The sequence below is a fragment of the Streptomyces tremellae genome (genome assembly GCF_039540215.1).
Taxonomy (GTDB): Bacteria; Actinomycetota; Actinomycetes; order Streptomycetales; family Streptomycetaceae; genus Streptomyces; species Streptomyces tremellae.
This window is the reverse complement of the sequence record NZ_BAABEP010000007.1, coordinates 19,397-77,067: the sequence shown is the minus strand read 5'-3', so window position 1 is coordinate 77,067 and position 57,671 is coordinate 19,397. Positions and strand designations below refer to the sequence as shown.

The following is a 57,671-nucleotide window of genomic DNA, read 5'->3' as shown; positions in this document are numbered from 1 at the left end:
CAGCGCCAGCAGTTGGACATCGGCCCCGAGCAGCCCGCACGCACACCGGAGCCGGACGAACCGTCCTACCGGTGCCTGATCGGCCCGAACGAGTGGCCCGAGGCGATGCCCGAACTGCGCCCCGCCATCGAGTCGTGGATCACCCGGCTGACCGGACTGTCGCACACACTGCTCCGGCTGATGCTGGAGTCGCTCGACGCACCCGCCGGGTTCCTCGACGACGTGGTCGCCCCGGACCCGCAGATCCACCTCAAGCTCCTGCACTACCCCGGCCCCACGCAGGCGGGCGAGGACACGGAGCCCGGCCAGGGGACCGGGATCCACAACGACCTCGGGCTCCTCACCCTGCTCGTCCAGGACGACAACGGCGGCCTCCAGGTGGCAGTCGAGGAGAACCGGTTCATCGACGTCCCGGTGATCCCCGGGGCGTTCGTGGTCAACCTGGGCGAGCTGCTCGAGGTGGCGACGAGGGGCTATGTGCGCGCCACCCTCCACCGGGTGGTCAGGCCTGCCCCGGGCGTCAACCGCTACTCCATCCCCTTCTTCTTCAACCCGCGGCTCGACGCGACCATGCAGCCCCTGCCGAGCCCCTACGTCGAGGGCGCCGACGGCGTCATCGACGTCGCGGACAACCCGCTGTTCGCCCTCTACGGCGACAACGTCATGAAGGGGCTGATCCGCTCCTTCCCCGACATCGTGGCCCGCCACCACCCCGCCCTGGCCGCGGCAGCCGGGACGAGGAGCTCCTGACACCGGGCGGTCGAGCCCGTCTGCACCACCCGGCCTGCGCCGGGCCGCGCGGTGGCGCCGCCGACCGGCCCGGCGCGGGATCGAACGAACATGAAGCAGGGCGAATCTCATGAGGATCAACCTTCTCGGGCCGCTCCAGGCATACGGGGACGATGACCGGGTCGACATGGCGCCGGCCGCCCAGAAAGTACGTCAGACACTGGCGGTGCTCGTGCTGAACGCGGGCCGGGTGGTGCCTTTCGGGCAACTCATGGACGAGCTGTGGGAAGGCGACCCGCCCGCCAGCGCGCACACCGCGCTCCACACGTACGTGTACCAGCTCAGGAAGCGGTTCTCCCTCGGCAACCCGAGGCGCGGCGGCGCCGCGCGGGCGGCGGGGCCGCTGCTCGGCACGGTCGACGGCGGCTACCAGCTGTCGCTGCCCGCCGACCACGTGGACGTCTTCCGGTGCGAGCCGCTGCTCGCCCGTGCCCGTGCCGAGTTCGGCGACGAGGACTTCGCACGGGCCCGCGACACGGCGGCCACCGCGCTGCGGATGTGGCGCGACGACGCCCTGGTGGACGTGCGCAAGGGGCCGACACTGCTGGCCGAGGCGGTCCGTCTGAAGGAACTGCGCACCAGCGCCCATCACTTGCGGATCGAAGCCGACCTGCACCTCGGCAGGCACCACGAGGTGCTCGGCGAACTCGCGGCGATGGCAGGGCGGGAGCCGACCGACGAGCGGGCCCAGGGCAATCTGATGACGGCCCTCTACCGCATGGACCGGCGGGTCGAGGCGCTCCAGGTCTACCGGCGGGCGCGCGAGCGGATCGCCGCAGAGCTGGGCCTCGACCCCTCGCCCCAGCTCAAGGCCCTGCACACGGCCATGCTCACATCGGACGAGGCGCTGCTGCGCCCCGCGGGCCGGCTCACGGCCGTGACCGCGGCCACCCGCGCGCCCCGCCACCTTCCCGCCCCGCGCGAACGCCTGACAGGACGCGCCGACGAACTGGCGCGCGCCACCGCTGCGCTGGCAGGACAGGGAAGGGAGGACAGGCCGCTGGTGATCGTGGGCGGCGCCCCCGGCACCGGGAAGAGCGAGCTGTGCCTGCACGTCGCGCACAAGGCGAGCGGCCACTACCCGGACGGGCGGCTCTACGCGCGCCTCCGCGACGGCGCGGGCCGCCGCGTGCGGCCCGCCGAGATCCTCCGCTCGTTCCTGCTCGGACTCGGCGCGACGGAGGAGCAGTTGCGGCTCGGCACGACCGACCTGAGCCTGCTGTTCCGCACCTGGACCGCCGACCTGCGCGTCCTGGTGGTGCTCGATGACGTGAGCGACGTACGGGACCTGGCACAGCTGCTGCCGTCGGGAGCGGGCTGCGGCGTCCTGATCGGCAGCAGACAGCGGCTGTTCGTGTCCTCGTCGGCCGTCCACGTCGAACTGACCGGGCTCTCCTTCGACGACTCGCTGCACCTGCTGGAGTCCTCGGTGCCGAGGCACCGGATCACCATGGACCCGGAGGGGCTGCGGGGGCTGGCCCGGTTGTGCCGCGGCATGCCGGGCGCCCTCTTCGCGCTCGCCGCGCAGCTGCGCCGCCGCCCGCACTGGACGGCCCGCCAGGCCACGGCCTGGGCCCTCGGGTCGGGGGAGACCGAAGGCGATCCGCTGGGCGTGCGGGCCGGCTTCGACCGGACGCTCGCGACACTGCCCGCGGGCCAGCGTCCCCTGGCGTACGCGCTGCTGTCCCCGGGCGTTCCCGACCGCCTCACGCCGGCGCTCGGCGCCGCGGTCCTCGGGATCAGCGACCAGCAGGCCGAGGACCTGCTGGAGGAACTGGCGGAGAGGTACCTGCTGCGCGCGCAGCACCCCTGTGCGGACGGCCGGTTCTCCTACGAATGGGAGCCCGGGGTACGCCAGTCGGCGGCGCGACTGAGCGGCACGCCGGCCATGTGCTCCGCCTGAGGCACACACCGCCCCGCCCCGGCCCCGTCCCACGCAACCGAGAACCTTGGAGAACCGTTCATGTCCCAGCGCCCGAAACTCGTCCTCGCCGGTCAGCTGTCCACGTACCCCTGGGTGTTCGAGGCAGCCGAACGGGCCGGGATCGACCTGGTCATCATCCCGCGGGGGGACGACACCGAGGAGTCCGCGGGGCGACCCGGCGCGGTCGTCGACGTGCTGCCGCTCGACCTCGACGACCACCCGGACGACGCGCTGGCCGAGCTCGTCGAGCGCCACCGCCGTGAGCCCTTCGACGGCATCATGGCGGGCAACGAGAGGGTGGTGCCGTTCGTGGCGCGCGCCGCTCGGGAACTGGGCCTCACCGGCCTGACCGAGGAGGCCGCGGCCGTGGTGCGCGACAAGCGCAGAATGCGGCAACTCCTGCTGGAGTCCGGTCTGAACGTGCCCGGCTTCGTGGTCATCAAGGAGCCGGGAGGCTGGACCGAGGCGCTCGCCCTGCGATTCCCCCTCGTGGTGAAGCCCTCGAACGGCCACTCCAGCCTCGCCGTGATCCGGGTGGACGACGAGGCCGGGCTCCGGCAGGCCGTGGCCCGTACCTGGCAGCTCATCGAAAGCCACCACCTGGGAGCGACCGACGGCTCGGACCCCGAGACCGGCGTGCTGGTCGAGGAGTACCTGGACGGCCCCGAGCTGTCCGCCGAATCGCTCGTGCACCACGGGCAGGTGAAGGTCGTGGCGATCAGCTGGAAGGGCGAGCTCGCGGGGCCCTACTTCGAGGAGACCACGCTGCGCGCCCCCGCACAGCTGCCGGCCGAGATACTTGCCGCGATCGAGGCCGAGGTGATCGGCGCCCACCATGCCTTCGGCGTCACGGAAGGCACCATGCACACCGAACTGCGCCTGGTCGGCGGGGTGCGGCCGGTGCTCCTCGAAATGGCCGCGCGCCTCGGCGGCGGAGGCAACATGCACCACCTCGCCCACGTCAGCAGCGGGATCGACCTGGCCGCCGAGGCGCTGCGCGTCCATCTCGGCAGGGAACCGCTCTGCTGGACGAAGGAGCCGGTGCCGGCCGGCCACGCCGCCGCGTACCTGGTGCCGATCGGCGCAGGCGGACGGGTCAAGCGGATCCGCGGCCTCGACGAGACGCGCGCTCACCCGCAGGTGGACTACGTGGTGCAGACCGCGGGCCCCGGCGCGGAGCTGCTTCCCTACCCGGACTGGTCGGGGAACCCGGCGGTCGTGCTCTCGCACCACGCTTCGGACGCCGAGGCGCACGCCTTCCTCGAACACCTCGCCCGCACGTTGCAGGTCGAGTACGAGGAGCGGGACTGAGTACGCGCCACGACACACGGCTCCCGGAACCGGGCCCGCGAAGCGGACCGTGCCGGGACGCCGCCTCCGGCAGGGACCGCCGGAGACGGCAGTTCCGCGACCGCCGTCAACGGGCGTGATCGCACCATGGGCCGCACCCGCCATCAACCGCCTCCGGCCGGCCGGAAACGCCGGCACGCCGGTACACCCGCGCAGAGGAGAAACACCATGACCGACACCACCACCACGCCGACCGCAGGACAGCAGGTCCGTGACGGCGTGCCCGCCTTCCTCGACCAGGTCCGCAGCGTCGGCTTCGTCGTCATGCGCAAGCAGGAACTCTCCGGTCTCGTCGGCGACGCCGACCTCGCGGAACTCCGCGCCGCCTTCGAAGACCTGCCGGTCGACACCCAGGTCGACGGCGTCGACGTCTACCGCGAGCGCCGCTACGGCCGCCTGCGCGTCGACGTAGAAGGCGACACCGTCTCCCAGGAGGTCCTGCCCAACGCCGTCTTTCGCCAGGACTCCATCCCGCTCTGGAGGGGCAAGAACCGGATCTTCGAGCCCGTCTCCGAGGAGGTCCTGCTCAGCCCCGCCATCCGCGCCCTGGTCGGGTTCGACGCCCGGATGGCGACCGCGGCCGACGGCAACACCTCGTGGCGGGTCGGGATCCACCTGGTCCGCGTCGTCGCCCGCGTCGGCGCCGACGGCCTGCCCACCCCCGAGGGCCGCCACCGCGACGGCCACTCCTTCGTCGGCCTGCACCTGATGCGCCGCGACGGCGTCACCGGAGGGGTGTCCACCATCCACCCCAACGACGGCAGCGACATGGTGCAGACCACCCTGCGCCAGCCGCTCGACTCCGTCTTCTTCAACGACAACATGATCACCCACGAGGTCTCGCCCGTCGCCCCCGAAGGCGCCTCCGGCGTGCGGGACATGCTCCAGATCGACTTCAACCCGATGGACTGAGCCCTGGTCCGGGACAGTCAGCAGTACGGCTCCCAGAGCTCGTACTCCAGAGCGCCGGAAACGGCGGGGGAGGACTCGCGCAGGCGGGTCAGCAGGGCGCGGTTGTGCTCGCGGATCTCCTCGTCGTACCCGGCCAGCGGGCTGTCCTCGGTCAGGTCGAGCAGCCACAGGGGTCGCAGCGTCGCGCCGCGCAGCGCCTTTCCCTCCGCGGTCTCGGTGCCCGCGTGGAGCCGGCGCACACCCGGGAGCCGCGCCGCCATGTAGTAGGTGAGATTGAAGTACTCGGCGGCCGAGACGAGCCGGTCGTGGTCGAGGCCGAGCGCCCGCAGGTACACGGTGTCGCCGCAGCGGTAGTACATGCAGAAGCCGACGGGCGCTTCGCCGGCACGCGAGCACAGCACCACCTTGGCGCGTTCACCGGCCAGTTCGCCCTGCTGTCTGAAGGACTCGGCCAAGGGGGCCACGTCGACGGTCCTGCCGTAGCGCAGGAACGAACGGGCGAGCAACCTCGCCACGTCCTGCCAGGACTCGGTGAGGGTCCGGTGCTCCAACGCGTATCCGGCCCTCTCGAACTTCCGTATCTCGCTGCGGATGCGGCGGGCCCGGTGCGCGGAGAGCGAATCGAGCCAGGCGGGGAAGCCGCCGGGCGGGATCTCGATCCAGGCGTCCGTCTTCAGCGCGACCGGCGCGGTCCGCACCCCGGCCGCGCGCAGGGTCGTCACGTCCTCCGTGGTCAGATACATCGCGACCCGGGCGATCTTCGCGTCCTGGTGCACGGGGGAGCGCAGGGCGCGGACCGCGTCGAGCACCCGGGCGGCCGCCTCGGTGCGGTCCGTTCCCTCGCCGGTCAGCAGGTGGGCCAGGTAGCCGCGGCGCTGGCCGACGAGCAGGCCGCCCGGCTCGGGCGCCGGCAGGCCGCGCGCGGTGAGCACGTCGTGCCACCGCAGGTCGGGAGTGGACTCGTCGGTCACGGCCGCCACGGGGACCGCGGCACGGCCGCCGGACGCCGTCTCCACGTGCAGCCCGCCGGAGACCGCCCCCGGATCGAGGGCGCAGATCCGCAGCCACAGCGCCGACGAGTAGAACCTGCCGTCGGCCAGCCGGTCCCACTCGGCGTCGCCGAGGCCGCCGATGGCGTCGGTGAAAGTGTCCGTCACGGCGGTCATGGCGCCTCCTTGTGATTTCCGTCCGGTGGGGCGCTCTCCGGCCACGTCAGGGGTTGCCGCGCGCCACGGCCCAGGAGCAATTTCCTGCAGAGCCTCGAAGTTTTCGGATCCTAACGCAGATGCCGCGCACACGCAGGGGGTGCCTGCCGGGAATTGAGTCGCAATTGAGTCGCGCAGGCGACCGAAGTGGAAGAGTGGCCGTGCGGGCCTGAAAGCCCGGTCGCGGTCGATGCAGGAGTGGAGAGTTCATGTCGGCGGAGCGGGTAACGGCCCTGTACAACGAAGAGTTCCGCGCGCCGGGGAGCGGCCTGCCCAAGGTCGCCCAGTACGTCAAGGAATTCCCGACCCTCGCACCCTGGCACGGCGAATATCTGGCCAGGCCGCTGTTTGTCGCCGAGCGCGAACTCCGCGCATTCGCCGATGACCTACAGCAGCTCGTCGACATGATTTTCTCGTTGCCCGACCGGATGTTCGGCGGCGATCTCGACGCATTCCGTTCCGTGCTCGGCATCGACAATGGCCGCTGGGAGGCGATACGGCGTTTCGGTGATCCGCTGCCGCCCTACTACGGGCGTGCCGACATGTATCACGACGGCACATCCTTCAAACTCCTCGAAACCAATCTGGGGAGCGAGTCGGGTGGTTGGGCGCTCGCGAGTGAGATGTCGAAGGCCGCGATGGAAGTCGACGCCTTCGCCGAATTCGCGCGCGCCAACCGGCTCGCCTATGTGCATCCCATTCACGCCGTGGTGGAGTCCCTGCGCCGCTTCGGTGCCCGGGTCGCACCCGACCGGGAGCCCGTGGTGGCCGTGCTGGAATGGCGAGACGGCCTGAAGGACTACGGCGAGCTCTGGCTCAACTTCCAGTCCGCACTGCGCTCTGCGGGCCTCGACATCCTGCTGGCCGAGGTTCCCGACGTGCACGAACGCGGCGGGGCACTCTATCTCGGGGACACGCAGATCGACGTGGTCTACCGCGCCTTCGTGCCGGACCAGATCGCCGAGGAGCCCGACGGGTGGGAGCTGGCCGCCCCGCTGCTGCGCGCGCACCAGTCGGGCAGGACCCTGACCTGGACCCCTCTCTCCAGCAACGTCTTCGCCAACAAGGCGTGCATGGCGCTGCTCTCCGACCCGAGGCGGCGGCGCGCATTCAGCGGGGACGAGTGCCGGCTCATCGACCGGGTGCTGCCCTGGACCCGCCTGCTCGACGCCGAGGTGCTGAAGACGGACACCGGCCTCGTCGACACGTGCATCGAGCGGCGCGAGCAGTTGATCCTCAAGGTCAACGGGAAGGGCGGCGGCGTCGGCGTCGTGGTGGGCTGGGAGACGGACGACGCCGCGTGGCGGCGCGCCATCCGGGAACTCGCCGCCGAAGGGTGCGTCGTACAGCAGAGGGTCGTCCCGCGGACCGAGATCGTGGTGGATCCGGTGACCGGGGAGACCGGCGCGTGGCAGGCGGCCTACGGCATGTTCTACACCCCGCAGGGGTGCGCGGGCGCCTACGCCAAGGTGGTGCCTGCCGGTTCCGGCGGGATCATCTCCGTCGCGGCGCACGCGGAGGCGCGCAGCGCGGCCGTCTTCCACCAGAGTGAGCTGCCCGCCTGGGGCGAAGTGCCCGCGGTGGGCGAGCCGTCCACCGCCACGGCGAAGTAGGGAGAGCGGACGGCATGCCGCACCATTCCCCCGCGCCGTCGGCGTGGCGGCGGATCCAGACGGCCTGGGGTCTGCCGGACCTGACGGGGAAGGGCCGCTTCGTCACGGCCAATCTGATCGACAGCCTCGGCAACGGGCTCGTGGGGGCGTTCACCCTCGTCTTCTTCGTGAAGACGACGTCGCTTTCCCTGGTCGCCATCGGCGCCGCGCTGACCGCGGGGCAACTGCTCGTGCTGCCCGTTCCGCTCTTCCTCGGGCGGCTGCTCGACAGCTACGGCCCGCGCACCGTGGTCGCCGTCGGCAACTGGATCTCGGTGGCCGGGTTCATCGGTTTCCTGTTCTCGCACGCCGCCTGGCAGATCGTGCTGTGGCAGGTCATGGTGCAACTGGGGTCCACCGCCTTCTGGATGGGCAGCAGCCCGCTCACCGTGACGGTCGCCCGCGGCGTCGAGCGCGCCCGCTGGTTCGGGTTCGTCCGTGCCCTGCGCAATATCGGCGTCGGCTTCGGCGGCGCCGTGTCCGCGGTGGTCCTGAGCATCGGGACCACCACCGGGCTGCGGGCGATCATGGTGGTCAACGTGGTCACCTTCGCCGTCGCGGGCTGGCTCGTGCTCACCCTGCCGCGTACGGAGGAGGAGGCGGCGAGGAGCGGGCCCGCCGGGGCCGCGGAGCGGCGCACGGCCCAGTCCGAGCCCGCGGGCAAGCCACCGGGCGGCTACCGCACCGTGCTGAAGGACATCCGCTACCTGCGGCTGGTCGCCACGAACATCTCCTTCGTCTTCTCCTCCACGGTGATCGCGGTGCTCCTCGCGGTCTACGTGGCGGAGAACCTCCACGTCGGCTCGTGGGTCGTCGGCGTGCTCGTCGTGCTGAACACGGCCCTGGTCGCGCTGCTCCAGACGCTCGCAAGCCGGTGGACCGAGGCCCGCAGGCCGGTGACGGTGCTCGTGTGGGCCCTGCTGCTGAACGCGGCGGCGTTCACCGCCTTCGGCTCCCTGCTCGTGCTGCCCGGCTGGGCGGTGATCGCCGGGCTGCTGATCGCGATGGTGCTCTACACCGCGGGCGAGATCCTCAGCTCGCCGCCGACCAGCGAACTGAGCGTGGTGATGGCGCCCGACCACCTGCGGGGCCGCTACCTGGGCGTGTACCAGATGTCCTGGTCCATCGGCAGCGCGCTCGCCCCGGCGCTGCTCACCGCCCTGCTGGAGGGCGGCGCGGCGCTGCCCTGGGTGTTCCTCGCCGCGATCAGCGTGCTGGCCGTGCCGGTCGTGCTCGGGCTCGACCGGCGGCCTGCGTCCGCGGACGTGGCCGCGCCGGCCAGGGACGCCGCCCCCGCGGAGCAGCTCGACGGCGACCCCGCGGGCTGAGCGGCGGCCCCACCGGCTGAGCGGCGGGCGTCGACCTCGTGGTCGGCGCCCGCCGCTGCTCTCTGCCGCCGGTCAGCGCTGCGTGCCCTCCCGCAGGGCCCGCGCGAGACCCGCGAGCGTCGGGTTCCTGAAGACCAGGACCGGTGAGACCCGGTGCCCGAGACGTTCGCCGAGCCGGCCCGCGACCGTGGCGAGCGTCAACGAGGTGCCGCCGACGTCGAAGAAGTCGTCCTGCGGCCCGAAGTCGTCCTCGACGGCCAGGCACTCCCGCCACACTTCGGCCACGACACGCTGCTCCTCGGTGAGCTCCCGGCGGGTGGCGGGGGCCGGGGCGGCCGCGGGACCCGGGTCGGGCAGCGCGGCCCTGTCGACCTTGCCGTTCGGGGTCAGGGGGATCCCGTCGACCACCGTGTAGCTCTGCGGCAGCATGTACGGCGGCAGTCGTTTTGCCAGGTGGGCCCGGAGCTCCGCCGGGCCGGGGACGGGCCCCGCGTGCTGCTCGGGGACGAGGTAGGCCGCCAGCTGGTCCCCGCGGGCCGCGGTACGGCGCACGGCCACCACGCACTCCGCCACGGCGGGGTGGCCCTGGAGCGCGGACTCGATCTCACCGAGCTCGATGCGGAAGCCGCGCACCTTGACCTGGTGGTCGTTGCGGCCGAGGAAGACCAGATTCCCGTCGGGCAGCAGCCGCACGACGTCACCCGTGGCGTACATGCGGGCACCGGGCTCCGCGGCGTACGGGTCGGGCAGGTACGCGGCGGCGGTGCGGGCCGGCCTGCCGAGATAGCCGCGGCCGACGGCGCTGCCGCCGACGTACAGCTCGCCGCGGCAGCCGGGCGCGACCGGGCGCAGCCGCGGGTCGAGGACGTACAGGTACGCGTTGTCGGTCGCCCGGCCGAACGGGACGCTCGGGAGATGGCTGTGCCGGGCGAGCAGCTCCTCCGTGATGGGGCAGAACGCCGAGGTGACGGTCGCCTCGGTCGGCCCGTACTCGTTGAACACCCGGCAGCCGGGCGCCGTGGCGGACAGGATGCGGCGGGCCACGTCGTGAGGCACGGCCTCCGCCCCGGTGAACACCAGGCGCACGGAGGCGAGTCGCGCGGCGGCGTCCGTACCGGAGTCCAGCAGGATGCGCATCTGCGACGGTGTCGCGTTGAGCGTGGTGACACGGCGCTCGGCCACCTCCCGCAGGAACTCCTCGGGGTCGTAGGCTGCGGTGGGGCTCGCCAGGTGCAGTTCTGCGCCGGAGACCAGGCACTGGAAGATCTCCCAGACCGAGTTGTCGAACGCCACCGAGTGGTTCAGCAGGGCCCGGTCCCGCCCGTCGAGTCCGCACAGCCGCTGGTTCCACGCCAGGAACCCGGTGATGTTGGCGTGCGTGATCGCGACGCCCTTGGGGTTGCCGGTCGAGCCGGACGTGTAGATGACGTAGGCGAGGTGGTGCGGTTGTGCCTCCTCGGCCGACGCCCGGCCCGCGCCCGGCTCCTGGTCCACCGCCACGAGCCGCACACCGCCGCGGAACAGGGCGGAGGCCGGGTGCCCGGGGTCTGCGACAACCAGGCGCACGCCCGAGTCGGCCAGCAGGTAACGCAGGCGGTCCTGCGGGTAGTTCGGGTCGAGCGGTACGTAGGCGCCGCCCGCCTTGAGCACCCCGAGCAGCGCGACCACCAGGGAGACGGAGCGCTCAAGGCAGACGCCGACCAGGGTCTCGGGGCGCACGCCCCTGGCGCGCAGCTCCCCGGCCAGGGCCGAGGCCCGCGCGTCGGTCTCGGCGAAGGTCAGCGACCTGTCGTCGCCCACGACGCACACGGCGTCCGGGGTCGCACGCACCTGGCGGTCCCACAGGCGGACCAGGGTGGTCGGCTCGGGCAGCGGCCCCGCCCCTTCGCCGGAGGAGAGGGCGCGCAACTCGTCGGCCGACACGATCTCCAGCTCGGAGAGCCGGCTCGTCGCGCCGTACACCATCTGCTCGATCGCCCGCAGGTAGTGCCGGCCGAATCCCCGGACGAAGTCCGCGTCGAACAGGTCGGTGGCGTACTCGACGGAGATGCTGAGGTCACCCGCGCCGGCGGTGTGGTCCGTCACGTCGAGGGCGAGGTCGAAGCGTGCCGTGCCGAGCCGCCCCTCCAGCTCCTTGCGGTCGTACAACTCGGTGAGCGGGGCGGCCGGCTGCTCCTCGTGCAGGGCGAACAGCACCTGGAAGAGCGGATTGCGGCTGAGGTCGCGCTCCGGGCTCAGCTCCGCCACCAGCTTCTCGAAGGGGAGGTCCTGGTGGGCGTACGCCTGCCGCGCGACCTCGCGGACCCGGCCCAGCAGTTCGCGCCAGGTCGGGTCCCCCGACAGATCGGTGCGCAGGACGACGGTGTTCACGAAGTAGCCCACCACGCCGTCGAGTTCGGGGCGCGGCCGGCCGCCGGTCAGGGTGCCGACGGCGACGTCGCTCTCTTCGGCGTACCGGCCGAGCAGTACCTGGAGCGGGGCCAGCAGGCCCATGAACAGGGTGACGCCCTCGGCCCTGCACAGCGTGCGCAGCCGGTCCGCGAGACCGGCATCGACGCGCAGCATCTCACGGCGGCCGCGGTGGCCTGCGACGGCCGGCCGGGGGCGGCTCGTCGGCAGTTCGAGGGCGGGCACGCCGGACAGCCGGGTACGCCAGTGGTCGAGCAGCCGCTCCAGCTCGGCGTCCGTGAGCCGCTCTCGCTGCCAGGCCGCGTAGTCGGCGTACGTCACGGGCAGCGGTGCGAGGGCGGGGCCGCGGCCGGCGGCGAGTGCCGTGTAGAGCTCGCCGAGTTCGCGCACGACGAGGTCGACCGACGCGCCGTCGCAGGCGATGTGGTGGAGCGTCAGCAGGGTGACGTCGCGGGCCGGGGTGCTCAGCACGTCCGCGCGCAGCAGCGGCGGGCGGTTGAGGGCGAAGGGGGCGCGCATCCGCTCGGCCAGCACCGCGTCCAGGTCCTCCTCGGCGACCTCGGTGCGGACCAGGGGCACGGGGCCCGGCTCGCGCAGCTCCGGGCGGGCGAGGCCCGCGGTGGTGACGACCGCCGTGCGGAGCGCCGGGTGCCGGCGCACCAGCGCGGACAGGCACTCCCGCAGCAGCGGCAGGTCCACGCGACCGCCCGGCAGGCCGAGTGCGACGGGCAGGTGGTAGGCGGGCACCGCCTCGTTCAGCTGCTCGAAGAACCAGATGCGCTCCTGGCCGAAGGAGAGCTCGGCCCTCGTGGCCGGGGGGATCGGCTCGTCGTCCGAGGGCGCCACGCCGTCCAAAGCCGCGGCCAGCGCTCGCGGCGTCGGGTGTGCGAAGACCGACTGGGCGTCGACCGGCAGGCCGAGTTCGGTCCGCAGCCTGGCCACGGCCCGTACCGCGGTGAGCGACTGGCCGCCGAGGCCGAAGAAGTCGTCGTACGGGGAGACGTCGTCGACACCGAGCACCTCGGCCCAGACGCGGCGCACCGCCTCGGTGAGCGGGGGCAGCGTGGAGCCCTCCGCCGCCGGCACGCTCGCCCGGACAGGTCCGTACGGGATCCGCTGCACGGCGGCGCGGTCGGCCTTGCCCGCGGGGGTGCGGGGCAGCGCGTCGAGCACCGCGTAGCCGTGCGCCACCATGCCGGCGGGCAGCCGCAGCGCGAGGTGGTCGCGGACCTGGCGGGGCAGGTCCGCGGTCTCGCTCCGCGCCTCGGACGTGGGCACGAGGTACGCCACGAGCCGGTCCCCGCCCGCCGCCTCGCGGTCGACGACCACCACCGCGTCAGCGACGAGGGGGTGGCTGCGCGCGCACGCCTCGATTTCGCCGAGTTCGATGCGCACACCACGCACCTTGACCTGGTGGTCGGTGCGTCCCAGCACCTCAAGCGTGCCGTCGGCCGACCACCGGGCGAGGTCGCCGGTGCGGTACAGGCGCCCGGGCGCGTCCCCGAACGGGTCGGGCACGAACCGGTCCGCGGTCAGCGCGGGCCTGCCGAGGTAGCCGCGGGCCACGCCGGCGCCGCCGATCCACAGCTCGCCGACGGTCCCAGGGCCCGCCTCGCGCCCGCTCGCGTCGACGACGTACAGCCGGGTGTTGGACAGGGCCGTGCCGACGGTGACCCGGTCGGTCACGGAGTCGATGCGCGCGGCGGCGGCCCACACCGTCGCCTCGGTCGGCCCGTACAGGTTCCACAGAGTGCCGCCGGTGGCGAGCAGGTCGCCGGCCAGCTGCGGGTCGAGCGGCTCGCCGCCGGAAAGCAGCACACGGCCGTGTCCGTCCTTCCAGCCGGAAGCCAGCAGGAGCCGCCAGGTGGTGGGAGTCGCCTGGACGACGTTCACCTCCGCCTCGGTGAGGGTCGCGGCGAGCAGCTCGGGATCGGTGTTGGCGGCGGGCGGTGCCATCACCACCGAGGCCCCCAGGGTCAGCGGCAGGAACAGTTCGAGGACCGAGATGTCGAACGAGAGGGGAGTCAGCGCGAGAACCCGGTCGTCCGCCGCGAGACCGGGGCGCTCGGCCGCGGCCCGCAGGAACGAGGCGAGCGCCGCGTGGTCGACGGCGACGCCCTTGGGCAGGCCGGTCGAACCGGAGGTGTAGATGACGTACGCGAGATGGTGCGGGTGCACCGTGGACACCACCGGTGCGGACGGCGCCGCGGGCACGTCCTCGACCAGCAGGACGTGGGATGCGCCGGAGGCCAGGGCCTGCGCGCGGCGCGGCGCGTCGCAGACCCAGAGGTCCGCCCCCGAGTCGGTGGCCATGTGGCGCAGCCGCTCGGCCGGGTAGCCCGGGTCGAGGGGCAGGTACGCGGCGCCCGACTTCAGGATGCCGAGCAGCGCCACCGCCATCTCGACCGACCTGCTGAGACAGACGCCGACCAGGCTCCCGGGCCCCGTCCCGCGTGTCTGCAGCTCGGCGGCGAGCGCCGAAGCGCGGCGGTCCACCTCGGCGTAGGTCGCGCGGTGGGCTCCCGCGACGACGGCGATCGCGTCGGGTGTCGCGGCGGCCTGCCGCTCCCACTGTGCGACCAGGGTGCTCGGCGCCATGAACGATCCTCTCTCAGTCCCGCGCGGGGAAGGCGCGCGCGATGATCTCCGCCAGCCGCGGTTCGGCTCCGCGCACGTACAGGTGCGGGGCGCCGGGAAACAGGTGCAGGTCGAAGCCCGCGGAGGTGTGCTCGCGCCAGCCGGCCAGTTCCGCCTCGGTGACGCTCTCGTCGTCCGCGCCGGCCAGGACCGTCAGCGGACAGGGCAGGGGGGCCTCCGCGCGGTACGCGTAGGTCTCGCACAGCGTCAGGTCGGCGCGCAGGACCGGAAGCAGCAGCTCCTGCATCTCCGCGTCGAGACCGGCGAACTCCGCCGTGGCGAGCAGCTCGTCGTCCGGCAGCTCGTGCCGCGGGTCGCGGTCGGGCAGGCCGGGGGCCCGCATGCCGGAGAGGAACAGGCGGCCGGGCAGGCGCCCGCCGAGGGCCCGCAGCCGCCTGGCCGTCTCGAAGGCGATCAGGGACCCCATGCTGTGCCCGAAGAAGGCGTACGGCAGGTCCGCGTGGTAGGCGACGAGCGGTGCGAGCGAGGCCACGGCGTCGTCGAGCGATGTCAGCGCCGGTTCGGCGAAGCGGCTCTCCCGGCCGGGCAGTTGGAGCGTGCAGACCTCGATGCTCTCCGGCAGGTGCGCCGCCAGCCGGTAGGCGGAGGCGCCCGCGCCGGCGTGCGGGAAGACGAAAAGGCGCCGCCGCGCGGTGTCCTGCCGGCTGCCGAGCCCGCGCAGCCAGGCCGTGGCGGGGGCGGGGGCCGTCACCGCGGCGCCCGCGCGGAACGCGGAGTCAGGTCGGTCCACACCTGCTCGATGTGGTCGAGGCACTCCTGCCGGGTGCCCTGCGCGCCGGTGGCGCGCCAGCCTGCGGGCAGGGTCCGGTCGGCGAACCAGACGGAGTACTGCTCCTCGTCGTTCACCACGACGGTGTACCGGTCCTCCGCGGCGTGCGGGGCGGGTTCGCTGCTCACGCCTCAGACCTCCACCCCGGCGAAGAAGCCGTCCTCGCGGCGGCCCCCGCCCGCGGCGACGACCCGGTCGTGCACCCACTTGCCGACGGCGAGGTCGAGCACGCCGAGTCCGAAGGGCGAGAAGACCGCCGGACGTCCGTGGTCCCGGTGCAGCCGTCCGCGCAGCAGGCCGGCGAGGGTCCCGTCGATGAAGCCGCGGTCGCCGGTGCGCTCTTCCGTCAGGTGCAGCGAGGTGCGCTCGCGCACGGCGTGGTCGATGTCGTCGGTGAAGTTCTGGGCGGCGAGGATCATCTCGGGGGAGAGGTCGCGCAGCGACAGGTGCAGGACCGCCGGATTGTGGGCCAGCAGGCGGGGGTCGTGCAGGTGCGGCTCGCCGGCCACGGTGGTCAGCACCACCAGGTCGCAGTCCGCGAACGCCTCCTCGACGGCGCCCGCGACCACGATCTCGGCCTGCGTGTCCTTGGCCATGGCGGCGCCCAGGCGGCCGGCCGCCGCCGGGTCGAGGTCGAAGAGCCGGAAGGCGCCGATCTCCCAGTCGAGGTCGCGCAGGAAGCGCCATACGTGGTGGGCGATGAGTCCCGTGCCCACGATGCCGACCCGGCGGGCGCGGCGCGCGCCGAGCAGCGTCTGCGCGCCGAGCACGGCGGAGGCCGCGGTCCGTGTGGCGGAGACGATCGAGGACTCCATGCAGGCGAACGGGTAGCCGGTGGCGCAGTCGTTGAGGATCAGCGTGGCCGAGGCGCGGGGGATGCCGTGCTGCGTGTTGTCCGGGAAGCTGGCGATCCACTTGTTGCCCGCGACCTCGAACTCGCCGCCCAGGTAGGCAGGAAGGGAGATGATGCGGGACCGGTCCTGATGCGGGAAGCGCAGGAACGAGCTGTGCGGGTTCGCGCTCTGGCCTGCGTCGTGCGTGAGGTAGGCGGCGCGGACGACCTCGACGAGCTCCGGACGGTGGCGGTCCGTCTCGGCGGCGATGTCGCTCGCACCGATCACGGTCATGGGCGGCGGAGCCAGGGTGGACACGGGGGTGCTCCTTCAGTTGACGGCCAGGGGCTCGATGTCGGAGGGCTGTACCGCTTCCGCGCGCAACTGCTGCTGCCACACGGGGTTGTAGACGGTCTGGGCGTAGGCATGGCCGCGGTCGGCGGCGATGAAGGCGACCCGGGGCCGGCGCGCGGCGGGACGGCGGCGGGCGAAGTAGTCCTGGATGGCGGCGTAGGTGCTGCCGGTCGAGCCACCCGCGTACAGCCCGTAGGCGGCGGCCAGATCGCCGCACGCCTCGACGGCGCGCGACTCGGCGACGATCTCGACCTCGTCGATCAGCGCCTCCCCGCACAGCGGCGGCACGATGCTGGAGCCGATACCGGGGATGCGCCGCTTCTTCGGCGGACCGCCGAAGATCACCGAGCCCTCGGCGTCGACCGCGACGACCACGCACTCGGGAGAGGCTTCCTTGATCCGGTGCGAGAGCCCGGCGATCGTGCCGCCGGTGCCCACGCCGACGAAGAGGTAGTCAAGCGGCCCGGCCTGCGCGATCAATTCGCCGCCGGTGAAACGGTAATGCGCGTCGCGGGCATCCGGATTGGCGTACTGGTTCGGCCAATAGGCCGAGTCGTGTTCCACCAGGAGTTCCTGCACCCGGGAAAGCCGGCTCCGCAGATAGCCGCCCGCCGCGTCGCGCTGGGTGACTTTCTCCACGTGCTCGCACAGCAGACGGAGTTGGGCCTCGGTGGCCTCGTTGCAGTTCGGGTCGATGACCGGGATGAACGAGATGCCGAGCATACGGCAGTAGAAGGCGAGGGCGAGCGCGAAATTGCCGGACGACGACTCGACCACCGTGGTGTCGCGTGCTATCTCTCCGCGACCGATCGCCTGTTCCAGGATCCACAGCGCCGAACGGTCCTTGCTGCTGCCCGTGGGATTGCAGAATTCCAGCTTGGCGACGATGTCGCACTGCTCGTCAGGCAGCGGAATCAGCGGGGTCCCCATGAGGCCCTTGCGAATGCGCCTGGTTTGTTCGATCAGGGATTGATCAGCACGCCTGTGGAGCATGGGCCGAGTGTGGCACGGGGGTGGTTGAGGCGGCTCAACCGCGACTCAAGCGCCCGGTGCAGGGGCCGGGCAAGGCTGGAAAAGGGATACGCGACGACCCGGGACACGGGCACGTGCGGCCCTTCCCGAAGGGCCGCACGACCTCGGCGCGCGGCCTCAGCACTCGATGATGTTCACCGCGAGCCCGCCCCGCGCCGTCTCCTTGTACTTCACGGACATGTCCCTGCCGGTGTCCCGCATCGTCTTGATGACCTTGTCGAGGGAGACCATGTGGCTGCCGTCGCCGCGCAGGGCCATCTTCGCGGCCGTGACCGCCTTGACCGCGGCCATGCCGTTGCGCTCGATGCACGGAATCTGGACGAGGCCGCCGACCGGGTCGCAGGTCAGTCCGAGGTTGTGCTCCATGCCGATCTCGGCGGCGTTCTCCACCTGCTCGGCGCTGCCGCCCAGCACCTCGGCGAGTGCGCCCGCCGCCATGGAGCAGGCGGAGCCCACCTCGCCCTGGCAGCCGACCTCGGCGCCGGAGATGGAGGCGTTCTCCTTGAACAGCATGCCGATGGCGCCCGCGGCCAGCAGGAAGCGGACCACGTCGTCGTCGCGCTCCCGGGCGGTGGCGTCGTGGGCACAGAAGTTCATGTAGTAGTGCAGGACCGCGGGGATGATGCCCGCGGCGCCGTTGGTCGGCGCGGTGACGACCCGGCCGCCCGCCGCGTTCTCCTCGTTGACGGCCATGGCGTAAAGGGTGATCCACTCCATGGCGTGGGCGTGCGGGGCGCCCTCGGCCCGCAGCTGCCTCGCGAGGTTCGCGGCCCGCCGCCGCACCTTCAGGCCGCCCGGCAGATTGCCCTCGCGGGACATGCCGCGGCTGACGCACGCCTGCATGACCTGCCAGATCTCCAGCAGCCCGGCCCGCACCTCGTCCTCGGTCCGCCAGGCACGCTCGTTCTCCAGCATCAGCGCGGAGATCGAAAGGCCGGTCTCGCGGGAGCGCCGCAGCAGCTCGTCACCGGTGCGGAAGGGGTGCTTGAGCACCGTGTCGTCCAGCTTGATGCGGTCCTCGCCCACGGCCTCCTCGTCCACCACGAAGCCGCCGCCCACCGAGTAGTAGGTCTTCTCCAGCAGCACCTCGCCCGCCGCGCCGTACGCGGTGACCTTCATGCCGTTGGCGTGGTAGGGCAGCCGCTTGCGCCGGTGCAGGACCAGGTCCTTCGACGGGTCGAAGGCGATCTCGTGGGCGCCGAGCAGGCGGAGCGTGCCGGAGGTGGAGATACGTTCCGCCTCCTCGTCGGCGCGCTCCACGTCGACCGTGCGGGGCGCGTTGCCCTCAAGGCCGAGCAGGACCGCCTTCGGCGTGCCGTGGCCGTGGCCCGTCGCGCCGAGCGACCCGTACAGCTCCGCGTGGACCGAGGCGGTGTGCACCAGCAGGCCCTCGTTCTTCAGCCGGCCCGCGAACATGCGGGCGGCCCGCATCGGGCCCACCGTGTGCGAGCTGGAAGGGCCGATGCCGATCGAGAACAGGTCGAAGACCGAGATGGCCACGGAAGGACTCCTTGCTGGTCGGCGGAGGCCGCCTGCCACCGGTAGAGGGCCGGCGCCGCCGCGGGGGATGCCGGCGGCCGGAAGACGGGACAGTGGCGCACGGCGGGGCACCGCGCACCACACTCCAGTGTGACGCGGCGCCCCGCGAGTGTCCTGACACGGTGTGTACGGGTGACTACAGCGTCGGGTACAGCGGGTGCTTCGCGGCGAGCGCCGCCACTCGTACGCCCAGCTCCTCGCGGTCGAAGGCCGGCTTCAGCGCCTGCGCGATGACATCCGCCACTTCGGCGAAGTCCTCCGCGGTGAAGCCGCGGGTGGCGAGCGCGGGGGTGCCGATCCGCAGACCCGAGGTGACCATCGGGGGCCGCGGGTCGTTCGGCACCGCGTTGCGGTTCACCGTGATGCCGACCTCGTGCAGCCGGTCCTCCGCCTGCTGCCCGTCGAGCTCGGAGTGGCGCAGGTCCACGAGGACCAGGTGGACGTCCGTACCGCCGGAGAGCACGGAGACGCCGGCCTGGGCCACGTCGTCGCGGCCGAGGCGCTCCGCGAGGATGCGCGCGCCCTCCAGGGTGCGCCGCTGGCGCTCCTTGAAGTCGTCGGACGCGGCCACCTTGAACGCGACCGCCTTGCCCGCGATGACGTGCTCAAGGGGGCCGCCCTGCTGGCCGGGGAAGACCGCCGAGTTGATCTTCTTGGCCAGCTCGGCCGTCGAGAGGATCACACCGCCGCGCGGGCCGCCGAGCGTCTTGTGCGTGGTCGTCGTCACCACATGGGCGTGCGGCACCGGGTTCGGGTGCAGCCCGGCGGCGACCAGGCCCGCGAAGTGCGCCATGTCGACCATCAGGTACGCGCCGACCTCGTCGGCGATCCGCCGGAACGCGGCGAAGTCCAGCTGCCGCGGGTACGCCGACCAGCCCGCCACGATCAGCTGCGGCCTGGTCTCCTTGGCGAGGCGCTCCACCTCGGCCATGTCGACCTGGCCGCTCTCGCCGTCGACGTGGTACGGGACCACGTTGTACAGCTTGCCGGAGAAGTTGATCTTCATGCCGTGGGTGAGGTGCCCGCCGTGCGCGAGGTTCAGCCCCATGATCGTGTCACCGGGCTTGAGCAGCGCGAACATCGCCGCCGCGTTGGCCTGCGCCCCCGAGTGCGGCTGCACGTTCGCGTGCTCGGCGCCGAACAGCGCCTTCACCCGGTCGATGGCGATCTGCTCGACCACGTCGACGTGCTCGCAGCCGCCGTAGTAGCGGCGGCCCGGGTAGCCCTCGGCGTACTTGTTGGTGAGGACCGAGCCCTGCGCCTCCATCACGGCGACCGGGGCAAAGTTCTCCGAGGCGATCATCTCCAGCGTCGACTGCTGGCGGTGCAGCTCGGCGTCGACCGCGGCGGCCACGTCGGGATCGAGCTCGTGCAGCGGGGTGTTCAGGAGCGAAGACAAAGCGGATCAGTCCCTGGTGTCGATTGCCGTCAGTGGCGTCAGTTGCCGGCGAACTCGGTGTACTCGTCCGCCGAGAGCAGGTCGCCCGGCTCGTCGGAGACCCGGACCTTGAACAGCCAGCCGCCCTCGAAGGGCGCCGTGTTGACCAGCGACGGGTCGTCCGCCACGTCCTGGTTGACCGCGGTGACCTCGCCGGAGACCGGCGCGTACAGGTCGCTGACCGACTTGGTGGACTCCAGCTCGCCGCAGGTCTCGCCCGCGGTCACCGTGTCCCCCACCTCCGGGAGCTGCACGTACACGACGTCGCCCAGGGCGTTCGCCGCGAACTCGGTGATGCCGACCGTCGACACGCCGTCCTCGGCGGCCGTCAGCCACTCGTGCTCCTTGCTGTAGCGCAGCTGCTGCGGGTTGCTCATGACCTGGATTCTCCTGTACGCGGGTGGGCGGCCGGAAACGGCCGGGTCGGACGGGGTGGGGCGGCCGCCGCGCGGGGCGACCACCGCCGTGGAAACCGTAAGGGCCGTAGGGGCCGCGGAAGCCGTAAAGGCCGTGAAAGCCGTCGAAGCCGTCGAAGACGACCTGTCACTTCTGGCGCTTGTAGAACGGCAGGGCCACGACCTCGAACGGTTCGTGGTTGCCGCGGATGTCGACGCCGACCCCCTCGGCGCCGGGCTCGGCGTGCGCGGTGTCGACGTACGCCATCGCGATCGGCCGGCCCAGGGTGGGGGAGGGGGCGCCCGAGGTGACCTGCCCGACGACGGCGTCCCCCACGACCACGTGGTAGCCGGCCCGCGGCACCCTGCGGCCCTCCGCGACCAGGCCGACCAGCTTGCGCGGCGCCTTCACCGCGGCCAGCTCGGACGCCGTCGCCAGCGCCGTGCGGCCCACGAAGTCGCCCTCCTTCTCGAACTTCACGACCCGGCCGAGCCCCGCGTCGTACGGGGTCAGCGCCGTCGACAGCTCGTTCCCGTACAGCGGCATGCCGGCTTCGAGGCGCAGGGTGTCGCGGCAGGACAGGCCGCACGGCACCAGGCCGGCGCCGGCGCCCGCGTCGGTCAGCGCCTGCCACAGCCGCTCCGCGTCCGAGGGCGCCACGAACAGTTCGAAACCGTCCTCGCCGGTGTACCCGGTGCGCGCGATCAGCGCCTCGACCCCGGCGACCGTGCCGGGCAGGCCCGCGTAGTACTTGAGGCCGTCGAGGTCCGCGCCGGTGAGCGACGCCACGATGCCGGGCGAGGCCGGGCCCTGCACGGCGAGCAGCGCGTACGCCTCGCGGTCGTCGCGCACCTCGGTGTCGAAGCCGGCGGCGCGCGCCGTCAGCTCGTCCAGCACGACCTGCGCGTTGGAGGCGTTGGCGACGACCATGAAGTGCTCGTCGCCGAGGCGGTAGACGATCAGGTCGTCGAGGATGCCGCCGTCCTCCTGGCAGATCATCGTGTAGCGGGCGCGGCCCACGGCGAGGGCGCCGAGGTTGCCGACGAGCGCGTAGTCGAGCGCGGCGGCGGCGCCGGGGCCCGTCAGGGTGATCTCGCCCATGTGGGAGAGGTCGAAGAGGCCCGCGGTGGTGCGGACGGCGTGGTGCTCCTCGCGTTCGCTGCCGTACCGCAGCGGCATGTCCCAGCCCGCGAAGTCGGTCATGGTGGCGCCCAGCGCGCGGTGCACGGCGTCGAGCGCGGTGCGGCGGGGTGACGGGCTCATCGGTGGCTCCCAGGGATGAAGGGCGAGGACGGTCCTCCCCATCTGTCATCGGAACCTGAGAGGTTCGCCATGACCGCCCGGTCAGGGTCATGGCTTGCACCTTGGGTGGGGCACGCTCGGCGGCCCGCTTTTCAGATCTGCCTCGCCCGCGCGGTAACGGTGCCTGAGAGATTCAAGGGAGGAACTTGCTCCTTCGGCGCCCGCCACCGAGGTGGCCGGGACTCTCCCGCGCGGATTCAAACGGCCGGTATGCAGTTGGCGCCGCCATCATCGCACGCGCGCCCTGCCGCGGAAACCTCGGTCGCCATTACCATCTCTTTACCCGGGGTGGCCGGGGCGCGGCGGGGCGCCCCCGTGCCCGGGAGGCGGCGGACGACCGCGACAGGGGGCGGCCATGGCGGTGCGCGGCACACGGAACATTCCCACCCGAGCCCGTACGGGCTCGGGTGGGGGCGGCACGCGGGTGCGTGACTTACGGGGCGGGGCCTGCGCCCCGCCGGGCGGCCTGGTCTTCGCCGAGGGCGACCTCGTCGTCGTGTCGGGCCTGCCGGGCAGCGGCAAGTCCACCCTCATCCGCAGGGCGGCCGAGGGCGGCGTCGACTCGCAGGACGCGCGGGAGCGCTGGGCCGGGCGGCTGCCACGGCTGCCCTATGCCCTGTACCGGCCCGCCGTGCGCCTCGCCCACTACGCCGGCCTGTGGCGGCTGCTGCGCACCGGGCGCAGCGCCGTCGTCCACGACTGCGGCACCCAGCGCTGGGTGCGCCGCTGGCTCGCCCGCGAGGCGCGCGGCCGGGGCCGAGCCCTGCACCTCGTCGTCCTCGACGTCTCGCCCGAGGTGGCGCGCGCCGGGCAGCGGGCGCGGGGCCGCGCCGTCTCCCGCTACGCGTTCGCCCGGCACCGCAGGGCGGTGCGCGCCCTGCTCGCCGCCGTCGAGTCGGCGCGCCTGCCGGCCGGCTGCCACTCGGCCGTCCTGCTCGACGGGGACGCGGCGCGCTCGCTCGGCGCGATCGCTTTCACCGTCCGCTCCACCGGGGCCGACCCGGACCATTAAGGTGCCTTTGCGGAACCGTTGGGCAGGGCGGAGGACGAGGCACAGTGGACACGGCATGGCCGGGCAACGAACTCGAAGAGGTGCTCGCCGCCTCGCTCGGCAGTGAGTCGGCGGGCGCGTGGCTCGTCGAGGTGCTGGGGCGCAGCGACATCTGGGTCCCGCTGCCCGAGGGCGGAGGCCCTCAGAGCACCGGCCTCGACGTGCCCACCGTGGAGATAGCGGGCGGGGCGTACGTCCCGGTCTACAGCTCCCAGGAGCAGTTCCTGCGGTGCGTCGGCACCCACATGTCCTTCACCGTCGCACCCGCCCGCGACTTCGCGCGCGGCCTGCCGCCGCAGCTCGGCATCGCCGTGAACCCGGGCGGCGTGGTGGGCGTGCCGCTGCCGCCGCCCGCGGTCGCCGAGCTCTGCCGCAGTGGCCGCACCGCGCTCGACGGTCCTGAGAGCGGCGGCCGGGTCCGGCTGTTCGAGCCCGACTGGCAGGACGAGCCGGTGGACTTCCTGCGGGCCGCGTCCGAGGAGTTCGAGGGCTCAGGTGTGGTCGCCGACGCGCGCCGCGCGCTCGCCTCCGTCGAGGGCGGTCCGCACCAGTTGTTCGTCGGTGTGCGACTCGTGCCGTGGGGACCCGCGGACGGCCACGCCGCCCTCGACGCACTGGGCCGCGCGCTCGGCCGCGTGCACGTGCCGTGGCAGGTGAACCTGCTGCTGCTCGACATGGCCCAGGAGGACCTGGTCGCCGAGTGGATGCTCGACCGGGTCCGCCCCTTCTACCAGCGCGAGCAGGCCTGATGGCGCGTCGCCGCGCCACGCCCCGGCGTCACGCCTGTGTCAGTACCGCCGCCTAAGCTGGTTTGATGTCGGGGGCGCCGGGACCGCGTGCCCGGGGGGACGGGCCCGAGGGCAGGGGGTCCGACGGCGAGGACAGAGGGGCGGGAAGCGGAGTGAGCGCGCCAGGCACCGCGGAGGCCGGGCACATCGAGCAGATGCTGCGCCAGGTGGCACCGGGGCGTTACGACGCCTACGAGGCGCTGCTGCGCGCGCTCGCCGACGACACCGCGGGCCGGGTCTGGATGCTGCTGTGGCAGGGCACCCCGGGATTGCCCACCGCGCAGTACGGCAACATGCAGGTCGAGGGGTACGGCTACGCCCCGTGCGTCACCTCGGCCCAGGAGCTCGCCGCCAGCGGCTGGACCCGGGCCCACGAGGTCGTCGCCGGCCGCGACATCGCCCGCACCCTCTACCCCGAGGGCTGGGGGATCTGGCTCAATCCGCACGCCCCCGGCGGCGGCCTCGGCATCCCGTGGCCCGATCTGCGCCGCATCGCCACCGGTCTCGACCGGATGCCGGCAGGACCGCTGCGGATCTCCGAACCCGCCGTGCAGATCCCGCAGTTCTACGCCCTGCTCACGCAGAACGCACACCGCACGCCCGCCGTCAGGTCGCTGTGCCGCGCCTGGGTGCAGCCCGCGCTCGGCACCCCGTACCTCGCCGTCGGGCTCGACCTGTACGAGACCGGCGCCGCAGCGGTCGAGTCGGTGCGGGAGATGATGCGCCAGTCGGTGACCGCGGTCCCCGAGGGGCTCCCCGTGTCGACGGTCGCGATGGCGGACGACCGCGACCCGGTCGCGATGTGGCTGCGCGCCAACACGCGTCCGTTCTACGACCGCGACGCACACCGCGCCGCCGCGCCCGCCGGCGGCTACGGGTATCCGCCGCCCGCACACCGCCTCTGACGCGTCTCCCGCGCGGCCCGCGCGGGGGCTCCCACCGCACCGCGCGCTGCTCGGACCGCGGTCCCGGACACACCGGCTGACCTGGGCGGGGATGTCCGGAAAGGTCCGCTGAGCAGTACCCAGCGTCCGTATACCGGGACCCTGAGCGATGCATCACGGTTGGGCAACCATTCCCCGTGGGGTCTGGTGCGTGATCGAGCACTCGCAGAAGACTCCCACCAGCACACGGTCCAGGGCCGAGGTCGCCTTCGTACCGAGGGGAAGCGGCCCGCGCACCGCACGGACCGGTCCCCGCGCCGGAACCGGGACGGGCAGCGTGCATCATGTTGATCAGAAGCTGATCAGTGAATCGGCCGCCACAGCGGCGTAGTTCCGCCATGGCGGCGGTCATGGGCCGGTCACCATCGGCCGAGAAGAGGGGTCTCCAGCGCAATGACGGCACCAATAGAGACCACCAAGTCTGCTGCGAGCGTGCAGCCGGAGGCGGTCCTCGCGGGCGCCGGGAGCAAGCAGATCGAGGGCCGTTCGCTCGGCAAGATCGCCTGGACCCGCCTCAAGCGGGACAAGGTCGCGATGACCGGCGGCGTCGTCGTGGTGCTCCTGATCCTTGTCGCGATCCTGTCGAAGCCCATCCAGGCGGTGTTCGGGCTGGACCCGGACGCCTTCCACCAGAGCCTCGTCGACCCGGTGCTGCTCGCCCCCAAGGGTGGTTTCGGCGGCATCAGCTGGCACCATCCGCTCGGTGTCGAACCGCAGACGGGGCGTGACATCCTCGCCCGCGTCCTGGACGGTTCCTGGGTCTCGCTGCTCGTCGCGGGCGGTGCGACGCTCCTCTCCGTGGTGATCGGCGTCATCATGGGCGTCGTCGCGGGCTTCTACGGCGGCTGGGTGGACAGCACCATCAGCCGCGTGATGGACACCTTCCTCGCCTTCCCGCTGCTGCTGTTCGCGATCTCCATCTCCGCGACGCTCCAGGGCAAGGCGTTCGGGCTCAGCGGCCTCACCCTCCGCATCGCCGTGCTGATCTTCGTGATCGGCTTCTTCAACTGGCCCTACATGGGACGCATCGTCCGCGCGCAGACCCTGTCGCTGCGCGAGCGCGAGTTCGTCGAGGCGTCCAGGTCCCTGGGCGCGAGGGGCGCGTTCATCCTCTTCAGGGAACTGCTGCCCAACCTGGTCGCGCCGATCCTCGTGTACGCGACGCTGCTCATCCCGACCAACATCCTGTTCGAGGCGTCCCTCAGCTACCTGGGCGTCGGCATCGAACCGCCGCAGTCCTCCTGGGGCGGCATGCTCAACCAGGCCACCGACCTCTACCAGGTCGACCCGATGTTCATGGTCATCCCCGGTGTAGCGATCTTCGTCACCGTTCTGGCCTTCAATCTGCTGGGGGACGGGCTGCGCGACGCACTCGACCCCCGTGGCAAGTAACAGCGGCCGTGCCGCACCGGACTACCGAGGGGGACATCCTCACGATGAAGAACAGAAGGACGGCCGCGGCGATCTCCGCGCTGCTGGCGCTGGGGCTCGGCGCCTCGGCCTGCGGGGGCGGCGGCTCGAACGACAGCAGCGGTGGCTCCGCGAAGGCGAACACCGCGGTCGACGGCATCGCCAACAAGACCACCAAGAAGGGCGGGACGGTCACCGCGGAGATCTCCAGCGGCGCCGACTCGCTCGACCCGGGCAACACGTACTACGGCTGGGTGCAGAACTTCTCCCGGCTCTACGCGCGTACCCTCATGACGTTCAAGCCCGCGCCGGGCAAGGAGAACCTCAAGGTCGTGCCCGACCTCGCGACGGGCCCCGGCACCGGCAGCGCCGACGCCAAGACCTGGACGTACCACATCCGCAAGGGCGTGAAGTTCCAGGACGGCAGCGAGATCACGTCGAAGGACGTCAAGTACGCGATCGAGCGCAGCAACTTCGCGCCCGAGGCCCTCTCCAACGGCCCCACGTACTTCAAGACGTACCTCGCGGACGACTCCGGCTACAAGGGTCCCTACAAGGACAAGTCGGCCGACGGGCTCAAGTCGATCGAGACGCCCGACCCTTACACGATCGTCTTCCACCTGAGCAAGCCGTTCGCCGACATGAACTACCTGGCGACGTTCACGCAGACCTCCCCGGTGCAGCAGAAGCTGGACAAGGGCGCCTCGTACCAGCAGAACATGCAGTCCACGGGCCCGTACAAGTTCGCGTCGTTCAACGAGAGCACCGGCGCGACGCTCGTACGCAACCCGCAGTGGGACCCCAAGACGGACCCGATCCGCAAGGCGCTCCCCGACCGGATCGTCCTGAAGTACAACGTCAACCAGACGACGATCGACGAGCACCTGATCAACGACACCTCCACCGTGGACATCCAGGGCACCGGCGTCGCCTCCAAGACCCAGCCGAAGCTCCTGGTCAACCCCAAGGAGAAGGCGCAGACGGACAACCCGTACGCCGGCGTCACGCAGTACCTCGCGCTGGACAACAAGGTGAAGCCGTTCGACAACGCCGACTGCCGCACCGCCGTGCAGTACGCGGTCGACAAGGCCGGCATGGTCGACGCGGTCGGCGGCTCCGTGAAGGGCACGCCCGCGTCCACGGTCATCCCGCCCACGGTCGCCGGCTACAAGAAGTTCGACACGTACGCGACGTCGGGCAACAAGGGCGACCTCGCCAAGGCCAAGCAGTACCTGGCCAAGTGCGGGAAGCCCAACGGCTTCTCCACCACGCTGACCGCCCGCTCCGACCGTCCTGACGAGGTCCTCGCGGCGACCCAGCTCCAGGAGACGCTGAAGAAGATCGGCGTCAACGCCAGCATCAAGACCTTCCCCGGCAGCAAGTACTTCACCGACTTCGCCGGTGTCCCGGACTGGGTCCACAAGAACAACGCCGGCATGATGATGATGGCGTGGGGCGCCGACTGGCCGACCGGCTACGGCTACCTCGACCAGATCGCGGACGGCCGTGCCATCAAGCCCTCCGGCGGCACGAACCTCTCCGAGCTGAACGACAAGGCGATCAACGACGAGTTCGACAAGGCCATCGCCACCGTCGACAACACCCAGCGCAACGCCGAGTGGGGCAAGATCGACCAGATGATCATGAAGCAGGGTTCGATCGTCCCGCTCTTCTACAAGAAGAACCTCCTCTACCGTCCGGCGTCCGCCGCGAACGTGGAGGTCACTGCCGCCTACCTCGGCATGTACGACTACACGACCCTGACCTCGACCAAGTAGGAGCCCCTCCGGGGAGCCCCGCGCTCCCCGGAGCACTCCGAAAGCATTCCCCCCTGAAAGGCAGGTGAAGGCGTCGGGCCCGCCGGGTCCCACCCGGTTCGGCCGGCCCGACGCCGCACGGCTGTGGCTGCGTACATCATCCGACGCGTCTTCGCCGCGGTATTGCTGCTGCTGGTGGTCAGCGCAGTCACCTTCGCGATCTTCTATCTCCTTCCGCGTGCCGCAGGGCAGACCATCGAGTCGATGGCCGCCCAGTACGTCGGCAAGAGCCCCGACCCCACGGTCATCAAGGCCGTCATCAAGAACCTGGGGCTCGACCAGCCGATCTACGAGCAGTACTGGCACTTCATCAAGGGCCTCGTCGCCGGCGCCGACTACAAGTTCGGCCCCGACCCCGCCCACTGCCCGGCGCCCTGCTTCGGCTACTCCTTCAAGACCCACACCGCCGTCTGGCCGCAGATCCAGCAGCGCGCCCCGATCACCTTCTCGCTCGCCATCGGCGCCGCGGTGATCTGGCTCGTCACCGGCATCGCGACCGGCATCCTCTCCGCCCTCAAGCGCGGCTCGGTCTGGGACCGCCTCGCCATGGGCATCTCGCTCATGGGCGTCTCGCTGCCGATGTTCTTCACCGGCCTCGTGCTGCTCGCGCTGTTCAGCTTCAACTGGCTCCAGATATGGAACGTGCACTACGTGCCGTTCACCCAGAACCCCGGCGAGTGGGCGTGGAACCTGATCCTTCCATGGGTCTCGCTCGCCTTCCTCTACTCCGCCCTCTACGCGCGGCTCACCCGCGCGGGAATGCTGGAGACCATGGGGGAGGACTACATCAGAACGGCCAGGGCCAAGGGCCTCGTCGAGCGGCGGGTCGTCGTCAAGCACGGCCTGCGCTCCGCGCTGACCCCGCTCATCACCATCTTCGGCATGGACTTCGCGCTGCTGCTCGGCGGCGCCGTCATCACCGAGTCGGTGTTCTCCTTCCAGGGCCTCGGCGCGTACGCCATCCAGGGCGTCACCGGCAACGACCTGCCGATCGTCATGGGCGTGACGCTGCTGACGGCCTTCTTCATCGTTGTCTGCAATCTGCTGGTGGACCTCGTGTACGCCGCGATCGACCCCCGGGTGAGGCTCTCATGAGCGACACGCACAAGGACGCCGCACAGGACGCCGCACAGGACGCCGCCCCGCAGGCCGCGCCCGGGGCTGCCGCCGCGGAGCGCGAGTTCCTCTCCGTACGCGACCTGCGGATCCACTTCGACACCGACGACGGCCTCGTCAAGTCCGTCGACGGCGTCAGCTTCGACCTCAAGGCCGGCGAGACCCTCGGCATCGTCGGCGAGTCGGGCTCGGGCAAGTCCGTGACCTCGCTCGGCATCATGGGCCTGCACACCTCCGACCGGGCCAGGATCTCCGGCGAGATCTGGCTCGACGGCGAGGAGCTGATCGCCGCCGACCGGGAGCGCGTCCGGACGCTGCGCGGCCAGAAGATGGCCATGATCTTCCAGGACCCGCTCTCCGCGCTCCACCCGTACTACACGGTCGGCGCGCAGATCGTGGAGGCGTACCGCGTCCACAACAAGGTGGACAAGAAGGCCGCGAAGAAGCGGGCGGTCGAGATGCTCGACCGGGTCGGCATCCCCGAGCCCGCCCGCCGCTTCAACGACTACCCGCACCAGTTCTCCGGCGGTATGCGCCAGCGCGCGATGATCGCGATGGCGCTGGTCAACAACCCGCAGCTGCTGATAGCCGACGAGCCGACGACCGCCCTCGACGTGACCGTCCAGGCGCAGATCCTCGACCTCATCCGCGACCTCCAGAAGGAGTTCGGCTCCGCGGTCGTCATCATCACCCACGACCTCGGTGTGGTCGCGGAGATCGCGGACCGGCTGCTCGTCATGTACGCGGGCCGGTGCATCGAGCGCGGACCCTCGGACCAGGTCTTCGAGCAGCCCCAACACCCCTATACCTGGGGCCTGCTGGGATCGATGCCGCGCATCGACCGGGAGCAGACCGACCGGCTCGTGCCGGTCAAGGGCTCCCCGCCGAGCCTCATCAACGTGCCGTCGGGCTGCGCCTTCCACCCGCGCTGCCCGTACGCGGACGTCCCCGCCGACAACATCACCCGCACCGAGCGGCCCGAGCTGCGGGCGGTCACCGGCGACCACTTCTCCGCGTGCCACATGACACGCGAGCAGCGCGAGAAGATCTGGACCGAAGAGATTGCGCCGAAGCTGTGAGTGAACCGACGAAACAGGCGACGAACACGGGACCGGCCGCCGCGGCCGGCCCCGCCGCGCCCGAGCCGCTGCTGCGGGTCACCGACCTGGCCAAGCACTTCCCCATCACCAAGGGGCTGCTGAAGCGGAAGGTCGGCGCGGTCCAGGCGGTCGACGGGCTCTCCTTCGACGTGCGGCCGGGCGAGACGCTCGGCGTGGTCGGCGAGTCCGGCTGCGGCAAGTCGACGATGGGCCGGCTGGTCACCCGGCTGCTCGAACCGACCGGCGGCTCGGTCGAGTTCGAGGGCCGCGACATCACGCACCTGTCCACGGGGCAGCTGCGGCCGATGCGCCGCGACGTGCAGATGATCTTCCAGGACCCGTACGGCTCGCTGAACCCGCGCCACACCATCGGCGGCATCGTCGCCACCCCCTTCAGACTCCAGGGCGTCACGCCTGAGGGCGGTGTGAAGAAGGAGGTCCAGCGACTGCTGGAGCTGGTGGGGCTCAACCCCGAGCACTACAACCGCTATCCGCACGAGTTCTCCGGCGGCCAGCGCCAGCGCATCGGCATCGCCCGCGCGCTCGCGCTCAAGCCGAAGCTGGTCGTCGCGGACGAGCCGGTGTCCGCGCTCGACGTGTCGATCCAGGCACAGGTGGTGAACCTCCTCGACGACCTCCAGGACGAGCTGGGCCTCACCTATGTGATCATCGCGCACGACCTGTCGGTCATCCGGCACGTCTCCGACCGCATCGCCGTGATGTACCTCGGCAAGATCGTGGAGCTCGCCGATCGCGACGCGCTCTACGCCGCGCCGATGCACCCGTACACCAAGGCGCTGCTGTCCGCGGTGCCGGTGCCCGACCCCAAGCGGCGCGGCGGCAAGAGCGACCGCATCCTGCTCAAGGGCGACGTGCCCTCGCCGATCGCGCCGCCGAGCGGCTGCCGCTTCCACACCAGGTGCTGGAAGGCGACCGAGGTGTGCCGCACCACGGAGCCGCAGCTCGTCGAGCTCGCGCCCGGCCACCGCACGGCCTGCCACCACCCGGAGAACGCGGCGGACCAGCAGCCGCAGGACGCGGCGAAGCCGCTGGCCCCGGCTGCGTCCCCCGCGGCCCCCGGGCAGTAGCCCGCGGACGCGGAGCCCGGTTCGGAGTGATGCGCGGCCGGCCCGCCGCCTCGCGCGGCGGCGGGCCCGCCGGGCCGCCACCGGCACAATTGCCGGGTGGTAGTCGAACTGTTCAGGCCCTCCGTCCAGCACGTGCTCGACCTCGTCGGGATCTTCGTCTTCGCGATCTCCGGCGCCCTGCTCGCCGTCCGCAAGAACTTCGACGTCTTCGGCATGGCGGTGCTCGCTGAGGTCACGGCGCTCGGCGGGGGGCTGTTCCGCGACCTGATGATCGGCGCGGTGCCGCCCGCCGCCTTCACCGACCTCGGGTACTTCGTCACGCCGTTCGTCGCCACGGCGCTGGTGTTCTTCCTGCACCCGCAGGTCGAGCGCATCCAGGCCGGGGTGTACGTCTTCGACGCGGCCGGCCTCGGCCTGTTCTGCGTCACCGGCACCACCAAGGCGTACGAGTACGGGCTCGGCCTGACCGCGTCCGCCGCGCTCGGCACCGCGACGGCCGTCGGCGGCGGTGTCCTGCGCGACGTGCTCGCCAACGAGGTGCCCTCGCTGCTGCGCTGGGACCGCGACCTGTACGCGGTGCCCGCCATCGTCGGCGCCGCGCTGACCGCCGTCTGCGTACGCCTCGGGGTGTTCGGCGCCCTCACCGGGACCCTGGCCGCGCTGGTGGCCTTCCTGGTCAGGCTGCTCGCCATGCGCTACCACTGGCGGGCACCGCGCGCCTGGCGGCGCAGGTCGGAGGCGGTCGAGGAGCCGTAGCCGCCGCACCGGCGCCGGGTGGTGCGCGCCAGGGTTCACCCGGACCTAAGCGACCGGTCAGTAGGGGACGGTACGGTAAGGGCCATGGCACAGGCATCCCTCGGCGACAGCGAGTTCGACCGTGACACCGCCGTCACCCGGCGCACGCCCGGCACCTACACGGCGGTGCTGTCTCCCGGCTGGTCCATCATCCGGGCCCTCAACGGGGGCTACACGCTGGCCACCGCGGGCCGCGCGCTCTCCCGCGCGCTGCCGCACCCCGACCCCTTCTCCATCACCGCCCACTACCTGACGCCCGCCGCCCCGGGGCCCGCCGGGATCCGCACCGAAACCGTCCGCACCGGCAGGACCGTGTCGACCGGCACCGCCGCGCTGGTCCAGTACGCGCAGGACGGCACCGAGGTCGAGCGGCTGCGGGTGGTCGCCACCTACGGAGACCTGGACGACCTCACCGACGAGGTGCGCACCAGCGCCAAGCCGCCCGCCATCGCCCCGCGCGAGGAGTGCTTCAGAAGCTCGGACGCGCCGGGCGACATCTTCGCCGACTCCACCCTGCTCCAGCGGCTCGACGTCCGCATGGACCCCGCCACCTGCGGCTGGGCCGTCGGCAGGCCGTCAGGGGCCGGCGAGATGCGCGGCTGGTTCGGGCTCGCCGACGGGCGGGACCCCGACCCGCTCTCCCTGCTGCTCGCCGTGGACGCGCTGCCGCCCGCCGCCTTCGAACTCGGCGTCACCGGCTGGACCCCGACCGTCGAGCTGACGGTGCACGTGCGCGCCCGCCCCGCGCCGGGACCGCTGCGCGTGAGCATCGCCACACGCAACCTCGCGGGTGGCTTCCTCGAAGAGGACGCGGAGGTCTGGGACAGCGCCGACCGGCTGGTCGCCCAGTCACGGCAGCTGGCCCGCGCCCCGCGGCCGAAGGACCTGGCCGCCGGGGCACGCCCCTCCTGAGCGGCCCCTCGGGGCCGGGGGAGGAGGCGCGGGCCGGGGAAGAGCGTCGGGAGCGGGAAACCGGAGTGTGCCGCCGCTTGAGCGGGTACCGGTGCGCGTGGAGCGTCCCCCGGCTCGTAGAATCAGGCCCACCATGGCATACCTCGACCACGCCGCGACCACTCCGATGCTGCCGGAGGCGATCGAGGCGATGACCGCCCAGCTGCGCCTCACGGGCAACGCGTCCTCGCTCCACGCGTCGGGCCGCAGGGCCAGGCGCACGGTCGAGGAGGCCAGGGAGACCCTGGCCGCCGCGCTCGGCGCCCGCCCCAGCGAAGTCGTCTTCACCGCCGGCGGCACCGAGGCCGACAACCTCGCCGTCAAGGGCCTGTACTGGTCCCGGCACGCCGAGGACCCCGCGAGAACCCGCGTGCTGGCCAGCCCGGTCGAGCACCACGCCGTCCTCGACAGCGTGGACTGGCTCGGCACCCACGAGGGCGCCACCGTCGAGTACCTGCCCGTCGACGGGTACGGAAGGGTCGCCCCCGAGGCGCTGCGCGAGGCCGTCGAACGCGATCCCGGCGATGTCGCCCTGGCCACCGTCATGTGGGCCAACAACGAGATCGGCACCCTCCAGCCGGTGCCCGAACTCGCGGAGGTCGCCGCGGAGTACGGCATCCCGCTGCACACCGACGCCGTCCAGGCATTCGGCCAGACCCCCCTCGACTTCGGCACGTCGGGCTGCGCCGCGATGACCGTGTCCGCGCACAAGATCGGCGGGCCCTACGGCATCGGCGCGCTGCTCCTCGGCCGCGACCACGCGCCGGTGCCGGTGCTGCACGGCGGCGGCCAGGAGCGCCAGGTCCGCTCGGGCACCCTCGACGTGCCCGCAGTCGCCTCTTTCGCCGTCGCCGCCCGCCTCGCGGCCGAGCGGCGCGCGGACTTCGCCCGGGAGGTCGGCGCCCTGCGCGACGAGCTGATCGACGCGGTGCGCAAGGCCGTCCCCGACGCGGTGCTCGGCGGCGACCCGGAGGACCGGCTGCCCGCCAACGCGCACTTCTCCTTCCCCGGCTGCGAGGGCGACTCGCTGCTCCTGCTGCTCGACGCGCAGGGCATCGAGTGCTCCACGGGCTCGGCGTGCACGGCGGGCATCGCCCAGCCGAGCCATGTCGTACTCGCCACGGGCCACGACCCGGACCTGGCCCGCGGCACCCTGCGCTTCTCCCTCGGCCACACCTCCACCCGGGCCGACGTGGCGGCACTTGCCGAGGCCATCGGGCCCGCCGTGGAGCGCGCCAGGGGCGCGGGCCTGAGCTGACGCGCCGGCCGCCCCGCGCTGCGGCCTTCCGGAGGGCTTCCACTCCCGCGCTGAAACCCTCCTGCGCGCCCCCGGTCCCGGGCTCAGGCCTTCTTGCTGCCCGCCGCTTCGCGGGCCGCGCGCACCAGCCCCAGATAGCGCGGCCAGTCCCAGTGGCGGCCCGGGTCGGTGTGGTCCGTGCCCGGCACCTCCGCGTGCCCGATGATGTGCCGGCGGTCCACCGGGATGCCGTACCGGTGGCAGACGTCGGCCGTGAGCCGGGCCGACGCGGCGTACATCGCGTCGGTGAAGTCCCGCGGCCGGGTCACGAACCCCTCGTGCTCGATGCCGACGCTGTGCTCGTTGTACCAGCGGTTGCCCGCGTGGAACGCCACGTCGAGCTCCCGGATCATCTGCGTGACCTGCCCGCTCTGCCGGACCACGTAGTGCGAGGCGGCCTCGTGGCGCGGGTCCTCGAACAGCCGCACCGTCGTCGCGTAGTCGGCCTGCGTCACGTGGACGACCACCAGCTCCACCGGGTAGTCGGCGGGCCGGTCGGCGATCCGGTAGTTGGCCTCGGACGCGGCGACCCAGCGCGCGTCGGCGTAGTCCAGGTCCCCCGGGGCGCGCCGTCGCGGCGCCGGGGAGCCGGAGAGGCCTTCGCCCAGCGCGATCGCGCCGCCGAGCAGCGCGAGCCCGCCGCCGACCACGACGGCCCTGCGGCCGGGTGTCGCCCCCTTGCCGCCCCAGGCGGCCGATGCCTTTCCCATGCCAGGGAAAACGCCTCTCCCCGCGACCCGTGTTCCCCGGGGGCACGTACCCTGGGAGCGCTATGACTGAGAACCCGCAGCGCCGCCCCCTCCGTGTCCTTGCCGCCATGTCCGGCGGCGTCGACTCCGCCGTCGCCGCCGCGCGCGCCGCAGCCGCGGGGCACGACGTCACCGGTGTGCACCTGGCCCTCTCCGCCAACCCGCAGTCGTTCCGCACGGGCGCGCGCGGTTGCTGCACCCTGGAGGACTCCCGCGACGCCCGGCGCGCGGCCGACGTCATCGGCATCCCCTTCTACGTGTGGGACCTCGCGGAGCGCTTCCGCGAGGACGTGGTGGACGACTTCGTCGCCGAGTACGAGGCGGGCCGCACGCCCAACCCGTGCCTGCGCTGCAACGAGAAGATCAAGTTCGCCGCGCTCCTCGACAAGGCGCTCGCGCTCGGCTTCGACGCGGTGTGCACGGGCCACTACGCGACGATCGTCACCCGCGACGACGGCACCCGCGAGCTGCACCGCGCGAGCGACACCGCGAAGGACCAGTCGTACGTGCTGGGCGTGCTCGACGAGCGGCAGCTCGCGCACGCGATGTTCCCGCTCGGCGACACCCTCACCACCAAGGACGAGATCCGCGCGGAGGCGGAGCGGCGGGGCCTCGCGGTGGCGAGGAAGCCCGACAGCCACGACATCTGCTTCATCGCGGACGGGGACACGCAGGGCTTCCTCGCCCAGCGCCTCGGCTCCGCGCCGGGCGAGATCGTCGACGAGTCGGGCACCGCGGTCGGCAGCCACGACGGCGCGTACGGCTTCACGATCGGCCAGCGCAAGGGCCTGCGGATCGGCCACCCGGCACCGGACGGCAAGCCGCGCTACGTGCTGGACATCTCCCCGGTCGACAACACCGTCACGGTCGGCCCCGCCGAGGGCCTCGACATCACGGCCCTCACCGCCATCAGGCCCCGCTGGTGCGGCGCGGCCCCCGCGGGCCCCGGCACGTACACCGCGCAGCTGCGGGCGCACGGCGGGGAGACCGCGGCGACGGCCGAACTGGTCGACGGCACCCTGCGGGTCACCTTCCCCGAGCCGGTGCGCGGGGTGGCGCCGGGACAGGCCATCGTGCTCTACGACGGCACGCGGGTGGTCGGCTCCGCGACGATCGCCAGCACGCGGCGCAGGGACCTGGCGGCGGCGTCGGCGGGCTGAGCCCCGCCGACGCCGGATCCCCGCGCCGCGTGGGCCGGTTCAGGCCGGTACGAGCGTCACCCGCGCGGGGTCGGCCGACAGGTGGACCCGGGTGCCCGGTTCGACGGACTCGGTGGGGTGCGAGCGGATCCGGATCTCCTGCGCGCCGACGCGCACCACATGGTCGACGGCGTCGCCCATGAAGGCCCGGTTCAGCACCTCGCCCGCCCACTGGTTGACCGCGCCGGGGTGCGGGTCGCGGGCGAGCGAGACCGCCTCCGGCCTGATCGACAGCAGCACCTCCGCGCCGACCGCGGGGGCCGCCCCTGCGCCGCTGCACACCAGCCGGCCGTCCGGTGTGTCGACGGCGACGGTGTCCCCTCGGACCGAGGCGACCGTGCCTCGCACGAAGTTGGACGTGCCGATGAATTCGGCGACGAACCGGGTCGCGGGCCTGCCGTAGATCTCGTCGGGCGTGCCGATCTGCTCGACCCGGCCCTCGTTCATCACCGCGATCCGGCTCGACATCACCAGCGCCTCGGACTGGTCGTGCGTCACGTAGATCGCGGTGAGCCCCAACTCCGTCTGCAGGCGCTTGAGTTCGAAGCGCATGGACTCGCGCAGCTTGGCGTCGAGGTTGGACAGGGGCTCGTCGAGCAGCATCACCTCGGGCTGGATCACCAGGGCGCGGGCGAGCGCGAGGCGCTGCTGCTGCCCGCCGGAGAGCTTCGTCGCGCTGCGGTCGGTGTACGCGCCGAGTTCGGTGACCTCCAGCATCCGCCGCACCCTGCGGTCGATCTCGTCGCGCGGCGGCCGCCGCGACGAGGGGAGGATGTCGAGGGGGAACGAGACGTTCTTCGCGACGGTCATGTGCGGCCAGATCGCGTACGACTGGAAGACCATGCCCAACTCGCGCCGGTTCGCGGGGATGTTGATACCCCGCGCCGAGTCGAACAGCACGCGCTCGGAGAGGGCGATGGTGCCGCCGTCCGGCCGTTCGAGGCCCGCGACCGAGCGCAGGGTGGTGGTCTTGCCGCAGCCCGACGGGCCCAGCAGGGTGAAGAGTTCGCCGTCCTCGACGGTGAAGCTGACCCCGCCCACGGCGAACACGCGGCTGCCGTCCGGCGCCACCGCCCTCGTGTCGGGCTCGGGCTCCGAGGGGCCGCCGCCGCGCCGGCCGCGCCCCGCCCCGCCGTAACTCTTCACCAGGTTGTCCACAGTCAACATGTCAGGTCCTTCAGGCAGTTGTGCCGGTTCGGGGGCGGCCCCCGCGGGGCCCTCCGGCGGAGTCCGACTGCGGGCCGAAGCGCGCGCCGAAGCGGTGGGCGGCCAGGACGAGGACGACGAGCAGCGCCACCATCAGCACACCGACCGCCGCGAGGGTGGTCAGCTGCCCGTTCTCGAACTGCTCCCAGATCAGCACAGAGAGCACCTCGGTTCCCGGGCTGTAGAGCAGGATCGTGCTGGACAACTCGCGGAACGACACCACCAGGATGTAGATCCACCCCGCGACGAGGCCGCTGCTCGCCAGCGGCACAAGCACCCGGCGGAACGTCTGCCACCAGGAGGCGCCGAACACCGTCGCCGACTCCTCAAGCTCCTTCGACATCTGCGTCATCGCGGAGGAGGAGTACCGCATCCCGTACGGCAGGTAGCGGGTGCAGTACGAGATCAGCAGGATGCCCAGCGTGCCGTAGATCGGCAGCGGCACCCGCAGGTACACGAACGACAGCGCGAGGCCGAGCACCAGGCCGGGGATGACGATCGGGGTGAACGCCAGCAGGTCGAGCAAACGCCTGCCGGGGATGCGGGTGCGCACCACGGCCCAGGACACGATCGCCGTCAGCAGCATCACCACGGTCGCCGCGCCCACCCCGAGCAGCACCGAGTTCTTCAGCGCGGTCACCGCGATCGGCAGCCGCAGCACTTCCGCGTAGTTGTGCAGGGACATGCCGCGCAGCGCCTTCAGCGACGGCTGGGCGTACGACGGCAGCAGCGACGCGTAGACCAGCACGCCGACCGGCAGGACGACGGTGACCACGAAGTACACCACCACGCCCGCGCCGACCCACGGCCGCGCCCGGCCCAGCTCCACCGGCTGCGGCCGGAACGCCTTGCCGGTCACCGTCGCGTAGCCGCCCCTGCGCTGGAGCCAGGAGGAGAGCAGCACCCCGGCGGCCGCGACGACCAGCAGGCCCACCGCGTACGCGCCCGCGCTGCCGTAGTCGACGGGGAAGGCCCGCAGCACGAAGTAGATCCGTGAGGTGAAGACGTAGATGCCGTTCTGCAGCCCCAGCAGGCCCGGCACCTCGAACGACTCCAGCGACTGCACGAACATCAGCAGCGCGGCGGAGACCAGCGCGGGCCGCAGCAGGGGCAGGGTGACCCGGCGCAGCACCGTCCACCGCGAGGCGCCGGACATGGCCGCGGACTCCTCCAGGGACGGGGCCATGCCCCGGAAGGCGGAGACCATCAACAGGAAGGCCACCGGAGCCAGATGGAGGCCCTGCACCCAGATCATGCCCCACAGCGAGTAGACGTTGACCGGACTCGCGCCCAGCACGGGCTTGAAGAACAGGGTGTTGACGAGGCCGATGGACGGGTCGCCGAGGAAGATCCAGGCCGCCGCGTACAGGATGCCCGGCACGATCAGCGGCACCAGCGAAGCGGCGAACAGCAGGCCCTTGAACGGGATGTCCGTGCGTACCTGGAGATAGGCGAGCACGGCGCCGACGACCAGCGCGAAGGCGGCCGAACCCACTGCGAAGGCAAGGGAGTTGAACATCATCGTGCCGGCCTGCGAGCCCTCGCCGTAGGCGCGCCCGAAGGCCCGGAAGGAGAGCTCGCCGCGGCTGCCGATGAACGTGTCGTGCAGCAGGAAGCCCAGCGGTACGACGGCGAGATAGCCGACGAGCACCATCGCGCCGCCGACGATCAGGATCTGCGGGTTGAACACGCCCCGCAGCCGGGAGGCCGGGCGCGTACGCGTGGCGGGGGCCGGTGGCGGGGCGGGTGGTCGGGTCGTGGTGGTCACGGGGGTTCACCTCACGTGGTCGGCGGGCGGGGTCAGTGGCCGCCCTGCGCGGAAGCGACGCCGCGGAGCTGCTGGTCGTACTTCTTGTCCCAGTCGGTGTCGGGGTCGGTGAGCTCCTTCACGTCGAAGGGCACGAGGTGGATGCCCTGGAGGCTGGTGTCGCCCGGCACCTTCGTCGACGGGGTCATGTGCAGGCTGACCAGTACCTTCTGGCCCTCGTGCAGCATCCAGTCGTAGAACAGCCAGGCGGCGGCCGGGTGCTGGGCGCCGCGCAGCATGCCGACGCCGTTGGGGCGGGGGAAGGCGGGCAGCGGATTGGTGCCGTCCGGCAGCCGGTAGGCCACCGGCGCGCCCTTCAGCCGGGCCTGCTCGGTGATGTACGTGTAGTTCATCGAGTCGAGCGGCGTCTGGCCCGCGCCGAGCAGCGCCATGATCGTGGTGTGGCCCTTGGTGACGTGGGAGTTGGCGACGATGCGCCGCCACAGGTCGTCCACCTGGGCCTGGGTCTTGCCGTGGGTCAGCCAGTAGTGGGTGACATTGGCGTACCAGTCGCTGTCGGTGGGTTCGAGGGTGATCCTCCCCTTGTACCTGGCGTCCGCCAGCGCCTCCCAACTGCGGGGCACGTCAGCCGGTTTGACCAGGTCGGTGTTCCACGCGGGCAGGAACACGTTGAACCGGTCGGCCATCCAGTCCGGGAAGCGGCTGGACGGTGCGACGAGCGCCTGCCCGGGGCCCGTGTAGCGGGCGAGCGCCTGCTGGCTGTCCAGTGAGGACATTTCGAGGAAGTCCGACTCGACGGCGTCGGCGCCGAGTTTGCGTGCCTGGGACTCCTGGAGGATGCGCTGGAGGATCGTCTCCGAGTTGCCCCGGAACATCGAGACCTTGATGTGCGGGAACTGCTTCTCGAAGGCCTTGCCCACCGCGTCGGCCACATTGTCGGTGAGTGAGGTGTAGACCGTCAGCTCGCCTTCCTCACTGGCGAGTTGGACCGCCTTCGCGCGCTGCCCGGCCGGCGGGAGCGCCTGGATCTCGTCGTACACCTCCTGGGCCCGCGAGGAGACGACGGCGGCCGTGCGGATCTGTCCGTCGTCGGCCGCGCCCGCGCCGCAGCCGGCCGCCAGGAGAAGGGAGAAGGCGCCAGCGGCGCACATGAGCCGGGTCCGCACCAGGGGGTCCTTTCGGTTGCCCGCACCACGCTGTGTGCCGACAGTATTACCATTGGACCTTTCGGTCGGGAAGGGTCGTGCAGCAGGTCCCGGCGTGGCCTTCCTGACGGCTCGCGCCGACTCGGCCTGGACGACACGTCCAGATTGGACGTAACGTACGAGTCGTGAATGCCGAGGAGACCGACCCCCGCGTCCGTGCCCTGGCCCCGGTCTGCGAGGCGGTCGCGCTGCTGCTCGGACCGCACGCCGAGGTGGTGCTCCACGACCCGGGGACCGACCGCGTGCTCGCGGTCTGGCACCCCCTGACCTCCCGGGCCCCCGGGGACCCGTCCCTGCTCGGGGAGCTCGACACGCTCGACCCCGCGGCCCGCGACGTCTTCGGGCCCTACGAGAAACTCCTCGCGGACGGCCGCAGGCTCTCCTCCGTCAGCGCCGTGCTGCGCGACGCGGACGGCAGCCCTGAGGCCGTGCTCTGTGTCAACCTGGACCGGACGCCGCTCGAGAGGGCCGCCGCCGTGCTCACCGCGTTCGCCGCCCCGACCGCGTCACGCCCCGAACCCCTCTTCGACGGCGACTGGGAGCAGCGCGTACGCGACACCGTCGGCGCCCACGTCCGCGCGTGCGGCCGTCCCGCCGAGCGGATGACCCGCGCCGACCGGCTCGCCCTCGTCGCCGCACTCGACCGGGACAAGGTGTTCGCCGTGCGCCGCGCCGTCCCCTTCGTCACCTCGGCCCTCGGCGTCTCCCGCTCCACCGTCTACGGCCTGCTCGCCGAGGCCCGTGCCACCGCAGCCCCCGACCCCGCTCCCGAGGACCCGCCCGCATGACGCGACTGCCCGACTTCCGGCTCGAAACGTACTTCTCCCGCTGGGAGTTCACCGCCCGCCACCACCTGACCGCCTCCGACGCGCAGACCATGACCCTGGGCGAACTCCTCGCCCTTGCGGACGACGGGGACCGCGCCGCGTTCGAGCGCCTCCCGCTCGGCTACACCGAGACCTACGGCGACCCCGCGCTGCGCGAGGCCGTCGCCGCGACCTACGAGCACGCGGACGCCGCCGACGTGCTCTGCTTCGCGGGTGCGGAGGAGGCCCTCTACCTCGCCATGCACGTCCTCCTCGGCCCCGGCGACCACGCCGTGGTGGTCACCCCCGACTACCAGGCGGCCGAGACCGTGCCGCTCGCGCTGTGCGAGGTGACCGGGGTGGCCCTCGATCCCGACCGGGACTGGGCGCTCGACCTCGACGCCGTCCGCGCCGCGCTGCGCCCCCACACCCGCGTCCTCTCGGTCAACTTCCCCAACAACCCCACGGGTGCCGTCCTCGGCCGCGCCGACTTCGCCGCCCTCGCGGCCCTCTGCGACGAGCGCGGCATCCGCCTCTTCAGCGACGAGGTCTACCGGGGCCTCGAACGCGACCCTGCGCGCACCCTGCCGCAGGCGGCCGACCTCTCCCCGCGCGCCCTCTCGCTCAACGTCACCTCCAAGTCCCTCGGCCTCCCGGGGCTGCGCATCGGCTGGATCGCCTGCCGCGACCGCGAACTGCTCCGCCGCCTTGAGCGGGCCAAGCACTACACCAGCATCTGCAACGCGGCCCCCAGCGAGGTCCTCGCCAGGATCGCGCTGAAGGCGCGGGAGACCATCCTGGCCCGCAACCGTGCCCTGATCGCCCGCAACCTGCCCGTCTTCGACGCCTTCTTCGCCCGCCACCGCGACCTCTTCGCCTGGTCGCCGCCGGTGGGCGGCTGCGTCGCCTACCCCCGCTACCTCGGCCCCGAAGGCGTCGAGGAGTTCTGCGCCCGGCTGGTCGAGGAGGCGGGCGTCCTGCTGCTGCCCGCCTCCGTCTTCCGCTCCGACCTCACCCCCGCGCCCACCGACCGCTTCCGTCTCGGGATCGGCCGCGCCGACCCCGAGGCAGGCCTCGCCGCCCTGGAGGACTGGCTCGCGGCGCGGACCTAGGGCCTCTCGTCCGGATCATGCCGGGCTCGCGTGCCTCGGCACTGGCACTGCGTCTCGCGGCGTTGTCGTCGGCCGCCAGGGCTCCGCCGCGACTCCCTGCCTCCGGCGTGCGATCCGCCCCCGGGCACCGGACCCGCTCCCAGACCCGTGGGTCCGAACGAAAGGCCCTGACGCTCGGGGCCTGGGCCGGAGCGTGCGGTCAGCCGCTGACGACCTCCGTGTCGTAGAAGCAGAAGCGGCCCCTGATGGCCTCGACCTCCGCCTTCGGCTCCTCGTACGCCCAGACCAGGTCGGGGGCGTCGGGCAGCGACCAGTAGGTGGCGTCGCCCTTGAACGGGCAGTGCGTGGTGGTGTCCGACGGCGTCAGCAGGTCCACCCGCACGTCCTCGGGCGCCAGGTAGTAGCGGACCGGGCAACCCGTCTCGTGCAGCGCCAGCGGGCTGTGGCTGTCGGCGAGTACCTGGCCGTCCCGCTCCACCCGCACATGCTGGGTGCTCGGCTCGACGGTGATCGTGTGTCCAGCGGTCATGGCGGTGGGTTCCCTCCGGGATGGGCGTACGTCTTTGGGGTACAGCGTCGCGCGGGCGGCCGTTCTTCCCCCGGCCCGCCGCGCCGGGCCTGCGACTGCCTACGGTGTCCCCATGAACATCTGCGTCTTCCTCTCCGCGGCCGACCTCGACGAGCGCTACACCCGGCCCGCCCGCGAGTTCGCCGAACTGATCGGGCGCGGCGGCCACACCCTGGTCTGGGGCGGCTCGGACCGCGGCCTGATGAAGGTCGTCGCGGACGGCGTCGCGGAGAGCGGCGGACGGCTCGTCGGCGTCTCGGTCGAGTTCCTCTCGGACGCCGCGCGCGCCGAGGCCGACGAGATGGTCGTCGCGGGCGACCTCTCCGAGCGCAAGGCGCTGCTGCTCGCCAAGTCGGACGCGGTCGTCGTGATGGTCGGCGGCACCGGCACGCTGGACGAGGCCACCGAGATCCTCGAACTGAAGAAGCACGGCCACCACACGAAGCCCGTGGTGCTGCTGAACACGGCCGGGTTCTACGACGGGCTCAGGCAGCAGTTCCAGCGGATGGAGGACGAGGGCTTCCTCCCGCTGCCCCTCTCCGGCCTGGTCTTCTTCGCGGAGGACGGCGTGGGTGCGATGGCCTTCCTTGAGGAGTCCATGGGCATCGGGTGAGCGCTGGGCCCGCGCCCGTACGCCACGGGCGCGCGGCGGGGGCGTGCGCGGCGCGTACCGCACGGCAGGCCCGCGTGCGTACGGTGGGAGGCCTGCGTGCGTGCGCGGGCGCGTGCGGAAGGACCGGCGCGCGGGTGCGACGATGACCGCATGGCAACACACCTGATCACCGGCGCCGGCTCCGGCATCGGCGCCGCCGTCGCACGCCGCCTGCACGAGCGCGGCGACGACCTGCTGCTCCTCGCCCGGGACGCCGGCCGCGCGAAGGAGATCGCGGCCGGCGTGCCCGGGGCCCGCACCCTCGTCGGCGACCTCGCCAACCCTGACCGCCTGTCCTGGGCGCTCTCCCACCAGACGCTGCCCGACCGGCTCGACTCCGTCCTGCACGTCGCGGGGATCGTCGACCTCGGCCCCGTGGGGGAGCTTTCGGCGAAGACCTGGCGCGCGCAGCTCGACGTGAACCTCGTGGCGCCCGCCGAGCTGACCCGCCTGCTGCTGCCGCAGCTGCGGGTCGCGCAGGGGCAGGTGATCTTCGTCAACTCGGGCGCGGGCCTGAGCGCCCACCCCGAGTGGAGCGCGTACGCCGCGTCCAAGCACGGCCTCAAGGCGCTCGCGGACGCGCTGCGCGCCGAGGAGAAGGCCAACGGCGTCCGGGTCTCCACCGTCTACCCGGGCCGCACGGCAAGCCCCATGCAGGAGAAGGTGCACCGGCAGGAGGGCGGGGAGTACGACGCCTCCCGGATGATCGACCCCGAGTCCGTCGCCACCGCGATCCTCACCGTCCTCGACCTCCCGCGCGACGCGGCGATCGAGGACCTGACCGTACGGCCGGGCCGGTGAGCGGCGCACAGGGCCGGGGGACCGGCCCGGCTGCGGATCCGGCTGCGGAATCGGCGCCCGCGCCGGTGCGCTGGGGCGCGGCCACCGGCGTCGGCTCCATGCCGGGCGGCGACGCGCGGGACACGGCCAAGGGCGTCGCGGCCACCGTCGAGGACTTCCCGTTCCTCGCCGAGCTGCCGGCGCGCGGGCCCGGCGCCGACATGACGGGCCGGACGATCGGACTGCTCGCCGAGACGTACGCGCACCTGGAGCCGAGCGGCTGGCGGGTCAGCGACCGGCCGGGCCGCGACACCCGCAGGTCGCGGTCCCTGCTCGGCGAGGACCTCGACGCGCTTGAGGAGTTCACCCAGGGCTACGAGGGGCCGCTGAAGATCCAGGCGGTCGGGCCCTGGACGCTCGCCGCGGGTCTCGAACTGCGCGGCGGCGAGGCGTTCCTCGGCGACGCGGGCGCCTGCCGCTACCTCGCCGAGTCGCTGGCCGAGGGACTCACCGCGCACCTCGCCGAGGTGCGGCGCCGCGTCCCCGGCGCGGCCGTGGTGCTCCAGCTCGACGAGCCGTCGCTGACCGCCGTGCTGCGCGGCCGGGTCCGCACAGCGAGCGGCTACCGCACGTACCAGGCTGTGGACCGGCAGGTCGTGCGGGACGCGCTGGCCCAGGTGATCGAGCGGGCGCGGGCGGCGGGGGCCGCAGGCACCGCCGTCCACTCGTGCGCCCAGGACGTGCCGTTCGCGCTGCTGCGGAGGGCGGGCGCGGACGCCGTCTCGTTCGACGCCACCCTGCTCACCGAGCGTGACGACGAGGCGATCGGGGAGGCCGTGGAGGACGGCATGCGGCTGCTCGCGGGCGTCGTGCCAGGCGTCGAAGGACCATTGTCCGACCCTGCCGGTAGCGTCATGGGTGTCAGGACGCTGTGGCGCAGGCTGGGGCTGGATCCGGGACTCCTCGCGGAGTCCGTGGTGTGCACCCCGGCGTGCGGGCTCGCGGGCGCTTCGCCCGCTTATGCCCGCGCGGCGCTCGCCCATGTCGTCCGGGCGGCGAGATCGCTCGCGGACAACCCTGAGTGACGGCACGGGAGGACAAGACGGTGGCAGGCGAGAACGCACGGCCCGCGGGGACCGGACAGACCGCCTCGGTGCCCGCGGAGGCGCGGGAGCGGCACAAGCGGCTCGCGGAGGAGATCGAGGAGCACCGCTTCCGGTACTACGTGAAGGACCAGCCGGTCATCACGGACCGCGAGTTCGACGAGCTGATGCGCGCCCTGGAGGCGCTGGAGGACGAGTACGGGGAGCTGCGCTCGCCGGACTCGCCGACGCAGAAGGTCTCCGGGGCGTACGAGACGGACCTCGCGGAGGTCACCCACCGCGAGCGCATGCTCTCCCTGGACAACGCCTTCGACGACGAGGAGCTCGCGGCCTGGGCCGACCGGGTCGCCAAGGAGGTCGGCACCACCGACTACCACTTCCTGTGCGAGTTGAAGGTCGACGGCCTCGCCGTCAACCTGACGTACGAGCAGGGGGTGCTGACCCGCGCCGCCACCCGGGGCACCGGTCGCACGGGCGAGGACATCACGCCCAACATCCGCACGATCGGGGAGATCCCGCGCCGCCTCAAGGGCGAGCGGATCCCCGCCCTGGTGGAGATCAGGGGCGAGGTCTACTTCCCCATGGAGGCCTTCCAGGAGCTCAACGCGCGGCGCGTGGAGGCCGGCGAGAAGCCGTACGCGAATCCGCGCAACTCGGCGTCGGGCTCGCTGCGCCAGAAGGACCCGAGGGTCACCGCCACCCTCCCGCTGCACATGGTGGTCCACGGCATCGGCGCCCGCGAGGGCCTGGAGATCTCCCGGCTCTCCGAGGCGTACGACCTGCTGCGCGAGTGGGGGCTGCCGACCGGCGAGCACAACCGCGTGGTCGACTCGCTCGACGGCGTGCGGGAGTTCATCGCGTACTACGGCGAGCACCGCCACTCCGTGGCGCACGAGATCGACGGCGTCGTCGTCAAGCTCGACGAGATCCCGCTCCAGGGCAGGCTCGGGTCCACCTCGCGCGCGCCGCGCTGGGCGATCGCCTGGAAGTACGCGCCGGAGGAGGTCAACACCAAGCTGGTGGACATCCGTGTCGGCGTCGGGCGCACCGGCCGCGTCACGCCGTACGCGGTGGTCGAGCCGGTCACGGTCGCCGGGTCCGAGGTCGAGTTCGCGACGCTGCACAACCAGGACGTGGTGAAGGCCAAGGGCGTCCTCATCGGCGACACGGTCGTGCTGCGCAAGGCGGGCGACGTGATCCCGGAGATCCTCGGTCCTGTCGCTGACCTGCGGCCCGCGGACGCGCGGGAGTTCGTGATGCCGGCCGAGTGCCCCGAGTGCGGCACGCCGCTCAAGCCGATGAAGGAGGGCGACGTCGACCTGCGCTGCCCCAACGCCCGCGCCTGCCCGGCCCAGTTGCGGGAGCGGCTGTTCTACCTCGCGGGCCGCAAGTGCCTCGACATCGAGAACTTCGGGTACGTGGCGGCCGCGGCGCTCACCAGGCCGCTTGAGCCGGCGGAGCCGCCGCTGCGCGACGAGGGCGACCTGTTCGACCTGACGATGGACCAGCTGCTGCCGATCCGGGCGTACGTCCTCGACCAGGACAGCGGGCTGCCCAAGCGCGACCCGGAGACCGGCGAGGAGAAGATCGCCACGGTCTTCGCCAACCAGGAGGGCGGGCCCCGCAAGAACGCGGTGGCCATGCTGGAGCACATCGCCGAGGCCAAGCGGCGCCCGCTCGCCCGGATCATCGCGGGCCTGTCGATCCGTCATGTCGGGCCCGTCGCCGCGGAGGCGCTGGCGCGCGAGTTCCGGTCCGTCGAGCGGATCGAGCAGGCGAGCGAGGAGGAGCTGGCGGCCGTCGAGGGCGTCGGGCCGACGATCGCCGCGTCGCTCAAGGACTGGTTCGCGGAGGACTGGCACCGCGAGATCCTGCGCAAGTGGCGCGCCGCGGGCGTCCGCATGGAGGAGGAGTCCTCCGGCGAGGACGAGGGCCCGAGGCCGCTCGACGGGCTCACGGTCGTCGTCACGGGCACCCTGGAGAACTTCACCCGCGACGCGGCGAAGGAGGCCCTCCAGGCGCGCGGCGCGAAGGTCACGGGCTCCGTCTCGAAGAAGACGGCGTTCGTGGTCGTCGGCGAGAACCCCGGTTCCAAGTACGACAAGGCCGTCCAGGCGAAGGTCCCCGTCCTGGACGAGGCCGGGCTGACGGTGCTCCTGGAACAGGGCCCGGAAGCGGCCCGTGAGGCCGCGCTCACCACCGGGGAGCCCGCGGGCGAGCCGGGGGGCGCCGCCGACGGTGCCGCGTCAGGCGAGGGGGCGTCAGGCGAGGGGGCGTCAGGCGAGGGGGCGTCAGGCGAGGCGGCGCCGGGCGGGGACGGCGCGTCCGGACCGGCGGGCGACCCGGAGTGACCGACCCGCAGCCCTGACCGCGCCGCCCGGCCCCGCGACACCTGGCGCGGGGGCGGGCGGCGGTCGGACAAGGCCTGATGGGTGTCCGGCGGTCGGGGGCCGGTCCTGAGGGGGCGGGGCGTGCGTCACGAGGAGTGCGCCCCTGGGCCACCGGGAGTTCACCGGGCCCCGTGGGACTGCGGGGCAAAGCTCACCCGTTCGGCGCATACCCGCGTGATACGGACTGGGGGGTCGCATTCGGGCAACAGCCTCCGAGCGCTGCCCGTTGGGGCGTTCGGCGGCCTACTGTTGGGGGGTGCGCCTGTCGTGCACGGCTGCGTGGAGTGAGACCAGTCGTGATGGCATGACAACGTGCCATCGCGTGGCATCGGCTCAGCCGGCTGTGAGAGGGACGGGAATGAAACCGACCGAGAGCGCCGCCCTCGCCCCACCCCCGCGCGGATTCGCGGGGGTTGCGAGTGTCGTCGGCATGGTGGCGAGACTGCCGGGACTTGTGGTGGCCGCGGCGGCCGTCGTGCTGCTTGCGGGCGTCCTCGCCGCCCTGCGGGACGGGCACGCCCTCTTCCCCGGCGGCGTGGCCGGCTGGTCGCTCGCCGCGCTCACCGGCGTCATCGTCGGGCACCTCGTCGTGCTCGGCAGGGACCGCTGGTTCGGCGGCACGGGCTCCGGCGCCGCCCTCACCCTCGCCGCCCTGCTGCTGTACGGCTGGGTGGCCGCAGGACTCGTCAGTCTGGCCGTGGTGGGCGTCGTCGGCGTCGCCCGCAGACACCGCTGGCGCGACAGCGTTTTGCACGGCGCCTCCGACGTCCTCGGCATCGGCGCGGCCGCCCTCGTCCTGGCCGCCTTCGGGGACGTCCCCTCCGTCGAACACCCCTGGCGGCCCCTGGAGTGGGGGCTCTCCGGCGTCCCGCCCATCGTCCTGGCGGCCGTGGTCCACCTCGCGGTCGCCCGTCTGCTGCTCTGGGCCGTGTTCTCGCCGCACGGCGGGGCCCTGCCCACGCTCGACCGCACGGCCCTCGTGCGCCAGGGGCTCGTCGCCGCCGCGCTGCTCGGCATCGCGCCGCTGATCTGCGTGGTCGCCGCGAGCCTGCCCATTCTGCTGCCGCTGTTCGCCATCCCGCTGATCGCCCTCGACTCCACTCTGTGGATCGCCAGGGCCCGCGCCGAGGAGCAGTTGCAGGACCCGCTCACCGGCCTGCCGAACCGTCAGTGGCTGCTCGACCGCGCGTGGACCGCGCTCGAACACGCCGGTTCGCTCAACGCCCGCTCGGCGCTGCTCCTCATCGACCTCGACCGCTTCCGTTCCGTCAACGACACCCTCGGGCACCTCGCGGGGGACCGCCTGCTGCTCCAGATAGCCGACAGGCTCCGGGTGGCGCTGCCGCGCGGGGCCGAGGCGGCGCGCCTCGGCGGCGACGAGTTCGCCGTGCTGCTGCCGACGTGCGACTCCACGACGAGCGCCCAGCGCGTCGCGCGCCACCTGGTGGCCGAACTCTCCTCGCCGCTCAACCTGGACGGCCTGACGCTCGTGCTGGAGGCCAGCGCGGGCGTCGCCGTCTTCCCCGAGCACGCGCTGGACGCCGAAGGGCTGCTGCGCCGCGCCGACGTGGCGATGTACCAGGCGAAGCGCGACCGCACCGGCGTCGAGGTCTACGAGTCGAAGCGCGACTCCAACACCCCCGACAGGCTCGGCCTCCTCGGCGACCTGCGGCGCGCGCTCGACGCGGGCGAGGTCGAGCTGCACTACCAGCCCAAGGTCCGCTTCGACGGCCATGTCGCCGGCCTCGAGGCCCTCGTGCGCTGGACGCATCCCGAGCGCGGGAAGGTCCCGCCCGACGAGTTCATCGCCATCGCCGAGTCCTCGGGGCTCATGCCCCACCTCACGGAGTACGTGCTGGAGACGGCGCTCGCCCAGGTCGCCAGGTGGCGGACGCAGGGCCTGATGGTCCCCGTCGCGGTGAACGTCTCGCCGCGCGACGTGCACACCCCGGGGTTCGCCGGCGCGGTCGCCGCCCGCCTGGCCCGGCACGGCGTTCCGCCGGGCTCGCTCCAGCTGGAGATCACCGAGCACGTGCTGCTCGAAGACCCGCAGCGGGCCGCCGACACCCTGGCGGGCCTCACGGGCCACGGCGTGAAGATGTCCCTCGACGACTTCGGCACGGGTTACTCCTCACTGGTGCACCTGCGGCGGCTCCCGGTCAGCGAGCTGAAGATCGACCGCTCGTTCGTGGCGAAGCTCGCGGTGGACGCGGAGGACGCCGAGATCGTCCGTTGCACGGTCGACCTCGCGCACTCGCTCGGCCTGGTGGTCGTCGCGGAGGGCGTCGAGGACGACGAGACCTGGGAGCACCTGCGCGACCTCGGCTGCGACGCCGTCCAGGGCTGGCTGGTGGCCGCAGCGATGCCGCCGCACGAGACGACGGCGTGGCTGCGGGCGCGCGGCGAGGGCAGCGCGCACCACCCCACCGAGACCGAACTGGCCGCTCCCGCGCGCGCGGACGAGCCTGGTCACGCCGTGAAGTAACCGTTTTGCAGCCGAGCGTCGCGGGCGGGACGGGCGCGCCCGTTGTCCGCACCGGGGGGGGCGTACGCCCGCGCACCCCCGACGCCGGCGCCCCGCCGCGCCGCCGACCGGGCGCGCCTTCCACGCCCGGCGCGTACGCCCTACGCCCCGCCAGCGCGCGTACCGCGCGCCCGCGCCCCTCTCGGCGTACGCTCCGCACGCCCGTACGCACCTCCGGGGAAACCCGTACGCACCGCGCGCGATGCCCGTACGCACCGCGGGATACGGTCCCGCGCCCGGCCCGGAGCCGGGAAGCGCGGAACGGCTTCGCGGGCACCGCGGCCCGCGCCATAGGATTGGCCCGGTCTGCACCCGCACCACCCAAGCAAACCCACCACTCACCCTGAGGATCGTTGCATGCCTGGCATCACGCGCGAGGAGGTCGCCCACCTCGCCCGGCTGGCGCGCCTGGAGCTGAAGGGCGAAGAACTCGATCACTTCGCCGGACAGCTCGACGACATCATCGGCGCGGTCGCCCGCGTCTCGGAGGTCGCGAACCAGGACGTACCGCCGACGTCGCACCCGCTGCCGCTGACGAACGTCATGCGGGCGGACGAGGTCCGCCCCTCGCTCACGCCCGAGCAGGCGCTCTCCGGCGCCCCCGCCCAGGAGCAGCAGCGTTTCAAGGTGCCGCAGATCCTCGGGGAGGAATCATGACCGACGCCACCGCGATCACCCGGCTGACCGCCGCCGAGACGGCCGCGAAGATCGCCTCGGGCGAACTGACCGCCGTCGAGGTCACCGAGGCGCACCTCGCCCGCATCGAGGCCGTCGACGAGAAGGTCCACGCCTTCCTGCACGTCGACCGCGAGGGCGCGCTCGCGCAGGCCCGCGCCGTCGACGCCAAGCGCGCCGCGGGCGAGCCGCTCGGTCCGCTCGCCGGCGTGCCCCTCGCGCTGAAGGACATCTTCACCACCGAGGGCGTGCCCACCACGGTCGGCTCGAAGATCCTGGAGGGCTGGCTCCCGCCGTACGACGCGACGGTCACCAAGCGCCTCAAGGCCGCCGACATCGTCATCCTCGGCAAGACCAACATGGACGAGTTCGCCATGGGGTCCTCCACCGAGAACAGCGCCTACGGCCCGACAGGCAACCCCTGGGACCTGACCCGCATCCCCGGCGGCTCGGGCGGCGGCTCCTCCGCCGCGCTCGCCTCCTTCCAGGCGCCCCTCGCCATCGGCACCGACACCGGCGGCTCGATCCGCCAGCCCGCCGCCGTCACCGGCACGGTCGGCGTGAAGCCGACCTACGGCGGGGTCTCCCGCTACGGCATGGTCGCCTTCTCCTCCTCCCTCGACCAGGGCGGGCCCTGCGCCCGCACGGTCCTCGACGCCGCCCTGCTGCACGAGGTCATGGCGGGCCACGACCCGCTCGACTCGACGTCGGTCGACGCGCCGGTCCCGCCGGTCGTCGAGGCGGCGCGCAACGGCTCGGTCGCCGGGATGCGCGTCGGCGTCGTCAAGCAGTTCCGCGGCGAGGGCTACCAGGCGGGCGTGCTCCAGCGCTTCGACGAGGCCGTCGAGGTGCTGCGGGGCCTCGGCGCCGAGGTCGTCGAGGTCGACTGCCCCTCCTTCGACCTGGCACTCTCCGCGTACTACCTGATCGCGCCCTCCGAGTGCTCCTCGAACCTGGCGCGCTTCGACGCCATGCGCTACGGCCTGCGCGTCGGCGACGACGGCACGCACTCCGCCGAGGACGTCACGGCGCTCAGCCGCGAGGCCGGCTTCGGCGACGAGGTCAAGCGCCGCATCATGCTCGGCACGTACGCGCTCAGCTCCGGCTACTACGACGCGTACTACGGCTCGGCGCAGAAGGTCCGCACGCTGATCACCCGCGACTTCGAGCGGGTCTTCGGCGAGGTCGACGTGCTGGTCTCGCCCACCACCCCGACCACGGCCTTCCCGATCGGGGAGCGCGCCGACGACCCCATGGCGATGTACCTGGCCGACCTGTGCACCATCCCCGCCAACCTGGCGGGCAACGCGGCGATGTCCCTGCCGTGCGGCCTCGCCCCCGAGGACGGCCTCCCGGTCGGCCTCCAGATCATCGCCCCCGCCCTCAAGGACGACCGGCTGTACCAGGTCGGTGCCGCTGTCGAGGCCGCCTTCGTGGAAAAGTGGGGTCATCAGCTGATCGAGGAGGCACCGTCGCTATGAGCAACGCAATCAGCAAGGCCAAGGGCTTCAAGAAGTCCAAGCAGGGGACGTACCTGTCGATGGCCACGACCGCGTTCGGCGCGGTCAGCGTGGCCAAGCAGATCAAGCGCGCCCGTGCCGAGAACGACACGCTCCGCCTGGTGGACGCCGCGGTCACCGCGGTGACCATCGTCACCGGCCTCGCGATCCTGTACCGCGAGCTGAAGCGCCTGGGCGACGACGACGTCCTGTTCGGCTGAGAGGGAATGTTTCACCGTGACCGTCACTGACCTGCTGTCGTACGAGGACGCCCTGGTCTCGTACGACCCCGTCATGGGCCTTGAGGTCCATGTCGAGCTCGGCACGAAGACCAAGATGTTCTGCGGCTGCTCCACCGAGCTCGGCGCGCCCGCGAACTCGCAGACCTGTCCCACCTGCCTCGGCCTGCCGGGGGCGCTGCCCGTCGTCAACGCGGTCGGCGTGGAGTCCGCGATCCGTATCGGCCTTGCGCTGAACTGCGAGATCGCCGAGTGGTGCCGCTTCGCCCGGAAGAACTACTTCTATCCGGACATGCCGAAGAACTTCCAGACCTCCCAGTACGACGAGCCGATCGCCTTCAACGGCTACCTCGACGTGCAGTTGGAGGACGGGGAGACCTTCCGGGTGGAGATCGAGCGGGCCCACATGGAGGAGGACACCGGCAAGTCGACGCACATCGGCGGCGCGACCGGCCGCATCCACGGCGCCTCGCACTCCCTGCTCGACTACAACCGGGCCGGCATCCCGCTCATCGAGATCGTCACCAAGCCCATCGAGGGCGCGGGGGAGCGGGCACCGGAGGTCGCGCGCGCCTACGTCGCCGAGCTGCGCGAGCTGATCAAGGCGCTGGGCGTCTCCGAGGCCCGCATGGAGATGGGCCAGATGCGCTGCGACGTGAACCTGTCGCTGCGCCCCCACGGCACCGAGAAGTTCGGTACGCGCTCCGAGACGAAGAACGTCAACTCGCTGCGGAGCGTCGAGCGCGCCGCCCGGTTCGAGATCCAGCGGCACGCCGCGGTGCTCTCGTCCGGCGGCACGATCCTCCAGGAGACCCGCCACTTCCACGAGGAGGACGGCTCCACCACCTCGGGCCGGGTGAAGGAGGAGGCCGAGGACTACCGGTACTTCCCCGAGCCCGACCTGGTGCCGGTCGCCCCGTCCCGCGAGTGGGTCGAGGAGATCAGGGCGTCGCTGCCCGAGCTGCCGCGGGTGCGGCGCAACCGGCTCCGCGAGGAGTGGGGGGTGTCCGAGCACGACATGCAGTCCATCCTCAACGCGGGCGCCATCGGCCCGATCGTCGCGACGATCGACGCGGGCGCCCCCGCCGACCAGGCGCGCAAGTGGTGGATGGGCGAGCTGGCGCGCAACGCCAACGAGACCGGCCGCGCGCTGGACGAGCTGCCGATCACGCCGCAGCAGGTCGCGCGGGTCACCGCGCTCGTCGCGGCGGGCGACCTCAACGACAAGCTGGCCCGGCAGGTCATCGAGGGTGTGCTGGCAGGCGAGGGCGACCCGGACACGGTGGTCGAGAAGCGCGGCCTCAAGGTCGTCTCCGACGACGGGGCGCTCGGCGCCGCCGTGGACGAGGCCATCGCGGGCAACGCGGGCGTCGTCGAGAAGATCAGGGGGGGCAAGACGGCCGCGGTCGGCGCGCTCGTCGGCGCCGTCATGAAGGCCACGCGCGGACAGGCGGACGCGGCCCGCGCCCGCGAGCTGATCCTGGAGAAGCTCGGCGTCGAGGCCTGACCACGAGCCCCGCGAGGGCGGCGCACCCCCGGGGCGCGCCGCCCTCCGCGCTGTCCGCCCCGCGCACACCGGGCCCGGCGTGCGCGGGGCGGCGAGCCCGGGCGGTGGGGGCTTCGCGCGTAGCGTGCCGTAGCGTCCCCTTCGTCGTGGCCTCCCTGGAGTTTCCGCTGAACACCGTCACCGCCGAGGTCGTCTCCGTAGCGCTGCTTTTCGGGGTGCTGGCGTTCGCCGTCGCCGGGCCGCGGAAGCTGCCCGAGGCGGTGGCCGCCGTGCCCGCGGCGGGGCTGCTGATCGGGCTCGGCGCGGTGTCGCCTGGGGAGGCGTGGCAGCAGACCCGTGAGCTGCTGCCGGTGGTCGCGTTCCTCGCGGCCGTGCTCGTCCTCGCGGAACTGTGCGCGGCGGACGGCCTGTTCGAGGCGGCGGGTGACCTGGTGGCCCGGCTGTGCGGGGGCCGCCCCGGGCGGCTGCTCGCCGGGGTGTTCGCCGTGGCTGCGCTGACGACGGCCGTACTCAGCCTGGACGCCACGGTCGTCCTGCTGACGCCCGTCGTCTTCGCCACGACGGCGCGGGTGGGGGCGCGGGCGCGGCCGCACGTGTACGCCTCGGCGCACCTGGCGAACACCGCGTCGCTGCTGCTGCCCGTCTCCAACCTGACCAACCTGCTCGCGCTCTCCGCGAGCGGCCTCTCCTTCCTTCGCTTCGCGGCCCTGATGGCCCTGCCGTGGCTGGTCGCGGTCGCCGTCGAGTACGGGGTCTTCCGCCGCTGGTTCGCCGCCGACCTGGCGGCGGGCGGCCATCCGCCGCGCGGCGGCGGGCGGCGCCCGCTGCCCCTCTTCACGACAGTCGTGCTCTGCCTGACGCTCGCCGGCTTCGGCGCCACCTCGCTGCTCGGGGCCGAGCCGGTGTGGGCGGCCCTCGGCGGCGCCGTCGTCCTCGCCGTACGGGCGCTCAGCCGTGGCCGCCGTACGGCACCGGGAGGCGCGCCCGCCCGGAAGCGTGCGCCGGTCCCCGCGCCGGACGCCGGTCCCGGGGCGGCGGGACCCGGGGCGCCGGGGCCCGAGGCCGCAGACCGGGAGGCGGCGGCACCCTACGGGGCCCCCGGTTCGGGGACCGCGGGCGCCGAGGCCCCCGAACCCGAGGCGGCGGGCCCCGGAGCCCCCGGGCGAGGGGCGGCGGCCCCCGGGTCGGGGGCTTCCGTGACACTGCTCGGTCTCGTGCGCTCGGCGTCCCCGTTGTTCTGCCTCTTCGTCCTCGCGCTCGGCGTCGTCGTGAAGGCGGTGGTCGACAACGGCCTCGGTGACGGGATCGGCGCGGTCCTGCCCGGCGGCGCGTCGCTCTGGGCGCTGCTCGCGGTCGCCGCGGTCGCCGCGGTCCTCGCCAACGTGATCAACAACCTGCCCGCGATCCTCGCGCTGCTGCCCGTCGTCGGTCCCGCGGGGCCAGGACCCGTGCTCGCCGCGCTGATCGGGGTCAACCTCGGCCCCAACCTGACCTACGTGGGCTCGCTCGCGACCCTGCTGTGGCGGCGGATCCTGCACGAGCACGGCGCCGAGCCGACGCTCGGCCACTTCACCCGGCTCGGCCTCGTCACCGTGCCCGCCACCCTGGTGACCGCGACCGTCGCGCTCTGGGGCGCGCTCGCCGTCATCGGGAAGTGACGGCGCGCCACCCGCCGGCGTCGGTTTTTCCTTCGCCTTGTGAATCCGGGGGATTGACCACGGTCAAGGTCTAGTCCTTTACTGCTCTCAGTAACAGCGCGTTCATGTGGCAGGGCGCCGTTCCGCCACATGACCGCCTGCATCCCCTTGCTCCGCCCGCTCCGCACTCGCCTGTGTCCGCCCCCACGCGTGCTCACCGCGCGCAAGACAGGAGTGTCACCGTGCTGCGTACCCTCAAGGTGCTGCGTACCCTCAAGAGATCCCTGGCCGTGGGCCCCGCCGTGCTGGCGATGGCAGGCACCGCCGTGATGGTGTCGGGCGGTGCCGCGAACGCCGCCGCCACCCCGGGCCCCGGCTTCCCCGCGCACTTCTCGGCCCCGTACGTCGAGACCTGGAACTCGCCCTCGGCGATGACCAACGCCCTGAACTCCAGCGGGACCAAGTACTTCACGCTCGCCTTCGTCATCGACGCGGGCGGCTGCAACGCCAAGTTCAACGGCTCGACCGACGTCACGGACGGCTCCTGGACCTCCGCCGTCAACGCGGTGCGCGCCGCGGGCGGCGACGTGATGGTCTCCTTCGGCGGCGCGTCAGGCACCGAGGAGGCCGTCGCCTGCTCCTCGGTCTCCGCCGTCAAGGCCCAGTACAAGAAGGTCATCGACGCGCTCAACCTCACCCGCGTCGACTTCGACATCGAGTCGGGCCAGGAGTCGAACACCGCGGCCAACACCCGCCGCGACCAGGCCCTCGCGCAGCTCCAGCAGGAGTACGCCGCCGCGGGCAAGAACCTCCAGGTGCAGTACACCCTCGGCACGGACACCTCGGGCCTGCCGGGCGCGCAGCTCAACCTGCTCCGCGACGCCAAGGCGCAGGGTGTGAACGTCTCCCTCGTCAACCCGATGACGATGGACTACGGGCGCCCCGTCTCCGACATGGGCCAGGCGGCCATCGACGCGGCCAACGCGCTGCACGGCCAGCTCGGTTCGATCTGGACCGACAAGTCCTCCGCCCAGCTGTGGGCGATGGAGGGCAACACCCCGATGCTGGGCGCCAACGACACCCCCTCGGAGACGTTCACCACCGCCAACGCCACCGCGGTGCTCAACTTCGCCAAGGCCAACGGCATCCAGGAGCTGTCCTTCTGGGCGCTCGGCCGCGACCGGCAGTGCGGCGGCAGCACCAACGACCCGTCGAACAACTGCAGCGGCACGTCCCAGAGCACCTACCAGTTCAGCACCATCTTCAACGGCATCAACGGCGGCGGCACCACCCCGCCGCCCCCCGGCGGCGGCAGCACCGGCCAGATCACCGGCATCGGCGGCACGTGCGTGGACGTCAACGCGGCCAGCAGCGCCAACGGCACCGCGGTGCAGCTCTACGACTGCAACGGCTCCGACGCCCAGTCGTGGACGGTCGGTTCCGACGGCACCCTGCGAGCCCTCGGCAAGTGCATGGACGTGACCGCCGCGGGCACCGCGGACGGCACCAAGGTCCAGCTCTACGACTGCAACGGCACCGCGGCCCAGAAGTGGACCAAGGGCAGCGGCAACACCCTGGTCAACCAGGGCTCGGGCAAGTGCCTCGACGCAACGGACAACAGCTCCGCCAACCTCACCAGGCTCCAGATCTGGCAGTGCTTCGGCGGCTCGAACCAGCAGTGGCACCTGCCGGCCTGACACCCTCCGCGCCGCGGTGACCACTCCCGCGCGGCGCGGACCGCGCGACCGGGCCCGCGGGCCCCGGGGGACGCCGATCAAGTCGGAGGCCAAGCGGTCTTAGGAAGA

46 protein-coding genes and 2 riboswitches (1 of these 48 cut by a window edge) are annotated in these 57,671 nt (G+C 72.5%); of the genes, 31 read left to right on the top strand and 15 right to left on the bottom strand.

Features of this window, described 5'->3' with window-relative positions; genetic code table 11:
* From ABEA77_RS08235 to ABEA77_RS08220, 4 genes are all read left to right on the top strand, one after another.
* On the top strand, positions 1 to 750 hold the 3' portion of the coding sequence (locus ABEA77_RS08235; protein ID WP_345643286.1) for an isopenicillin N synthase family dioxygenase. 276 nt of this gene lie to the left of the window's left edge; the window shows 750 of its 1,026 coding nt (coding positions 277–1,026); its start codon lies beyond the left edge, outside the window; it ends in the stop codon at positions 748 to 750.
* A gap of 109 nt (positions 751 to 859) precedes the next feature.
* Entirely contained in the window at positions 860 to 2,692 is a 1,833-nt protein-coding gene (locus ABEA77_RS08230) for an AfsR/SARP family transcriptional regulator (RefSeq protein WP_345643283.1), read from the top strand.
* Positions 2,693 to 2,752: 60 nt separating this feature from the next.
* Positions 2,753 to 4,024: an ATP-grasp domain-containing protein gene (locus tag ABEA77_RS08225; protein WP_345643281.1), complete on the top strand. Its 1,272-nt coding sequence runs from the start codon at positions 2,753 to 2,755 to the stop codon at positions 4,022 to 4,024.
* Positions 4,025 to 4,231: 207 nt separating this feature from the next.
* Positions 4,232 to 4,975 (top strand): 2OG-Fe dioxygenase family protein, encoded by a 744-nt coding sequence (locus ABEA77_RS08220; protein WP_345643278.1) that lies wholly within the window; start codon positions 4,232 to 4,234, stop codon positions 4,973 to 4,975.
* A gap of 17 nt (positions 4,976 to 4,992) precedes the next feature.
* Here ABEA77_RS08220 and ABEA77_RS08215 read toward each other — a convergent pair whose 3' ends face one another.
* Entirely contained in the window at positions 4,993 to 6,141 is a 1,149-nt protein-coding gene (locus tag ABEA77_RS08215; RefSeq protein ID WP_345643276.1) for a GNAT family N-acetyltransferase, read from the bottom strand.
* Between the two features lie 248 nt (positions 6,142 to 6,389).
* On the opposite strand from ABEA77_RS08215, the gene ABEA77_RS08210 reads away from it, so the two are divergent.
* Complete coding sequence (locus ABEA77_RS08210; protein ID WP_345643273.1) at positions 6,390 to 7,793, top strand: hypothetical protein; 1,404 nt, start codon at positions 6,390 to 6,392, stop codon at positions 7,791 to 7,793.
* 14 nt (positions 7,794 to 7,807) lie between these two features.
* Positions 7,808 to 9,160: an MFS transporter gene (locus ABEA77_RS08205; RefSeq protein WP_345643270.1), complete on the top strand. Its 1,353-nt coding sequence runs from the start codon at positions 7,808 to 7,810 to the stop codon at positions 9,158 to 9,160.
* A 72-nt stretch (positions 9,161 to 9,232) separates the two neighbouring features.
* Here ABEA77_RS08205 and ABEA77_RS08200 read toward each other — a convergent pair whose 3' ends face one another.
* From ABEA77_RS08200 to gcvT, 9 genes are all read right to left on the bottom strand, one after another.
* Positions 9,233 to 14,167 (bottom strand): amino acid adenylation domain-containing protein, encoded by a 4,935-nt coding sequence (locus ABEA77_RS08200; RefSeq protein ID WP_345643267.1) that lies wholly within the window; start codon positions 14,165 to 14,167, stop codon positions 9,233 to 9,235.
* A gap of 13 nt (positions 14,168 to 14,180) precedes the next feature.
* Entirely contained in the window at positions 14,181 to 14,957 is a 777-nt protein-coding gene (locus tag ABEA77_RS08195) for a thioesterase II family protein (RefSeq protein ID WP_345643265.1), read from the bottom strand.
* Positions 14,915 to 15,124 (bottom strand): MbtH family protein, encoded by a 210-nt coding sequence (locus tag ABEA77_RS08190; protein ID WP_345643262.1) that lies wholly within the window; start codon positions 15,122 to 15,124, stop codon positions 14,915 to 14,917. Before ABEA77_RS08190 ends, ABEA77_RS08195 begins: the two co-directional genes overlap by 43 nt.
* Before the next feature lie 3 nt (positions 15,125 to 15,127).
* Positions 15,128 to 16,123, bottom strand: coding sequence for a 2,3-diaminopropionate biosynthesis protein SbnB (gene sbnB / locus ABEA77_RS08185; RefSeq protein ID WP_425588231.1), 996 nt, complete (start codon positions 16,121 to 16,123; stop codon positions 15,128 to 15,130).
* Positions 16,124 to 16,159: 36 nt separating this feature from the next.
* Positions 16,160 to 17,176, bottom strand: coding sequence for a 2,3-diaminopropionate biosynthesis protein SbnA (gene sbnA, locus ABEA77_RS08180; RefSeq protein WP_345643256.1), 1,017 nt, complete (start codon positions 17,174 to 17,176; stop codon positions 16,160 to 16,162).
* A 156-nt stretch (positions 17,177 to 17,332) separates the two neighbouring features.
* A complete protein-coding gene (locus ABEA77_RS08175) occupies positions 17,333 to 18,715 on the bottom strand; it encodes an L-serine ammonia-lyase (protein WP_345643253.1) in 1,383 nt (460 codons plus the stop codon).
* Positions 18,716 to 18,890: 175 nt separating this feature from the next.
* On the bottom strand, positions 18,891 to 20,153 hold the full coding sequence (gene glyA, locus ABEA77_RS08170; protein ID WP_345643251.1) for a serine hydroxymethyltransferase: 1,263 nt from the start codon (positions 20,151 to 20,153) through the stop codon (positions 18,891 to 18,893).
* A gap of 38 nt (positions 20,154 to 20,191) precedes the next feature.
* The gene (gene gcvH / locus ABEA77_RS08165) at positions 20,192 to 20,569 is read right to left on the bottom strand and encodes a glycine cleavage system protein GcvH (protein ID WP_345643248.1); all 378 of its coding nucleotides are present in this window, start codon (positions 20,567 to 20,569) and stop codon (positions 20,192 to 20,194) included.
* 166 nt (positions 20,570 to 20,735) lie between these two features.
* The gene (gcvT, locus tag ABEA77_RS08160; protein ID WP_345643245.1) at positions 20,736 to 21,851 is read right to left on the bottom strand and encodes a glycine cleavage system aminomethyltransferase GcvT; all 1,116 of its coding nucleotides are present in this window, start codon (positions 21,849 to 21,851) and stop codon (positions 20,736 to 20,738) included.
* 32 nt (positions 21,852 to 21,883) lie between these two features.
* A riboswitch (glycine riboswitch) is annotated at positions 21,884 to 21,992 on the bottom strand.
* A riboswitch (glycine riboswitch) is annotated at positions 21,993 to 22,090 on the bottom strand. It lies immediately after the preceding riboswitch.
* A 155-nt stretch (positions 22,091 to 22,245) separates the two neighbouring features.
* Here gcvT and ABEA77_RS08155 point away from each other — a divergent pair.
* From ABEA77_RS08155 to ABEA77_RS08105, 11 genes are all read left to right on the top strand, one after another.
* Positions 22,246 to 22,902, top strand: coding sequence for an AAA family ATPase (locus tag ABEA77_RS08155; RefSeq protein WP_345643242.1), 657 nt, complete (start codon positions 22,246 to 22,248; stop codon positions 22,900 to 22,902).
* 44 nt (positions 22,903 to 22,946) lie between these two features.
* Entirely contained in the window at positions 22,947 to 23,690 is a 744-nt protein-coding gene (locus tag ABEA77_RS08150; protein ID WP_345643239.1) for an enhanced serine sensitivity protein SseB, read from the top strand.
* Between the two features lie 152 nt (positions 23,691 to 23,842).
* Positions 23,843 to 24,634 carry an enhanced serine sensitivity protein SseB C-terminal domain-containing protein gene (locus ABEA77_RS08145; protein ID WP_345643237.1) on the top strand — a complete coding sequence of 264 codons (792 nt, stop codon included), beginning with the start codon at positions 23,843 to 23,845 and terminating at the stop codon, positions 24,632 to 24,634.
* A 432-nt stretch (positions 24,635 to 25,066) separates the two neighbouring features.
* Positions 25,067 to 26,065: an ABC transporter permease gene (locus ABEA77_RS08140; protein WP_345643235.1), complete on the top strand. Its 999-nt coding sequence runs from the start codon at positions 25,067 to 25,069 to the stop codon at positions 26,063 to 26,065.
* Between the two features lie 44 nt (positions 26,066 to 26,109).
* Positions 26,110 to 27,861: an ABC transporter substrate-binding protein gene (locus tag ABEA77_RS08135; RefSeq protein WP_345643234.1), complete on the top strand. Its 1,752-nt coding sequence runs from the start codon at positions 26,110 to 26,112 to the stop codon at positions 27,859 to 27,861.
* 123 nt (positions 27,862 to 27,984) lie between these two features.
* The gene (locus ABEA77_RS08130) at positions 27,985 to 28,995 is read left to right on the top strand and encodes an ABC transporter permease (RefSeq protein WP_345643231.1); all 1,011 of its coding nucleotides are present in this window, start codon (positions 27,985 to 27,987) and stop codon (positions 28,993 to 28,995) included.
* The gene (locus ABEA77_RS08125) at positions 28,992 to 30,095 is read left to right on the top strand and encodes an ABC transporter ATP-binding protein (RefSeq protein WP_345643229.1); all 1,104 of its coding nucleotides are present in this window, start codon (positions 28,992 to 28,994) and stop codon (positions 30,093 to 30,095) included. The genes ABEA77_RS08130 and ABEA77_RS08125 overlap by 4 nt, the downstream gene beginning before the upstream one ends.
* Complete coding sequence (locus tag ABEA77_RS08120; protein WP_345643228.1) at positions 30,092 to 31,204, top strand: ABC transporter ATP-binding protein; 1,113 nt, start codon at positions 30,092 to 30,094, stop codon at positions 31,202 to 31,204. The genes ABEA77_RS08125 and ABEA77_RS08120 overlap by 4 nt, the downstream gene beginning before the upstream one ends.
* Before the next feature lie 96 nt (positions 31,205 to 31,300).
* Positions 31,301 to 31,960, top strand: coding sequence for a trimeric intracellular cation channel family protein (locus tag ABEA77_RS08115; protein ID WP_345643225.1), 660 nt, complete (start codon positions 31,301 to 31,303; stop codon positions 31,958 to 31,960).
* A gap of 84 nt (positions 31,961 to 32,044) precedes the next feature.
* A complete protein-coding gene (locus ABEA77_RS08110) occupies positions 32,045 to 32,911 on the top strand; it encodes a thioesterase family protein (protein ID WP_345643222.1) in 867 nt (288 codons plus the stop codon).
* A 133-nt stretch (positions 32,912 to 33,044) separates the two neighbouring features.
* Entirely contained in the window at positions 33,045 to 34,208 is a 1,164-nt protein-coding gene (locus ABEA77_RS08105; protein WP_345643219.1) for a cysteine desulfurase family protein, read from the top strand.
* 83 nt (positions 34,209 to 34,291) lie between these two features.
* Here the strand turns inward: ABEA77_RS08105 and ABEA77_RS08100 are convergent, their stop codons facing one another.
* A complete protein-coding gene (locus tag ABEA77_RS08100; protein ID WP_345643216.1) occupies positions 34,292 to 34,957 on the bottom strand; it encodes an N-acetylmuramoyl-L-alanine amidase in 666 nt (221 codons plus the stop codon).
* 62 nt (positions 34,958 to 35,019) lie between these two features.
* Here ABEA77_RS08100 and mnmA point away from each other — a divergent pair, with 62 nt between their 5' ends.
* Positions 35,020 to 36,156, top strand: a complete 1,137-nt coding sequence (gene mnmA / locus ABEA77_RS08095) for a tRNA 2-thiouridine(34) synthase MnmA (protein ID WP_345643214.1) — start codon at positions 35,020 to 35,022, stop codon at positions 36,154 to 36,156.
* Positions 36,157 to 36,195: 39 nt separating this feature from the next.
* Here the strand turns inward: mnmA and ABEA77_RS08090 are convergent, their stop codons facing one another.
* Genes ABEA77_RS08090 through ABEA77_RS08080 form a run of 3 tightly spaced genes read right to left on the bottom strand, consistent with a single transcriptional unit; the run spans position 36,196 to position 40,335 of the window.
* The gene (locus ABEA77_RS08090) at positions 36,196 to 37,362 is read right to left on the bottom strand and encodes an ABC transporter ATP-binding protein (protein ID WP_345643211.1); all 1,167 of its coding nucleotides are present in this window, start codon (positions 37,360 to 37,362) and stop codon (positions 36,196 to 36,198) included.
* 10 nt (positions 37,363 to 37,372) lie between these two features.
* Complete coding sequence (locus ABEA77_RS08085; RefSeq protein WP_345643209.1) at positions 37,373 to 39,169, bottom strand: ABC transporter permease; 1,797 nt, start codon at positions 39,167 to 39,169, stop codon at positions 37,373 to 37,375.
* Positions 39,170 to 39,201: 32 nt separating this feature from the next.
* Positions 39,202 to 40,335, bottom strand: coding sequence for an ABC transporter substrate-binding protein (locus tag ABEA77_RS08080; protein ID WP_345643206.1), 1,134 nt, complete (start codon positions 40,333 to 40,335; stop codon positions 39,202 to 39,204).
* A 164-nt stretch (positions 40,336 to 40,499) separates the two neighbouring features.
* Between ABEA77_RS08080 and ABEA77_RS08075 the strand changes: the two genes are divergently transcribed.
* Positions 40,500 to 41,162 carry a helix-turn-helix transcriptional regulator gene (locus tag ABEA77_RS08075; protein ID WP_345643203.1) on the top strand — a complete coding sequence of 221 codons (663 nt, stop codon included), beginning with the start codon at positions 40,500 to 40,502 and terminating at the stop codon, positions 41,160 to 41,162.
* Positions 41,159 to 42,292, top strand: a complete 1,134-nt coding sequence (locus ABEA77_RS08070) for an aminotransferase class I/II-fold pyridoxal phosphate-dependent enzyme (protein ID WP_345643200.1) — start codon at positions 41,159 to 41,161, stop codon at positions 42,290 to 42,292. Before ABEA77_RS08075 ends, ABEA77_RS08070 begins: the two co-directional genes overlap by 4 nt.
* A gap of 199 nt (positions 42,293 to 42,491) precedes the next feature.
* Here ABEA77_RS08070 and ABEA77_RS08065 read toward each other — a convergent pair whose 3' ends face one another.
* The gene (locus ABEA77_RS08065; RefSeq protein ID WP_345643197.1) at positions 42,492 to 42,821 is read right to left on the bottom strand and encodes a DUF427 domain-containing protein; all 330 of its coding nucleotides are present in this window, start codon (positions 42,819 to 42,821) and stop codon (positions 42,492 to 42,494) included.
* 112 nt (positions 42,822 to 42,933) lie between these two features.
* Between ABEA77_RS08065 and ABEA77_RS08060 the strand changes: the two genes are divergently transcribed.
* The 11 genes from ABEA77_RS08060 to ABEA77_RS08010 all read left to right on the top strand — a co-directional run bounded on the left by ABEA77_RS08060 (position 42,934) and on the right by ABEA77_RS08010 (position 57,563).
* Complete coding sequence (locus ABEA77_RS08060) at positions 42,934 to 43,473, top strand: LOG family protein (RefSeq protein ID WP_345643195.1); 540 nt, start codon at positions 42,934 to 42,936, stop codon at positions 43,471 to 43,473.
* A 150-nt stretch (positions 43,474 to 43,623) separates the two neighbouring features.
* The gene (locus tag ABEA77_RS08055) at positions 43,624 to 44,313 is read left to right on the top strand and encodes an SDR family oxidoreductase (protein ID WP_345643192.1); all 690 of its coding nucleotides are present in this window, start codon (positions 43,624 to 43,626) and stop codon (positions 44,311 to 44,313) included.
* A 98-nt stretch (positions 44,314 to 44,411) separates the two neighbouring features.
* On the top strand, positions 44,412 to 45,377 hold the full coding sequence (locus tag ABEA77_RS08050) for a methionine synthase (protein ID WP_345643475.1): 966 nt from the start codon (positions 44,412 to 44,414) through the stop codon (positions 45,375 to 45,377).
* A 20-nt stretch (positions 45,378 to 45,397) separates the two neighbouring features.
* Complete coding sequence (gene ligA / locus ABEA77_RS08045; RefSeq protein ID WP_345643189.1) at positions 45,398 to 47,746, top strand: NAD-dependent DNA ligase LigA; 2,349 nt, start codon at positions 45,398 to 45,400, stop codon at positions 47,744 to 47,746.
* Between the two features lie 397 nt (positions 47,747 to 48,143).
* Entirely contained in the window at positions 48,144 to 50,270 is a 2,127-nt protein-coding gene (locus ABEA77_RS08040) for a putative bifunctional diguanylate cyclase/phosphodiesterase (protein WP_345643186.1), read from the top strand.
* Between the two features lie 396 nt (positions 50,271 to 50,666).
* Complete coding sequence (gatC, locus tag ABEA77_RS08035; RefSeq protein WP_345643183.1) at positions 50,667 to 50,966, top strand: Asp-tRNA(Asn)/Glu-tRNA(Gln) amidotransferase subunit GatC; 300 nt, start codon at positions 50,667 to 50,669, stop codon at positions 50,964 to 50,966.
* Positions 50,963 to 52,465, top strand: a complete 1,503-nt coding sequence (gene gatA, locus ABEA77_RS08030; RefSeq protein WP_345643181.1) for an Asp-tRNA(Asn)/Glu-tRNA(Gln) amidotransferase subunit GatA — start codon at positions 50,963 to 50,965, stop codon at positions 52,463 to 52,465. Before gatC ends, gatA begins: the two co-directional genes overlap by 4 nt.
* A complete protein-coding gene (locus ABEA77_RS08025) occupies positions 52,462 to 52,704 on the top strand; it encodes a hypothetical protein (RefSeq protein WP_345643178.1) in 243 nt (80 codons plus the stop codon). Before gatA ends, ABEA77_RS08025 begins: the two co-directional genes overlap by 4 nt.
* Before the next feature lie 16 nt (positions 52,705 to 52,720).
* Positions 52,721 to 54,229, top strand: a complete 1,509-nt coding sequence (gene gatB, locus ABEA77_RS08020; protein WP_345643175.1) for an Asp-tRNA(Asn)/Glu-tRNA(Gln) amidotransferase subunit GatB — start codon at positions 52,721 to 52,723, stop codon at positions 54,227 to 54,229.
* Between the two features lie 167 nt (positions 54,230 to 54,396).
* Positions 54,397 to 55,887: an SLC13 family permease gene (locus ABEA77_RS08015; protein ID WP_345643472.1), complete on the top strand. Its 1,491-nt coding sequence runs from the start codon at positions 54,397 to 54,399 to the stop codon at positions 55,885 to 55,887.
* A 221-nt stretch (positions 55,888 to 56,108) separates the two neighbouring features.
* Positions 56,109 to 57,563 carry a ricin-type beta-trefoil lectin domain protein gene (locus ABEA77_RS08010; RefSeq protein WP_345643173.1) on the top strand — a complete coding sequence of 485 codons (1,455 nt, stop codon included), beginning with the start codon at positions 56,109 to 56,111 and terminating at the stop codon, positions 57,561 to 57,563.
* The last annotated feature ends 108 nt before the right edge of the window (positions 57,564 to 57,671 follow it).

Excerpts from the sequence above, each read along its gene's own strand:
- ABEA77_RS08230 (WP_345643283.1), top strand. The coding sequence starts at position 860 with ATGAGGATCAACCTTCTCGGGCCGCTCCAGGCATACGGGGACGATGAC.
- ABEA77_RS08025 (WP_345643178.1), top strand. The coding sequence starts at position 52,462 with ATGAGCAACGCAATCAGCAAGGCCAAGGGCTTCAAGAAGTCCAAGCAG.
- ABEA77_RS08110 (WP_345643222.1), top strand. The coding sequence starts at position 32,045 with ATGGCACAGGCATCCCTCGGCGACAGCGAGTTCGACCGTGACACCGCC.
- ABEA77_RS08155 (WP_345643242.1), top strand. The coding sequence starts at position 22,246 with ATGGCGGTGCGCGGCACACGGAACATTCCCACCCGAGCCCGTACGGGC.
- ABEA77_RS08215 (WP_345643276.1), bottom strand. The coding sequence starts at position 6,141 with ATGACCGCCGTGACGGACACTTTCACCGACGCCATCGGCGGCCTCGGC.
- gatC (WP_345643183.1), top strand. The coding sequence starts at position 50,667 with ATGCCTGGCATCACGCGCGAGGAGGTCGCCCACCTCGCCCGGCTGGCG.
- ABEA77_RS08220 (WP_345643278.1), top strand. The coding sequence starts at position 4,232 with ATGACCGACACCACCACCACGCCGACCGCAGGACAGCAGGTCCGTGAC.
- ABEA77_RS08200 (WP_345643267.1), bottom strand. The coding sequence starts at position 14,167 with ATGGCGCCGAGCACCCTGGTCGCACAGTGGGAGCGGCAGGCCGCCGCG.
- ABEA77_RS08205 (WP_345643270.1), top strand. The coding sequence starts at position 7,808 with ATGCCGCACCATTCCCCCGCGCCGTCGGCGTGGCGGCGGATCCAGACG.
- ABEA77_RS08070 (WP_345643200.1), top strand. The coding sequence starts at position 41,159 with ATGACGCGACTGCCCGACTTCCGGCTCGAAACGTACTTCTCCCGCTGG.
- gcvH (WP_345643248.1), bottom strand. The coding sequence starts at position 20,569 with ATGAGCAACCCGCAGCAGCTGCGCTACAGCAAGGAGCACGAGTGGCTG.
- sbnA (WP_345643256.1), bottom strand. The coding sequence starts at position 17,176 with ATGCTCCACAGGCGTGCTGATCAATCCCTGATCGAACAAACCAGGCGC.
- ABEA77_RS08060 (WP_345643195.1), top strand. The coding sequence starts at position 42,934 with ATGAACATCTGCGTCTTCCTCTCCGCGGCCGACCTCGACGAGCGCTAC.
- ABEA77_RS08065 (WP_345643197.1), bottom strand. The coding sequence starts at position 42,821 with ATGACCGCTGGACACACGATCACCGTCGAGCCGAGCACCCAGCATGTG.
- sbnB (WP_425588231.1), bottom strand. The coding sequence starts at position 16,123 with ATGACCGTGATCGGTGCGAGCGACATCGCCGCCGAGACGGACCGCCAC.
- gcvT (WP_345643245.1), bottom strand. The coding sequence starts at position 21,851 with ATGAGCCCGTCACCCCGCCGCACCGCGCTCGACGCCGTGCACCGCGCG.
- ABEA77_RS08140 (WP_345643235.1), top strand. The coding sequence starts at position 25,067 with ATGACGGCACCAATAGAGACCACCAAGTCTGCTGCGAGCGTGCAGCCG.
- ABEA77_RS08225 (WP_345643281.1), top strand. The coding sequence starts at position 2,753 with ATGTCCCAGCGCCCGAAACTCGTCCTCGCCGGTCAGCTGTCCACGTAC.
- gatA (WP_345643181.1), top strand. The coding sequence starts at position 50,963 with ATGACCGACGCCACCGCGATCACCCGGCTGACCGCCGCCGAGACGGCC.
- ABEA77_RS08040 (WP_345643186.1), top strand. The coding sequence starts at position 48,144 with ATGAAACCGACCGAGAGCGCCGCCCTCGCCCCACCCCCGCGCGGATTC.
- ABEA77_RS08105 (WP_345643219.1), top strand. The coding sequence starts at position 33,045 with ATGGCATACCTCGACCACGCCGCGACCACTCCGATGCTGCCGGAGGCG.
- ABEA77_RS08135 (WP_345643234.1), top strand. The coding sequence starts at position 26,110 with ATGAAGAACAGAAGGACGGCCGCGGCGATCTCCGCGCTGCTGGCGCTG.
- ABEA77_RS08055 (WP_345643192.1), top strand. The coding sequence starts at position 43,624 with ATGGCAACACACCTGATCACCGGCGCCGGCTCCGGCATCGGCGCCGCC.
- ABEA77_RS08125 (WP_345643229.1), top strand. The coding sequence starts at position 28,992 with ATGAGCGACACGCACAAGGACGCCGCACAGGACGCCGCACAGGACGCC.
- mnmA (WP_345643214.1), top strand. The coding sequence starts at position 35,020 with ATGACTGAGAACCCGCAGCGCCGCCCCCTCCGTGTCCTTGCCGCCATG.
- ABEA77_RS08210 (WP_345643273.1), top strand. The coding sequence starts at position 6,390 with ATGTCGGCGGAGCGGGTAACGGCCCTGTACAACGAAGAGTTCCGCGCG.
- ABEA77_RS08050 (WP_345643475.1), top strand. The coding sequence starts at position 44,412 with ATGCCGGGCGGCGACGCGCGGGACACGGCCAAGGGCGTCGCGGCCACC.
- ABEA77_RS08090 (WP_345643211.1), bottom strand. The coding sequence starts at position 37,362 with ATGTTGACTGTGGACAACCTGGTGAAGAGTTACGGCGGGGCGGGGCGC.
- ABEA77_RS08100 (WP_345643216.1), bottom strand. The coding sequence starts at position 34,957 with ATGGGAAAGGCATCGGCCGCCTGGGGCGGCAAGGGGGCGACACCCGGC.